Here is a 57,671-nt window from a genome sequence, read left to right as displayed (position 1 = left end):
CAGGTAGAATTGGTAGGCTATGGAATTTGTGGAGTTGAAATGCTGTATGGAAAATATCGTTTTTATTTGTTGCTTAGAAGTGAAAATCATAAAGCTTTAGTGGCAATTGAAAATTATATTTTGCAATTTAAAAATGCAAGTGCGGATATTGATCCTATTGATTTTGTGTAAGTGATATGATTATTTATCTTTGTATATTTTTTCAAATTCTTTATAATATTTCCAAGAATCAATAATATGAGGATGTGTTTGTTTTAAATGATTTAGTTCATTTTCAAATATATTAAAAAAAGTGTAAATAAGTGATTTATTTTTTATAAAATAATCTATTACATCTTTTTCTTTCATCATTTTTGATTCTGTTTCATCTATGGTTATTTTAATTTGATATAAAAAATCATACAAATAATGTTTAATTGTTGAAAATAAAAGATTGTTTTGTTCTAATTGCTTAAAATCATTTTTATCAATATATACACCCATATCATTACATAGGTCGTTTTTTATAATTTCTTGTATTATGTCTATTTTTTCATGATTGATATGTTTTCTGTCTAAAATTATGGGAATGCTAGAAGTTCTATCAATATTGAAATTTTTATTATTTTTAGGAGTATTGAGATAAAAGGTGTTATTAATATCTTTAGAATTTGCATAAAGTGTAATAGGAAAAAGATAGCGAATATAACCTCTAAATTCTTTAATTTTAAATAAATCTAATTTATCTTTATGGGGGGGGGTAAAATTAAAATTTATAGCAAGTAAATTCATGGTATCGAAGGCCTTTGATTGGCGGATTTCTTCCATATCAAGATAGTATACATTGTCTTTGTTAAAATATTTTAATAAATAAGAGATGATAAAAACTCCTTGTTGTAGTTCATTTATATCGATTTTAATTTTATGATTTTGATGAGTAAGATAGTTGATGTAATAACGCCAATCATAAGTTAGATTAAATTCAGGGGGATAGTTTCTTAAAACTTTACTCCAATCTCTTCCCCAGCTATGCTTTAAAAGTCCTATTGGATCTCGAACTCCGCAAATAATCTTAGAATTAAAATCTAATAAAGATAGATATTTATCAAAATAAGGTAGATTAATTTCTGATATATTAATAGCATATTGAGCAATTGTATTATCATTTAGACACATGTAATTAATACAATATCTCTCTTTGCTATCAGGTGGTAAAACCCAGGAGGCAAAACAAGTTACATCGCAACATTGATTAAGGTATCTTAAAAATGCTGCTGCTCCAACGCCATGTGGAGAAATATAGATAAATTTATAGTGTTTAGGTAGGGGTAAATTTAAATCCCAAGCTAATTCTGCGCAATGTCGACTAGAATCTATTTCTATAAAATTAGGATTGATTAAAGGTGGATAAGGATGTTTTGTTGATAAATATCTATCCCTAAATTCGTTAGAATTGAGCCAAGTACAAATTGTTTCAATATTTTCCAAAACAAAGGTAAAAAATTTTTCATTATTCGAATTTTTTAAAGCTTGTAAAAGAATTTGAGCTAGGGTTGGAGTTAGGTTATTTTTTATATAGAGTAAAAGATTTTGCATATAACCTCTTTTAATTGTATTTAATTTATATATAATTCATAAATATTTAAATGTCATGAAATTTAAATATATTATCAAAAATAAACTTTAATTAAAGCAATAAAAAGTTAAAATTTGATATTAAAATTTTTCAAAGAGTGAAGTTATGGAGTATAAAAGATTTAAAACCAGACAAATCAAAGTAGGAAATGTTTTAATAGGCGGTGATGCACCCATTTCAGTTCAATCTATGCTTTTTACTAAAACAAGAGATATAGAAGGTTCTTTAGAACAAATCAATCGTCTTTATTTTGCAGGAGCAAACATAGTGCGTTTGGCGTGCTTGGATATGGCTGATGCAAGGGCTTTAAAAGAGATTAAAGCTAAAAGTCCTCTACCTTTAATCGTAGATATTCATTTTAATCATAATTTGGCTGTATATTGTGCTGAATTTATCGATGGCGTGCGTATAAATCCTGGCAATATAGGCTCTAAAGAAAATATTAAAGAAGTGGTAAAAGCATGTAAAGAACGGGGTATCCCTATACGCATCGGTGTAAATCACGGCTCCATAGAAAAACAATTTAGTGATAAATTTGGTTATGGTGTCGATGCCATGCTAGAAAGTGCGATGTATAATATCAAGCTTTTAGAGGATTTAGACTTTTTTGATATTAAAATTTCCATGAAGACTTCAGATGCTCAAAAAACTATAGAAGCTTATGAGAGATTAAGACCGCTTTGTGATTATCCTTTTCACTTAGGGGTAACTGAAGCAGGAACTAAATTTCATAGCACTGTAAAAAGTTCTATAGCTTTAGGAAATTTACTTCTTAAAGGTATAGGCGATACTATGCGTGTTTCTATGACGGGTGAGCTTGAAGAAGAAATTCGTGTAGCAAGAGCAATTTTGCAAGATAGCGGAGTACAAAAAAGCGGAGTAAATATTATTTCATGTCCAACTTGCGGTAGGATTCAAAGTGATTTGTTAAGTGCGATTAAAATCGTAGAGGAAAAAACCAAGCATATAAAAGAACCTTTAAACATCAGTGTCATGGGTTGTGTGGTAAATGCTTTAGGCGAAGCTAAGGGCGCTGATGTGGCTATAGCCTTTGGGAAAAATCAAGGACTTGTCATAAGACATGGTGAAGTTGTAGCTAAATTAAAAGAAAGTGAACTTGTAGATAGATTTTTAGCTGAAGTTGAAGATGAGGTTAAAAGTAGGGCTGTAAAAGAATAAAAGCCTAAAAGCAAGGTTTAACCTTGCTTTTAGAATGGCCATATCGCTTCTATAACTTTACTACCCCAAGGTTTTCTTGTGCTTCTATCCACTTCTCCTTCTGTTTTATATAGAATTTTAGCATCTGCTATATATTTACTATCTATAGTATTGTCTTGACCGATGTCATAAGGACGAATAACACCGCTTAATTGTATGATTTGCTTCTCTCCGTTGATTAAAAGCTCTCTTGAACCTTCGATAAAATAATTACCATTTGATAAAATTTTAATTACACGTGTTGAAATTGTAGTATTGAAACTTTCATTTCTACTTTGTGAGCCTGTTCCTGTGTAGTTGTTTGAACTATTGGTTTGAAAGCCTATATTAGAATAAGCATTGACTTTATTAAGAGCATTAGCTACCACTCCTGAACTTCCTGTTAAAGCACCTCCGCCTAAATTTGAGGTATTAGTTCTACTTGTTGCTTTATTAGCTTGTGTGCTTTGAGTGGTACTTTCTTGTATAACAACTGTAACTAAATCATTTACATTCATAGCTTTTTTATCTGAAAATAAAGGATTATCCCCTTTGCCAAAAAGCGATCCTGGTGCACTTTCTACATTATTGCTTTGTTTTGGTGCAAGTTCTTCTACATAAGCAGGTGGTTTCATTGAAATTTGCGGATCAACCGTTGCAGAACAACCAAAAAATGCAAACGGTAACACATAAAATAAAACTTTTTTCATTTTCGTCCTTTAAAATATGAATTTTTATTTTTCTTTGTTAAAATTAGAAAAAGCAAAGAGTGTTCCACATTTATAAATTCAAGGAGAAAATGATGGCAAATCTTTATTTGATGAGATCTAGAAGTGATGAGTTAAATACTATTATTAGTACAAATTTGCTTAAAAATTATAGCAAAATTTACAAAAATATCGCAATTTATTGCCCTGTGATATACATACATCGCGTCCCTGTTTTGCAGGGTTGGTTGGAAGAATTTAATATCAATCAAACCGTAAAAAGCGCTTATGGTTTTACCTTTAGAGAGGCAATGGAGGAATTTAGCAAAGATCCTCATAATTTTTTTAATGTTATTTTAGAAGAATACGAAGAGTTAAAACGCAAATACGATTTTGTGCTTGTAAATAGTTTTTGCGAATTTGGAATACTTGATGGATTTGATCTTAGTATAAAATTGGCTAAAAATCTTAATACCCCTATCGCTGCTATTATTAACGATGAAGATAAACTTATAGCTCAAAAATATTTCGATCATGCTCTAGATGGTCGTAATTATGTTTTGATTAATGAAAATTTTAATTTTGAAGAAGTGCAAAAACTTAAAGAATATGATTTTATAACTCCTCATCGTTTTAAATATGAATTAATCAAACAAAGTATAAAAAATAAAAAAACCATTGTTTTGCCAGAAAGTAATGATGAGAGAATTTTAAAAGCTGCTGAAATTTTATTAAAAAGTAAAGTTGTTGATCTTATTTTATTGGGCGATGAAGAAAAAATCAAACAAGATGCTACTAGATTAAGTCTTGATTTAAGTGCTATGCAAATTATGAATCCACTTAATTCAGAATATAATCAAGAATTTACTTCTATTCTTTATAAAGCAAGAAAATCTAAAGGCATGAGTTTAGAAGAGGCTAAGATGCTAGTTCAGGATAAAACTTATTTTGGAACTTTGCTTATACATACTGGAAAAGCTGATGCTATGGTTAGTGGAGCATCAACTACTACAGCTGAAACGATTCGCCCAGCATTACAGCTTATTAAAACCAAAGAAGGTATTAGTTCCGTTTCAGGAATTTTCTTTATGGGGCTTGAAGATCAAGTTTTAGCTTTTGCTGATTGTGCTGTAAATCCAAGTCCAACTGCCGAACAGCTTGCAACTAGTGCTTATGTAAGTGCTATGACTGCTAAATCTTTTGGACTTGAACCAAGAATAGCTTTGCTTTCTTATTCTAGTGGTGATAGCGGTAAAGGAGAAAGCGTAGATCTTGTAAAAGAAGCATTAAAGATTGCTAAAGAAAAATATCCTGAGTTGAATATAGATGGTCCTATGCAGTTTGACTGCGCTTATGATCCAAAAACTGCAGCAAAGAAAATGCCAAATTCTAAGATAGCAGGTCATGCAAATGTGTATATTTTTCCTGATCTTAACGCAGCAAATATTTGTTACAAAGCAGTTCAAAGAACTGCTAATGCTTTAGCAATCGGTCCTATTTTGCAAGGTCTTAAAAAACCTGTTAATGATTTAAGTCGTGGATGTTTGGTAGATGATATTGTAGATACTGTAATTTTAAGTGCAATACAAGCTCAATAGAAAGGAATGATAAATGAAAATTTTAGTTTTAAATTCAGGTTCTTCATCGATTAAATTTAAATTTTTTGATAATAAAATCGTTAAAGCCAGTGGATTGGTAGAAAAAATTGGAGAGCAAAATTCAAAGGTTGTATTAAAAAATACTTTAAATAATGAAAGTTTTGAAAGAGAATTAACAATAAATAATCACGAAGAAGGCCTTAGTATAGTTAATGAGCTTTTTAAAGAATCAGGAATTTTAGCAGATTTAAATGCGCTTGATGGCTGCGGTCATCGTATAGTTCATGGGGGAAGAAATTTAAGCGAGCATTGTTTAGTGGATGATTATGTTCTTAAAGAGATAGATAGGGTTAGTATTTTTGCTCCTTTGCATAATCCTGCGCATTTAGCAGGTATAAAAACAATGATCAAAGCTGCACCTAGTGTTGCTAATGCAGCTATTTTTGATACAGCTTTTCATCGCACTATGCCTGATTTTGCTTATATGTATGCTTTGCCTTATGATTTTTATGATAAGCATAATATTAGAAGATATGGTTTTCATGGGACTTCTCATGCTTATGTTAGTTCTAGAACGGCAAAATTTCTTCAAAAAGATCAAAATGAATTAAATGTCATCTCTGCTCATCTTGGAAATGGCGCAAGTGTATGTGCTATAGAAAAAGGTAAGAGTATGGATACTTCTATGGGCTTTACTCCACTTGAAGGACTTATTATGGGAACGCGTTGTGGAGATTTAGACCCTGCTATTTTACCTTTTATTAGTCATCTTAAGGGTTTAACTATAGAAGAAATAGATACACTGATGAATAAAAAAAGTGGAGTATATGGAATTTGCGGTTATAATGATTTTAGAGATATAGAAAGAGAGATAGAACAAGGTAATGATAAAGCACGCTTGGCTCTTGATATGTTTTGTTATCGTCTTGTTAAATATATAGGATCCTACTTTGCTGTGTTGCCAAAAACCGATGCTATTATTTTTACAGGTGGTATAGGAGAAAATGATAGTTTGGTTCGACAAAAAGTATGCGAGAGATTAGCTCATCTTGGTATCGAGTTAGATTTTGAACTTAACAAACAAAGGATTTCGGGCGAAAGAATGATAAATCATGCAAATTCTAAAGTTAAAGTGCTTGTTATTCCTACAGATGAAGAATTAGAAATCGCTAGAATTACAGAAGAACTTATCGGTAAAAATTAAATTTTAAAAACTATATAAATCTTTCATTTATATAGTTTTTAGCAAGGTTATATATTCACTTTGCTTTTCATTTAAAACTTTAAAAGTGCTTATCATGTAAGAAAATTCATCATCACTTAAACCATAAAGTTCTTTAACCAATAAATCATTTTTTGCTCTTAAGATATCATAAGCTTTTTTAGTTTTTGGAATTTCTTCATTTTTTATATTAAATTCTTGTTTTAGCTCATCAAAATGACGATTTTGATCATTGTAAAGCTGTAAAAGCAAAGCATTTTTAGCGAGGGTTTTATAAATTTCATTGTTTTGAATTTCTTCATCACTTGGTTGAGGCAGGGGAATTCTTTCTAAATAAGATTTGCTTACATTGATTTGTACCATATTTCTTATGATAAAATCAACCACTAAAGAATTAAACAAAGCTAAAACAAATAAAATCTTTTCATAAGGCACTATATCCATGCAAATTTCATCATCTTTTACAATATATTGTTTTGGTGCATTTGCAAACATACTATGTCCAAAACCACAATTTTTTGGCAATAAAGAAGCTATCAAAGTTCTTTCGTTAGTGTCACTTGCAACAGCTCTATATCCAAGTCTAAAAAATTCTCTATCGTATTTTATCAATTTAGGATTTAATTCTTTCCCAGTAGCTTTTTTAGCTCTATAAAGTTCTTTACTTTTTAAACGCTCATCAAATTTAGCCTTTTCTAAAAAATAAGTAGCTTGGCTAAAATTTGCATTAAATTGATATATCATTTTACCTTCATATAAGGGTAAAAGTCCTTCCCTAAACTCTTCTATAAACAAATCTTTATCATTTGTCATATGAAGTTCATTTACAAAATCTATATAATCAAAAGACAAGTTTTGAAAAGCATTGTAGCATTTTCTTAGAATTTTTAAAGCCTGCTTGTCTTTTAACTCCATTAAAGCTAGGTGAGTTGGGCTTAGCTTTTTGATATCTTTTAAACTTAGAGTTAAAATTTCATCTTTGTTTTTTAATGAGTTCATATCTGTTTTATAAAACATCGTTTTGATTTTGTGAGTGTGATTTGCTTGTGTATTTTTTATAAGCATAAGAGCAAATTTATACCTTGAATCCACATCAGCAAATATAGCTTGTCTATTTTCAAAACTATAAAAATATTCTAAAGTTTTATTTTCTAAAATTTCTTTTCTTAAAGTTAAGCTTCCATCTTCAAACATCAAAGCACTAGGAAGTACATAAGCTAAATTTCCATCTTGTTTTAAAAGAGAAAGATTTTTTTCTACAAAAAGACGAAATAAATTTCCATCTCCACTGCCTTTGTTTAAAGGATAAACTTTTTTATAATACTCGCTTAAATTATTTATATATGCTTTTTGTTTTTCATAATTTTGCTTTATATAATCTTTCGCTAGCAAATTGTCTTGAATTTCTTTTTTCTTGCTAGCGATTAAGCTTCTATAATCGCTTTTATATTGCGGAAAGAAATCATCGTCACTAAATTTAGTTTTATCCCAAGGTGGATTACCTATGATGATATCAAAGCCTTTAAAGACTTGATTTTCTGTGATTTCAGGAAATTCTAACTCATAGTTAAAGAAATTAAATTCTTTTTGATATTTACTAATGATAGCTTTTGCTTGTTCATTTTGGCTTAAATTTTGTATATCATCTTGACTTAGGGCTTTTAGAATTTGTAATTCTTCTTTGTTAGCAAAATGAAGTGAGTTGATATAGTCTAGATATAAATTTAACTTATCAAGTTTTGGTGTGATTTCATTTTGATAGATTTGTTTAGATTGTTTGATTTGTTCTTCGTTGGTATCTTGTAGATTATCAAGCTTTTCAAATACTTCTTGTAAAATTTCAAATTCTTGAGTAATGGAATTTGTGAAAATATTTTCTTTATTTTGCTTTATTAAATTTTCAAAATCAATTATACTTGAGCCTACCAAAGCATTGCCGCATTTTATGTGATGTTCTATAAAAGAAAGTGGGGTTCCAAAGATAAAACTATCTATCCAAAGGCTAAGTTTAGTAAGCTCTATGCTAAAAGGGTTTAAATCCACCCCATAAATAATGCGTTTTAGTAAAAGTCGTTTTAAAACATCACTTTCATCTAACTCATAATCTTGCACAAAATCTTTTATATAGTTTAAAATATTTTCTTTTTCTTCTTCATAAAGTTCTTTTAAATTTGTAAAATGATCAAAATCTGATAAAACAATGTGTGTAATAGCATTTAAAATTCCAACTAAAAAATGCCCGCTACCGCAAGCATTGTCTAGTATTTTAAATTTCAAAATGTTTTCATTGTTTAGTTTGTCTTTTAAAGCACTTTGGATTAAAAAATTAGCTATGGATTGAGGTGTATAAAAGCTTGCTGTTGATTTTCTTGAATTACTAGAATTTTTAAGATAAATTTGTCCTTTTTTGTAAAAGGTGTATTTTTCTACTTTTTTTGATTTTTCTAAAATTTTAAAATCATAATTATCAAAATAACATTCTATTTCTTTTGATTTTTCTTTATAGCTTACATAGTAAATATCTTCATTTGCTATTTCAAAAAAATAAGAAAGCAAGCCTTCATAAATCGTGCCTAAATGTTCTACACTTAAAGTTTTGTAATCTCTTTTAAAGCTTAGATTTTTATCTTTAAAATTTAATAATTGGTTTAAAATGAATTTTAAATCTTTATCATTAAAGATTTTTGGCGTGCTTAAAAGAGCGGTTTTGCTCTCATCAAACAAACCGCCATTAAAAACAGGCATGTCAAAATTGCCTTTGCCTTTGTTGTAAATGTTGAAAATATTTTCAAGTTCTCCAAAGCCACCACTTGAGCTTTCATCTTCTTGTAAATTTTCAAGTAAGGTTCTAAGACTGATTTTACTTTTAAAATACTTATGTTTTTCTAGTATAATTTCAAATTTATCTTCAAAATAAGCAATAAATAAAAGCCTAAAGATAAAATATAAAGAATTTTCATAGATTAGTTTTAAATCCGCCTTTGTTTTATTGTAAATTCTAGAGCCTATGAATTCAAATAAAGATTCATTTCCATTGGTTCCGTAAATGATAGATTTTAAATCATCTTCTATTTTGATTTTTGAAAGTTTATTGTTTTGTAGAGTTATTTCTAAATGATCTTCTTTTTCTGTGAAATTAAAAGCGCTAAATACACTATAAAAATACGCAAAAGCTTCAATATTTTGATCTTCAATGATTTTTTCTAGATTGATTTCGTAAAAAACTTTGTTTGAATTCAGTATAGAATTATCATAAAAACGCCAAAATCTACCATTGGTTAAAAAACCATAATTTTTCTTAAGATTGCCTAGATATCTTAGAATTTGAAAGTGAGGGTTGTCTTTTACTTTTTTATTGTCTATTTCTATATTATAAGCTTTTGACTCTAAAATGATTGTGAAATCATTGCTTGATTTTTTTGTTTCTTTGTCTAAATTTTCGTATTTTGATTTTAATTTGTCATTGCTAAAAAGTAGAAAATCAGGTTTTTCCAATTTTCCTTGTATGATTTTTTCATCTTGTCTTACAAAGCACCACCCTAAAATTTCTAATACTTTTGATATAAATTCATCTTCAAATTGATGTTCGTTTTGTTTTATAAATTTATTTTTGTCGTAAATTTTTGTAATTTTAGTTAAAATATCTCTAAAGGCTTTTTGATTTGCGTTGAAATTATAAATCTTAGGAAAGTCAATTTCTAAAGAATAGCTTGTAAAAAGATTATTGTTGAGGTATTTTTTAAGTTCTTGATAGTAATTCATGGCTTTCTTTCTAAAGTATTTTTAAAAATTTGACATTTTAAATTATATCTAAAAAACTTTAAAGACTTGTGCTTATTTATGAAAATGATTTTTTAGTTGGAATTAATTTTCTTTGGATAAAATTTTAATTAAAAAATAAAGCGTGGATTATGAAAAAATTTAAAGAATTTAGCCTTCGTTTTTTATTTAAAGTATCAGAGCAACCTGTTCTTATAAGAGATTTATTAGAGGCAAATGCACTTTTTAACGATGGAATGCTTGTAGATCCTTCTAAGCTAAATTTTAATTTCAAAATTCTAAATTCTTATATTTATTTTGGTGTTTTTTGCGCTGTGATTTTATTGCCATTGCTTTTGATTACTCATTATTTTTTAACAAAGCTTGACTTTCATATAAGCATAGTGAGCGCTGTTATGGTTACTGCTTGTGTATTTATAGGATATGATATTTTTAAAGTTTATACTCGCAAAATAATCTCAAAAAAAATAATACAAAAAGCCTGGGTTTTACACTTTCCTTATTTTGCTTATGAAAAGTACTCTACAATGGCGGGTGAATTTTATAAAGAAGCTTTAAAAGAAGAAATTCCAAAAGCAAATTTAGAGCAGTATGTTTTAGATAAGATTATTCATTCTAAATAATCTAAAATTTGATTTTGGAATCGCATATTTTCAAGTCTTCTTTTTAAGTCTTTATTTTCCTCGTTTAAAACACTTTCTTCTGTTCTTAATGTAGCAATCTCTCTACTAAGATAATAAATTTGATTTCTAATATAAATTTGTGGGGCAAATAAAAATAATGCAAAACTAACAAGTAAAGCTGCAAAAAGAAGATGATTGAAGTTTAGGTTTCTATCTTCTTTGGTAGCATTAGAGAAGCCTTCTAGTAAAATATTTTTTGCCTTTTGAGCATCTTCATCATTTTGTTGTTTTTCTTGAGCTTGATTAGATGGTTTTGGAAGTTCTTGTTTATTTTCTTGTGGTGTTATTTTTTTTTGTAAATTTTCTAAACTTTTCTTGATATTAGGTTGATTTTTAACATCTAGTTTTTTTTCTATAATTAGAGGTTTTTGTATTTTAGTTTCTGTTTTTTGAATTTTTTCTATAGAATTTGTAAGTTCCTTTTTTTCTTGTTTTGTTTGAGTGGTAGTTTGATTGCTTTTTGTTTGAATTTGTGTTTTGGTTTGGATATTTTTTATTTCGTTTGCTTTTTTTCTGCTAAATAAAAAATTTTTTTTAGTTTTTTTATTTTCTTCTTTTCTTCTTTCTTTCATTTTGGAAAAAATTTTTTTAGCAAGAGATTGCTTTTCTTCTAATTTAACATTGATTAGATCTTCTTTTAAATATATATTTGATTTTTTAGTATGTTTTGACTCATACTCTTCATCGAGTTCTTCTAAGAATTTATTAGGAGTCTTTTTTTTAAAACGACGTCTTAAAATATCATCGCTAGAAATTTCATCTCTTAAATCATCATCAAGCGGTTTGCCTTGATTTATGGCGCGAGAAAATTTCAGCATTTTTTGGCGTATGTTTTGGCGTTCTTTTATAAAATCATCTTCTAGCATTATTTATTATCCAAATTATTAAAATAAAAAGCCCGCATTTTAGCACAACTAGAGCGAGAATTTTTTAAAAGTTCTTCCTTGCTCGCACTTATAGCTTTTTTAGTTATTATTTGTCCTAGGCTATGGTTATTTCCACATTCGCAACGCATTATTTTTTCATTGCAAATGCAGTTTTTTGACCATTTTTTGAAAAATTGTTTTACTATTCTATCTTCTAAAGAATGAAAGCTAATGATAGCTAAAATGCAATTTTTTGGTTTTAAATTTTCTAAATGTTCAAGAAAATCTTTAAGCACTTTAAGTTCTTGATTTACTTCTATTCTAATGGCTTGAAATGCTAAAGTAGCTTTGGAAATTTTTCTATGATTTTGTTTACCTTTTCCTATGATTTGATAAAGCTCTTTGGCACTTTTGATTGGATTTTTACTTCTTTCTAGGCAAATTTTTTCAGCAATAAAATGTGCATCATGTAATTCTCCATAATCTTTAAAAATGGAAGTTAATTGCTCTTTTGTATAAGTATTAATAATCTCATAAGCCGATATTTTGGAGTTTTGATTCATTCTCATATCCAAAAAGTCAGAATTTACACTAAAACCTCTTTCGTTATTATCAAGCTGAAATGAAGAAACTCCAATGTCTGCTAAAATACCTCTTAATTCTTCTTTATGTGAAATTTTTTCTAAAACTTCACTAAAATTACTTTGCATAAAAGTTATCCTATTGCGAAAATCTTTAAGACGTTTTTTAGAAAATTCTAAAGCTTGTTGATCTTGATCACAAGCAATGAATTTAAGATCAGGATGATTTTTAAGCAAAGCTTCACTATGTCCGCCAAATCCTAAAGTGCAGTCTAAAAAATAACCTGTTTTAAGATTTTTAAAAATCTCTTGAACTTCATTAAGCAAAACTGGGATATGAGGAATTTCCAAAATCAATCCTAAATAAATTTTTATAAACTACAATTATAACTAAATTTCATTGTAAAAATCATAAAATTTAAAGAACAAATATTTTTTGGTAAAAATTTTATAATTAAACTCCACTTAAACACTTCTACGATACAATATCTAGTTTAAATTTAATCAAGGAATGATATGCTTACTTGGATGCAACATCACAAAAAATATCTTGTTGTTACTATATGGGTTAGTACTATAGCTTTTGTTGGCGCTGGCTTTTTAGGTTGGGGTGCTTATGATTTTAATCTCAATAGAAGTTCGAGTGTTGCAACTGTAGGAAATGAAAAGATAGGTTTTAGTGAATTTGATACTAGATATAGACAAATTTTAAGTTATTATAATCAAATTAGCAATGGTGCTTTAACTCCAGAAAATGCTGAGCAACTAGGCATTAAAAATATGGCTTTAAGCTCTCTTGTTGAAGATAAGCTTTTGTTAAATTTTGCCAAAGATTTGGGTATTGGCGTAAACGAGAATGAAATTTTACAAAAACTTGCAAATACTAGAGAATTTCAAGATCCTACAGGGGATTTTAACAAAACAATTTATTATGAACTTTTAAATGCCAATAATTTAACTCCAAAAGATTATGAAACACAACTTGCAAATGAAGTAATTGCCGATAAACTTAATCAAATTTTTAATATTCCTAGCAAAGATGAGGAATTAAAAATGTTAGCTTCTAGTTATTTTATGCAAGATGCTTTAAGTATTGCAAAAATTGATTATGACAAAAAAAATATTAAGATTAACGAAGAGGATTTAAAAAAGCTTTGGAATGAACATAAAGAAGATTATAAAACTAAAAAAATATATGAAATTTCAACTTATTTTTTGCCAGTTAGCAATGAGAAAATTGACGACAAAGAATTAGAAAAATTTTATAATCAAGATGAAAATAAACTAAAATATAAAGATTTTGCAGGTAAAGTGATGGATTTTCAGTCTGCTAAAAATGAAGTTGCTAAAGATTACGCCTTAATGCAACTAAAGAATGTGGCTAATGCTAAATTTTTAGATTTAAAAAATGGGAAAGATAATTTTCAAAAAGATCAAAATATTAGTGAATCTGATGTTTATTATCCAATTGATCTTTTGAATAAAGCTAAAAATGGAGATGTTTTACGGCCAGCACCTTATAATAACGGATATATCATAGTTAAACTAAATAAAGTAGATCCTATAAGAAATAAAACTTTTGAAGAAGCTAGAGAAGAAGTTTTGCCTATGTATTTAAGCGAACAAACTAGAAAAAATTTAGAAGAAAAAGCTAAAAATAGTTTAGTAAATTTTAAAGGCGATGATATAGGCTTTGTAAGTCGAGATAGTTCTCGCGAGAGTGTAAAGGTTAGCGATAAAATATTAAACGATTCTGAATTTGCTTATTTTTTAATGAATGTATTTAATACTGATCAAAATAGTTCTTATGTGGTCATTAATGACAATAAAGCAATATTATATAAAATAAATAAACAAAAATTAGATATGAACTCCGATAAATTTGAACAATACAAAACTATGCTTGAACAAAATTTGCAAAATTTAAAAGCAAATGAGCTTAAGCAAGAACTTGTTGATGAACTTAAAAAGATATATCCGATAAAAATTTATTATAAAGGGAATTGATTTTGAATATATTAGGAATTGACTTAGGCTCAACCCAGACTTGTGCCATTATTGCTCAAAAAGATGAAGATGGATTAAAAATTATTGGTTTTTCCAAGTCGAAAACCAACGGGGTTAAAAAAGGTGCCATTACCAATATAGAGCTTGCTTCTAAATCTATTGAAGAGGCTGTTAGAAGTGCTGAGATGATGAGCGGAGTTCATTATGATAGGGTTGTGGTGTCTATATCAGGTGCTTATACTAAAAGCGTTGATAGCATAGGTGTTGTTAATATTCCAAATCATGAAATAGGCATTAAAGAAATTCATCGTGCTGTAAGTACAGCTAAGCATACTGCCAATCTACCAAGTGGTTATGAAATTATCCATGTTTTGCCTTATAATTTTAAGGTTAATGATCTTGAACATGTTGATGATCCTTTGGGAATGAGTGGTAATCGTTTAGAAGTTTCAACCCATATAGTGATTTCACAAGAATCTCATATTAAAAATCTTAAGAAAGCAGTTGAATTAGCTGATTTAAGAGTGGATAATATAGTTCTTTCAGGATATGCTTCAGCTATAGCTTGTTTAGATGATAGCGAAAAGGAATTAGGTGCTGTTTTGATTGATATGGGTGGAGCGATTTGCGATATGGTTGTTCATACTGGAAATTCAATTAGATATAATGATTGTTTGCAAATTGGCTCGATTAATATCACCCAAGATTTATCAATGGCATTGCATACACCTTTAAAAGAAGCAGAAAAAATCAAGCTTAATTATGCAGCTCTTTCACAACAGCCTAATACCCTTATACAAATTCCTTCAATGGGTGATGAAAGAAAAGTTAATGAAGTTTCTTTGGATATTATTTCAAACGTAATTTATGCAAGAGCGGAAGAAACTTTGATGATTTTGGCAAAAATCTTAAGTGATAATCGTTATGCCAATGCTATAGGTGGCGGAGTTGTTTTAACAGGTGGAATGACTAAGTTAGCAGGTATTGATGAGCTAGCTCCTGCAACATTTGATAATCGCTCAGTTAGACTGGCTACTGCAAGAAAAGATTTGATTACTGGTTTTAGTGAAATTTTTAATGATCCTGAAAATACTTGTGCTATAGGACTTTGTTTATATGGAGCGGGATATTTTACGCCTTATGAACTTGATTCTAATGAGAAATTAAGATATAAAGGGGAAATTGAAAATTTTAATCGTCAAATTAAACAAGATATTGTTTTGCAAAAAGATACAGAAAGTGAAATAAAATCTGATTTTTTTGATGAAAATTTGCAAGAAAATGATACAATTGCAATACAAGAACAATTAGATTTTAAAGAGCCAAAAGAAAAAAAACCTAGTGTTTTTTCAAATATCTGGCATAAAATTATGAATCAATTTTAACAAGGAGAAATTTTTATGAGTGAATTTTTAGTAGAAGAAATGCAACATAATAAAGGTGCAAAAATTAAGGTTATAGGCTGCGGTGGCGGTGGCGGTAATATGATTAACCATATGGTTAAAATGGGATTAAATGATCTTGATTTAATTGCAGCGAATACTGATGCACAAGCTATTTCAATTTCATTAGCAAAAACTAAAATTCAACTTGGCGAGAAAAAAACTAAAGGTTTGGGCGCTGGTATGCTTCCTGAAGTAGGTGCAGAAAGTGCTAGAGAAAGTTTTGAAGAAATAAAAGCAAGTCTTAGTCAAAGTGATATTGTATTTATTGCTTCAGGTTTTGGTGGAGGTACTGGAACGGGTGCCACTCCAGTTATTGCACAAGCAGCTAAAGAGATTGGAGCTTTAACTGTTTCTGTTGTAACTATGCCTTTTGCATTCGAAGGAAAACAAAGAAAAAAACTTGCTGAAAGCGGTCTCCTTGAGCTTAAAAAAGAAAGTGATTCTATTCTTGTAATTCAAAATGAAAAATTATTGAGCATTATTGATAAAAAAGCAGGCATTAAAGATGCTTTTAGATTGGTTGATGATATTTTAGCTCGTGCTGTAAAAGGTATGGTGTCTATCTTACTTGATAATGGAGATATTAATGTTGACTTTGCGGATGTAAGAACCATCATGAGTCATCGCGGACTCGCGCTTATGGGTGTTGGTAGTGCTAGCGGTGAAAATGCTATAGAAGAGGCTCTTTCAAACGCTATAGAATCTCCTTTGCTTGATGGAATGGATATTAAAGGTGCCAAGGGAGTTATTTTACATTTTAAAACAAGTTCTAATTGCTCTTTGTTTGAAATTTCGGCAGCAGCAAATAGTATACAAGAAATTGTTGATGAAAATGCTAAGATTATTTTTGGTTCTACTACAGATGATAGCATGGAAGATAGAGTTGAAGTAACTATTATTGCGACAGGGTTTGAAGATAAAGATACAGTAGCTAAAAAATCTACCGAAGAAGCTCAAGCTTCTAAGAAAAATCCTTATTTAAGTCTTAAAAAGGTAAGCGGTGGTTACGATGAAGAGATAATGGCGCAAATTGAAACACCAACTTTCTTGCGTCGTCAAATGGATTAAAATTGATTTTTAAAGCAAGATTGAGTCAAATCTTGCTTTTTATAGTTTAAAATTCTCTCCCAATAATCTTTCAAATATTTATTTTTCTTTGTTTTTAAAAGTTGGAACACTCTTTGCTTTTATAGCTATAAAATCTTAATTTTATAGGTGAAAATATGCAAAATGGATATTATCAAGCAACTGGCGGAATGGTAACTCAGTTTAATAAACTTGATGTGATTACTAATAATCTTGCCAATATCAATACAAGTGGATATAAAAGAGATGATGTGGTTATTGCAGATTTTAAAAGGATTTTTAAAGAAACTCAGGATGAGTTGCCTATAGAAAATCACACAAGAGATGCATCTCGTTTTGTAAATACTACAATAGATGGAATCCCACAAGTTTCTCAAGAATATACGGATTTTAGCCTAGGTTCTTTAAAGACCACAAACAATCCTTTGGATTTGGCAATGACTAGAGAAGATGCTTTTTATTTGGTTCAGACCAAAGATGGAGAAGTAAGATTAACCAAAGATGGAAATTTTCAACTTGATGATGAGGGTTATTTGGTAAATAAGCAAGGATACAAGGTATTAAGTAGTGATTATTTTAATAATCCTCAGAATGCTGGCATACGCATTCCTAATGGTGCTGTTCAAATTAGCGTTGATAAAAACGGAAGCATTGAAGTTGATGGAGCTCAAAATGCAAGATTATTTGTAGCACAAGTAGATGATATAAGAGCTTTGCAAAAAGATGGGGATAATGTCTATAAAATAGATGATCTAACCCGTATTAGAGATTTGAAAAACTCCAATGCTATTCGCCAAGGTTTTTCTCAGGGATCAAATGTTAATCCAGTTACTGAAATGGTAGGACTGATTGAAGCAAACAGAATGGTAGAAATGTATCAAAAAGTTATGACAGCTCATATGGATGACTTAAATCAAGAAGCTATCAATAAGCTTGCAGCTGTTAAATAATTTAAAATAAAATAAAAAAGGATTAAAAATGATGAGATCACTTCATACTGCTGCTACAGGAATGGTAGCGCAGCAAACACAAATTGATGTTACTTCAAATAACATCGCCAATGTTAATACAGCAGGTTTTAAGAAAAGTCGCGCAGAATTTGCTGATCTTATGTATCAAGTTATGAAGTATGCAGGAACTTCAACTTCAGCTACTACTCTTTCTCCTTCGGGTATAGAAGTGGGTGTGGGTGTGCGTCCAACAGCGGTAACTAAAGTTTTTACTGAAGGAAATTTAAAATCAACAAGTACTGATGGTCTTGATATGGCTATTGCAGGTAATGGGTTTTTTCAAATACAACTTCCTGATGGCACTATAGGATATACTAGAAATGGGCAATTTACAAAAGATAATGAAGGTAATATTGTAAATTCAGATGGTTATAGACTTTTACCTGAAATGACAATACCTGAAGGCGCAACAGCAATTAATGTTGCTACAGATGGAACCGTTTCTGTAATGCTACCAGGGGAGCAACAAGAAACTCAAATTGGCCAAGTGGAGCTAGTTCAGTTTATAAATCCAGCGGGTCTTCATTCTATGGGTGATAATCTTTATCTTGAAACAGGAGCAAGTGGTGCACCTGTTGCGGGTATAGCAGGACAAGATGGGCTTGGAACAATAAGACATGGATTTATAGAACTTAGTAATGTTCAGCTTGTTGAAGAAATGACAGATCTTATCACAGGACAAAGAGCTTATGAAGCGGGTTCTAAGGCCATTACAACAAGTGATGATATGCTAGGAATTGTAAATCAGCTTAAGCGATAGTTGATATAAAATAAATAATTTTTAATTCTTTTTTGTTTAATGGCGTGTTAAACGCCATTAAATTTTTTAGCAAGAGTAGCAAGTTTTAAATTCATAAGCAGTTGGACGAGCTTCTACTGGCCAAACTTGTGTTTCAAATTTTAAATGCTGATAGTCATCGATAAAAATATCGCTCATTACAGGTTTTAAATAAGAATTATGTCGGATTAAAGCTTCCAAACTTCCTCTTAGAGTATGTGGTAATTGCTCTATCCCTTTTTCACGTATTTCATCCAAAGTAAGATCAAATAAATTTTCATCCATAGGACCCACAGGAATGGTTTTATTTTTGATTCCATCAAGACCTGCCATTAAAAGACTAACAAAAGCTAAATAAGGATTAGCAGTGCTATCAGGGAAGCGAATTTCTATACGAGCTGAATTTTTACCTATGCCATAAGGAACGCGACAACTTGCTGATCTGTTTTGACAAGAATAAGTTAAAATACAAGGAGCTTCAAAGCCAGGAACTATTCTTTTGTAAGAGTTGGAACTTGGATTTGTAAAAGCTGCGACACTTCTAGCATTTTTTAAAATTCCACCTATATAATTTATAGCAGTTTGACTAAGTCCACTGTATCCATCTTTATCGTAAAATAAATTTACCCCATCTTTCCATAAGCTCATATGAACATGCATACCATTGCCATTATCTCCGTATAAAGGTTTTGGCATAAAAGTGGCAGTTTTACCATTTAAATGAGCTACCATTTTTACAACATATTTATAAATTTGAACATTGTCAGCTGCTTCTACAAGCGTGCCAAAATTTACTCCTATTTCAGCTTGTCCTTGTGCAACTTCATGATGATGAACAAAAGTTTTAAGACCTACTTTTTCAAGGGTTTGAACCATTTCAGAACGAATATCTACTAAAGAATCAATTGGCTGAACTGGAAAATATCCACCTTTGTTTCTTGGCCTGTGTCCAGTATTGTAGCTATCGGTAAATTCTCTATCATCATTCCACTCTCCTTCTTCGGTATCAACTTCATACTTAGAACAATGAGTAGTATCAACTATTTTTACACTATCAAAAACAAAGAATTCATTTTCTGGTCCAAAGTAAGCAGTATCAGCTATGCCACTATTTTTAAGGTATTCCATTGCTTTTTTTGCTATGCTTCTTGGACATTTTTCATACATTTGTCCTTTGTAAATATCATATACATCACAAAACACTATGATAGTAGGATCAGCCGTAAAAGGATCTAAAAAAGCACTTTGTACATCAGGTTTTAAAATCATATCTGATTTTTCTATAGGTTGCCATCCATGGATTGAGCTTCCATCAAATGGAATACCAGTTTGAAATGTTTCTTCATTGATTGCATGAAGATTATAGGTAATATGATGCCAAGTTCCTATCATATCTGTAAAACGAAAATCAACAAAAAGCACTTCATTTTGTTTGCAAAATTTGAAAAAATCATCTATATTATTAACAAATTTTCCCATATTTTTACTCCTTTTATGTAATTAAATTTATAAAATTATATCATAAAATTTTTAATTAAGATTTAATTAATATATTTTTTTTAATAAATTTAAAAATTTAATTTAAAAAGATTAAAAAATAAAAATTTATATTTTTGTTTTAGATAAAATTGATTATAATTTTGAGCAATTATTGAAAATCTAGATTTAAAAAAGGGAAAAAAATGACTCAAGAAGAGCTTGATGCTTTGATGAATGGTGATGTTGATCTTGATTCAGAGACAGAAGCAGAGGTAAAAACCGAAGAATCGAATACCGAAGAAGATGCTTTGATGTTAGAAGATGTCAAAATAGCTGATTACAAACCTAATCCTAGCGTGGTATGGCCACCACCCCCACCAAATCAGGAGCATAAAGTTGTACATCAGTTAGATGATGTTACAAAAGATAGCGAGCTTAAAGCAACGGAAATGATGGATAAGCTTGAAAGTATTAATAATTTTTTTGCGGATTCTGAAAGTTTACTCAAAGAGATAAATAAAGCAATAGAAAAAAATATTGATATTTTTTCTAAACTTAGTGAAAAATTTCCTAATGTGGAAAGTTTCAGTGAAGCTTTAGAATTAAACAATCAAGCTAAAAAAAGTTCTAAGGAGATTGTCGGAAATCTTCAAAGCGGACAAGATGAAGTGATGATGGCAATGGATGCAATGCAGTATCAAGATATACATCGTCAAAAAATCGAACGTGTTATTAATGTAATGCGTGCTTTAAGCCGTTATATGAGTTCCTTATTTGAAGGTAAAATTGATGATAAAAAACGTGTAAGTTCTGCAGTGCATATTGAAGGTGATGGTACTGCTGATGTTGTAAGTAATGATGATATAGAAGCTTTAATTGCAAGTTTAGGGCAAAAATGATCATTCCTGAAATAGTAGCTCCTGCAGGAAATTTCACAAAATTAAAAATTGCTTTAGCTTATGGCGCAGATGCGGTTTATGCGGGTGTGAATAATTTTTCTTTAAGATCACGCACTGCAAGAGAATTTAATTATGAAAGTTTTGAAGAAGCTATCAAATATACTCATGAGCGTGGTAAGAAAATTTATGTTACTTTAAATGGTTTTCATTTGAGTTCTCAAATTGAAGGTTTAAAAAGACATATTTTAAAATTGCGTGAGATGAAACCTGATGCTTTTATTGTAGCTTCTGTTGGAGCTATGCGTCTTGTTAAAGAACTTGCACCTGAAATTTCTTTACATGTTTCTACTCAAGCAAATATTTTAAATTATTTAGATGCTCAAGTTTATAAGGATATGGGTGCTAAAAGGGTTGTAATTGCCAGAGAATTAGGGCTTAAAGACGCTAAAGCTTTAAAGGAAAATTGCGATATTGAACTTGAAGCTTTTGTGCATGGTTCGATGTGTTTTGCTTATTCAGGGCGTTGTTTAATAAGCTCTGTGCAAAGTGGAAGAATGAGCAATCGTGGATCTTGCGCAAATGATTGTAGATTTAATTATGAGCTTTATGCTAAAAATCCAGAAAATGGCACTTTATTTCGCTTAGAAGAAGATGAAAATGGTACTCATATTTTTAATTCTAAAGATTTAAATCTTTGTTCTTATATAGAAAAAATCATGCAAGAAAATTGTATCAGTGCTTTTAAAATAGAAGGGCGTACTAAAAGCGAATATTATGTTGCGCTTACAACAAGGACTTATAAAATGGCCATACAAGATGCTTTAGAGGGTAAATTTGAGTCAAGTAAGTATGAAAAAGAGATTACTACACTTAAAAATCGTGGTTTTACAGATGGTTATCTTGTTTCGCGTCCTTTAGAAAAAACCGACACGCAAAATCATAATACAAGCATAGAAGAAGGTTCTCATCAAGTGCATGCTATAAGCGAAGATGGAAGCTTTTTTAAATGTAAAGGGAAAATCGTTTTAAACACGCCTTATGAAATTTTAGCCCCTTTAGGCGATGTGATTCAAACTTGCGATAATGAACTAGGTAAAATTTATCAAAAAGAGGATAAATATTTTATAGAGTTTAAAAAACTCATTGCTAAAAACAATAAAGAATTTAGCGAAATTCATAGCGGCAATGAACATGAAATCCAATTACCAAATAAAATCAGTGCATTAAGTTTTTTAAGAAAGGAAATATAGATGAATTTTGTTTCTATTTTAATGGGAAGCAAGAGTGATTATGAGACTATGAAAGAGGCTGCTAAAACTTTAGAAAGTTTTGGGGTAAAGTATGAACTTATTATCTCATCAGCTCATCGTAGTCCAACAAGAACAAAAGAGTATATTGCAAATGCTGAAGAAAAAGGTGTGAAAGTTTTTATAGCAGCAGCTGGAATGGCAGCGCATTTAGCTGGAGCTGTTGCAGCTTATACAACAAAACCTGTTTTGGGAGTGCCTATGTCAGGAAGCAATCTTGCAAGTATGGATTCTTTGTTTTCTACGGTGCAAATGCCTAGTGGAATTCCTGTAGGAACTTTAGCTATTGGTAAGGCTGGAGCAATCAATGCTGCTTATTTGGCTATGCAAATTTTAGCTATTTATGATGTTGATTTAGCACAAAAGCTTAAAGAAGATCGTCTTGAAAAAGAAAAAAAACTTGTATCTGATTCAAAAGAAGTAGAAGTTTTATTATAAGGGATAAAAATGCAAACCTATCTTGAACTTGAAGAATTTTGTAAACTTGTGCATTTAAATAAAGATGTGGTTAAAGGTATGATGGCTAATGGGGCTTTAAATTTTAAAGAAGAAGAGGGTAAAATTTACATCGAAGCTCATCAAGGTACTTTTAGTGTAGTACCTGGTTCTGCAAAATCTCAAACTGCAATGGTAAATTCAATGACTTTAGCAGGGGAAAGTTTTGTTGAAAAAACAATAGGAACTATTTTAAATTTACATGAAAAAGTTTTAGATGCTAAAGATGAAACACTTGAAGCATTAAAAAATGAGAATAAATTTTTAAAAGATGCTCTTTATTCTATGCAAGAACTTTATGATGAAGATAGAAAAACTATAGAAACCTTAAACAATGAGCTAAAACATGCGCGTGAAGAGATAGAATTTCTCAAGCGTAAATATAAATTAATGTGGAGTAAAACTGCAGAAATTTTTGGAGCTAAGACAGAGCCTGATTTGGAAATGAATAAAAAATTAGAAAAACCTATTGAAAATATGGAACAATAAAGAGAGATACAATGACTTTTTCACAAATGATACTTAATTTACAAAATTATTGGCAAGAGCAAGGTTGTGCGATTATGCAACCTTATGATATGCCAGCAGGTGCAGGAACCTTTCATCCAGCAACTTTTTTAAGAAGTTTAGGAAAAAAACCTTGGGCAGCTGCTTATGTGGCTCCAAGTAGAAGGCCTACTGATGGACGTTATGGTGAAAATCCTAATCGCTTAGGTGCTTATTATCAATTTCAAGTTTTAATTAAACCTAGTCCTGATAATATCCAAGAATTATATCTTAAAAGTCTTGAAAATTTAGGTTTTGATTTAAAAAGTCATGATATTCGTTTTGTTGAAGATAATTGGGAGAGTCCAAGTTTGGGTGCTTGGGGTTTAGGCTGGGAAGTATGGCTTGATGGTATGGAAGTCACTCAATTTACTTATTTTCAGCAAGTTGGTGGTATAGCGGTAGATTTAGTAAGTGCTGAAATTACCTATGGTCTTGAAAGAATAGCCATGTATCTTCAAAATGTTGATAATGTTTATGATATAGTTTGGAGTGAATTTAATGGAGAAAAAATTAAATACGCAGATGTGCATAAGCAAAGTGAATATGAATTTAGTAAATACAATTTTGAAGTAAGCGATGTTAAAATCTTAAATGAGCAGTTTGAAAATTCTTATAAAGAATGTAAAAATATTTTAGAGCAAGGACTAGCTTTGCCTGCTTATGATTATTGTATGCTTGCTGCACATACTTTTAATCTTTTAGATGCAAGAGGATCAATTTCTGTAGCACAAAGACAAGATTATATGTTAAAAATTCGTGAACTTTCAAAAAATTGTGCTGAAATTTATAAGAAAAATTTAAATGAAGCTGAGTGAAATTTATAATTTTTTAGATCGATTAAGTCCCTTTAATATCCAAGAATCATGGGATAATAGTGGAATTTTGCTTGGAGATAGGGATAACGAAATTTCAACTGTTTATTTAAGTTTAGATATTGATGAAAATATTATTAAAGAAGCGAGTGAAAATTCTTTAATTATCACACACCATCCTTTGATATTTAAAGGTTTAAAAGATTTATATGACAAGACTTATCCTAGAGCTTTTATTAAAGAAATGATTTGTAAAAATATTTCTTTAATCAGTATGCATACAAATTACGATTTAAGTCATTTAAATACTTATTTTACGGAAGAAATTTTAGGTTTTAAAATTTCTTTTAAAGACGAATTTTTAATTTATGTAGAAAATTCTATGTCTTTTGAAGCTTTGTGTGACTGGGTGAAAAAAAAGTTAAATTTGCAAATTTTACGTGTAAGTGATTGTGGTAAAAAAGACATTAAGCGTATTGCTATATGTACTGGAAGTGGTGGGGATTTAATTTCTAAAGTAGATGCGGATTGTTTTTTAAGTGGAGATTTTAAATATCATCAAGCTTTAGAGGCGCTTAGTAATCAAATCAGTCTTATTGATTTAGGTCATTTTGAAAGTGAGAGATATTTTTCTCAATGTTTAGCAAAAGACTTGAAAAATTTGCCGCTACAAGTTATAATAACAGTTTCAAAAAATCCATTTCAATATTTTTAAGGAAAATAAATGAATAAATATCTCGAACAATTAGTGCTTTTATCAAAAATAGATCAAGAAATTGATAGTTATGAACCAAAAATAGACAGTATTAATAAGACTTTAAAAGATGCTGAGTTAAAAATAGGAAAAATCAACACAGATTTAGAAAAAATCGATGAAGAAATCAAAGATATAGAAAATCAAAAAGTGCAAAATAATGCTCATATTTCCGAGTTCTCGGCAAAAATTAAAGAGCTTTCTAAAAAAAGTGGTGCAGTAAAAACAGAAAAAGAAGCTAATGCTTTAAAAATTGAAGAAGATATTGCAAAAGAGCAATTAGACGCTGCAAATGATGAGATTGTAAGACTGGATAAAATTTTAGAGAATAAAGAAACTTATAAAAAAGAACTTGAAGAAGAAAAAATCAAACAAGAGCAAAATATTAATGAGATTAGAGTAAGCATTAAATCTGAAATGGAAGTTCTTGAAAAAGATAGAATGAGTGTTTATGATAAAAAAACCAAACTTGTGGGCGAGATGAATCAAAAAGTTTTAAGTTTTTATGAAAAAATTCGCAAATGGGCGAAGAATACTGCTGTAGTTCCTGTTAAAAAACAAGCATGCTATGGATGTTTTATGAAAATTTACGATAAGACTTATCTGTCTGTTGTAAAAGGTGAAGAGATTGTAACTTGTCCTCATTGTGGAAGAATTCTTTATAAAGAGCAAGAAGAACAAAATTGATCTTTTTTTATTATTTTTTAACTTGGACGGCATTTTTATTTTGTGCCGTCTTTATTCTTTTGCTTTCTTTTTTAAAATCCAAATACAAAACTAGTTTAAAATCCCGATTTTTTCTTTATAAAAATTTACATCAAGAAAAAGCTGATGTACATTTTCATGCTTGTTCTTACGGGGAGATAAGAAGTATTAAAACTTTGGTTTTGAAATTTGATTCAAGAATAACTACTATTACTCAAACAGGTTTTGAATGTGCAAAAGAATTTTGTAAAAAGGTAAATTATCTTGCTTTTGAAAATTTTTTGCCTTTCTGGTTCAAGCCTTGTAAGGTTTTGGTAATTTTTGAAGCAGAATATTGGCTTATGCTTGTTTTTATGGCACACATTTATAAAACTAAGATTATTTTGCTTAATGCAAGAATATCTGATAAATCTTATCATTCTTATCAAAGATTTTCTTTTTTTTATAAAAAAATTTTTTCTTATATTGATGAAGTTTTTGCTCAAAGTGAATTAGATAAAGTAAGACTTGAAAGTTTGGGAGCTAAAAATGTTAAAATTTTTAAAAATATTAAGGCAAATTTAGAAATTAAAAATAATAAAATTTATACCAAACCTAAGGAAAAACTTATCATTTTTGCCAGTACTCATAAGGACGAAGAAGAGCTTTTGCTTGATCATTTTAAACTAGAAGAAAATGAAAAACTCATTATCGCCCCACGACACCCTGAGCGTTTTAAAGAAGTTGAAAATTTGCTTTTAAACAAAGGTTTGGAATTTGAAAAATTTAGTTCTTTAAAAGATGAAAATAAGAAATTTTCTAAAAAAATTTTGCTTTTAGATACTTTAGGGGAGCTTGTAAATTTTTATGCAATTTCTGATGTTGTTGTGCTTGGAGGTTCTTTTATAGAAGGCATAGGAGGACACAATCCTATAGAAGTGGCATATTTTGACAATGTATTAATCAGCGGGAAATTTATTCATAATCAAAAGGCTTTATTTGAAGAAGTAGAAAATGTATATTTTTGCGAAAATTTAAAAGATTTAAATGATAAAATTCATTATTTAAATTTAAAAGCTAAAATTTCCAAAAAAGAAAATTTAGATCTTATCATACAAACTATACAAAAGGGAATTGATGCAAGAAAAAGCTTATAAACTCTTAGCTTTGCAAGAAAAAATTTCAAATCGTGAAGCTAAAGATTTGATTGATAAGGGTTGTGTTTTTTCACATGGAAAAAAAGTTGTGGTTGCTAGAGCTTTGATGAGCGATAAGGCAAGATTTAATGTGATAAAAACCAAAAATCCTCAAATTATTTTTGAAGATGATAAGATTATTGCTATTAATAAACCTTATGCTTATGTGAGTGAAGACTTGGAGAGAAAATTTAATGCCAAGCTTTTAAATCGTTTAGACAAAGAAACAAGCGGTGTGATTTTGCTTTGCAAAGATGAAGATTTTAGAAAGCTTTGTATAGAAGAATTTAAAAAACACAGAGTTTATAAAAGCTATATTGCGGTTTTAGATGGGGTTTTGGCTGAAGAGGTTGAAGTGAATGAACCTATTTTTACCATAAAAGCAAAAGGTGGGGCATTAAGTAAAGTTTCAAAAGATGGTTTAAGTGCCTTAAGTATCATTACTCCTATCATGATGCAGTCAAAAAAAACCTTAGCAAAAATAATCATTCAAACAGGTAGAACTCATCAAATCAGAGTGCATGCTAAATTTATAAAACATGGTGTTATAGGCGATGAAAAATATGCTAAAATTTCAAGCGATAGAATGTATTTACATAGTTATGAAATTAAAATTTTTGATTATTATTTTAAGGCTGAGCTAGATAATAGTTTTGCAAAAGTTGGCTTTGAGATAAAAAATTTAGATTTTTAAAGCCATTTAAGAAAAAATTTTGTATAATGCAAGGTTTAATTTAAAAATTTTATAGAAAGGTGATAAAGTGTTTGAGTTAGTTAGCGAATCTTTTAAATCAGCGATTAATAAATTACGTTTTGTTGATGATGAAAAAGCACTTAAGAACGCTTTAGAAACCTTAAAAAAAGCTCTTTTAAAAGCAGATGTTCACCATAAGGTAACTAAAGAGCTTTTGACTTTGATAGAAGAAGATGTAAAGCAAAACGGAATAGGTCAAAAACAATTTTTAAATGCCATTAAAGTAAATTTAGAAAATATTTTAAGTGTCAATGGCAAAAATCAAGGTTTTGTTTTTGCTTCTAAACCCCCAACAGTAGTTCTAATGGCAGGTTTGCAAGGGGGCGGTAAGACTACAAGCACTATCAAACTTGCAAATTATTTAAAATTACGCAATAAAAAAGTTTTAGTTGCAGCTTGTGATTTACAGCGTTTAGCGGCAGTGGAGCAACTAAGACAACTTTGTGAAGCTAATGAAATTGAACTTTTCTTCATAGAAAATGAAAAAGATCCTATTAGAGTTGCTAAAGAGGCTTTGAAAAAGGCTGAAAGTTCTATGGTAGATGTTTTGCTTGTGGATACTGCTGGACGTTTGGCTATAGATGAAGCTTTGATGGATGAGTTAAGAGCAGTTAAGGATGTTTTAAATCCTGATGAGATTTTTTATGTTGCTGATGCAATGAGTGGTCAAGATGGTGTTAAGACTGCGGCTAGTTTTAATGAAGTTTTAGGTATCAGCGGGGTAATTTTATCAAAATTTGATGCAGATACTAAAGGTGGAATAGCCTTAGGTATAGCAAAACAAATCGGTATTCCTTTAAGATTTATTGGTGTGGGTGAAAAAGTAGCAGATTTAGAAGTTTTTATACCAGATCGTATAGTAAGTCGTATTATGGGTGAGGGTGATTTGGCAACTTTAGCTGAAAAAACTGCTGCGATTATTGATGAAAAAGAAGCTAAAAAACTCAATCAAAAAATCAAAAAAGGGGAGTTTAATTTTAATGATTTTCTTAACCAAATGGAAAGTATTAAAAAATTAGGAAGTATGAAATCTTTAATCGGTATGATACCAGGACTTGGTGGAATGGCAAATGCGGTAAAAGATATAGATTTGGATAATTCTAAAGAAATCATACGCATTAAAGCAATGATTTCTTCAATGACTCCAAAAGAAAGAGAAAATCCTGATTTATTAAATAATGCTAGAAAGCGTCGTATAGCAGAGGGAGCAGGTCTTTCTCAGGTAGAAGTCAATCGTTTTTTAAAACAATTTAGCAATGCAGCAAAACTTGCAAAAAGATTTTCAGGTAAAAAAGGAATGGAGAGTTTGACACAAATGATGAGTCAAGCTAGAAGACAATTTTAAATTTTATTTATAAATACTTTTTATAGTATCTATAAATAAAATTTTTAATTTTTTAAGGAGTATAAATGACAGTTATTAGACTTACAAGAATGGGTAGAACCAAAAGACCATTTTATCGTATTGTAGTTACGGACAGTAGAAAACGTCGTGATGGTGGTTGGATAGAAAGTATTGGGTATTATAATCCTATGGTAGAACCTGAAGTAATTAAAGTTGATGCAGAGCGTTTAGCTTATTGGAAAAGCGTTGGTGCAAAACTTAGCGATAAAGTTGCTTCTATCACTAGCAAATAATCATGGTAGAGAATTTTCTTAGAGAATACGCAAAATTAATTGCAGATTATCCTGAACAGATTGATACTCAAAAAATTGAATTAAGTGAAAATTTTTTTGAGATTGTTCTTTTTGCACATAAGGTTGATACAGGTAAGCTTATAGGTAAAAATGGAAAAATGATCAATGCTATAAAAACTGTAATCTCTGCTTATAAGAGCAAGGATGCAAGTTCTTATAGAGTAACGGTAAAAGCACTTGAGTGAAAAAGATTTTGTTCAAGTTGCAAAACTTGGTAAAACTGTGGGTCTTAAGGGTTATGTAAAATTGCATAACCTGAGCGACTTTTCTTCTCAATTTAAAAAAGATGCTACTTTTTTTATAAAAAACACTAAAGAAATGTTAAAGATTAAGCATTATAATACAAGCAATTCTACTGTTTTATTTGAAAATTATGAAGATATAGAAAAGGCCAAAGAATTAACTAATCTTATTCTTTTTCAGAGTATCGAGAAAAGTAGACAAACTTGCAAATTAAAAAAAGATGAGTTTTTTTATTTTGATATTTTAGAGTGTGAAGTTTTTGAAGAAGATAAAAGATTAGGTAAAGTGGTTGATATCTTGGAAACTGGAGCTTCTTATTTATTTGAAATTCAAAGTGATGAAAAATGGGTTGAAAAAAAATATCCTAAAATATTTTTTATTCCATATTTGGATAAATTTGTTAAAAATATAGATATAGAAAAACGACAGATTTTTTGCACGCAAGATGCTTTTTTAATTTTAGAAAATTCATGAAATTTAGTTTCGTTTCTTTGTTCCCTAATCTTATGGAATTTTACTTTCAAGATTCTATACTTGCAAGAGCAAAAGAAAAAAAACTTTTCAAACTTAATTTTTATAATCCAAGAGATTTTTCTAAAAATTCTTATCATAAAGTCGATGATTATAAAATAGGTGGTGGAGCTGGACTTTTGATGCAAGCTGAACCTATGTATGAGGTGCTAAGAAGTATTCAAGAAAAAAAAGAAAATCCCTATTTTATTTTTTTAAATCCAAGTGGTAAAACCTTTAATCAAAAAGACGCCAAACGCTTAAGTAAAAAAGAACATATAGTTTTTGTATGTGGGCGCTATGAAGGTATAGATGAAAGAGTGCTTGAAATTTTTGCGAATGAAGTTTTTAGTATAGGGGATTTTATTTTAACTGGAGGAGAATTACCTGCGCTTGTAATGTGTGATGCAATTTTAAGAAATGTTAACGGGATTTTAGGAAATATGGAAAGTTTGGAAGAAGAAAGCTTTGAAAATAATTTACTCGAAGCGCCTGCTTTTTCAAAACCTTTTATTTTTGAGAAAAAAAATAAAAAATTTTATACTCCTTCAGAGTTTTTAAAGGGTAATCACGCTAGAATTGCAAGTTTAAAAACTACTTTGGCGTCTTGCAAAACGAAATTTTTTCGTCCAGATTTATTTTTAGAGCATGAACGCAAAAAATAAGGGATTTTTTATGAAAAATAAATATATAGAACAATTTGAAGCAAAACAAATTGAAGGTAAAAATGTTCCAGATTTTCGTGCTGGTGATACTTTAAAGCTTGCAATTCGCATCAAAGAAGGAGATAAAACAAGAATCCAAAATTTTGAGGGTATTTGTATTGCTAGAAGAGGTAATGGCGTAAGTGAAACTTTTATCGTGCGTAAAATTGGCGCTAATAATGTTGGCGTTGAGAGAATTTTCCCTATTTATAGTGAAAGTTTAGAAAGTATTACTGTTTTGCGTCGTGGTCGTGTACGCCGTGCAAGATTATTCTACTTAAGAGATAGACGCGGTAAAGCAGCGCGTATTAAAGAGCTTAAAAAATAATTTATAATTATTTTTATTATAAGTCTAACAATTAAATAATTATAATTAATTTATAATTATTATTTATTTGATTTTAATTATTAATAATACTCTTGTATAATATTCCTTGTAAATATTATACAAGGAGAGAAAATGTTTTCTATTAAAAAAACTTTATTAATACTAGCAAGCGTGCCAATGTTTTTGAGTGCTACTGAATATCAATTAAGTACTCATGTCTTGGATATTACTTCTGGACAACCTGCTCCTAAAGTAAAAGTTGAGCTTTATAAGTTGGAAGCAAATCAACAGTGGAAAAAAGTAAGTGAAGAATTTACCGAAGAAAATGGTAGAATAGGAGATTTATTACCATATGAAAAAGCTGAAAATAGGGCTTTTGGAATTTATAAGCTTAAATTTTTCACAAAAGACTATTACACATCACACAAAATAAATACTTTTTATCCTTTTGTAGAGGTAAGTTTTGAGCTTTCTAAAGATCAAAAACATTATCATGTTCCAATAACCCTTTCTCCTTTTGGTTATTCAACTTATAGAGGAAGCTGATAAATAAAACGAAAGAAAAAACCATGTGGACTAAGAATTCTTGGAAAAACTATCCTATAAAACAGCAACCTATCTATCCAGATCAAGAGGAAATGAATAGAGTTTTAGCAAGACTTGAGAAGCTTCCTCCTTTGGTTTTTGCTGGAGAAGTGAGAAATCTTCAAAAGTCTTTAGCAAGAGTTTGTAAAAAAGAAGCTTTTTTACTTCAAGGTGGAGATTGTGCTGAAAGTTTTGAAAATTTTGGCGCTGTAAATATCCGTGATATGTTTAAAATTTTACTTCAAATGGCTATAGTACTTACATTTGCTGGTGGATGTCCTGTTATAAAAATTGGTCGTATTGCAGGGCAGTTTGCCAAGCCAAGAAGTAGTGATTTTGAAGAGTTAGATGGTATAAGTCTTCCTAGTTATCGTGGTGATATTATTAATGGTTTTGAATTTGGTGAACAAGCACGCATTCCTGATCCACATAGAATGCTTGAAGCTTATTATCAAAGCGCAACAACGCTAAATTTGTTGCGTGGATTTGCTAAGGGTGGTTTAGCAGATTTACATGAAGTACATCGTTGGAATTTGGGCTTTTTAAAAAAGAGTGAACTCCATAAGCAATATACTGATATCAGTGAAAAAATTTCACAAGCTTTAGCTTTTATGGAAGCTTGTGGAATTAATACAAGTAATACTCCAAGTCTAAGAGAAGTTAGTGTTTATACTTCACATGAAGCTTTACTTTTGCCTTATGAAGAAGCTTTAACTAGAGTGGATAGTTTAAGTGGAGAAATTTACGATTGTTCAGCTCACATGCTTTGGATAGGTGAAAGAACAAGGGCGCTTGATGAAGCTCATGTGCATTTTTTAAGTGGAGTAAAAAATCCTTTAGGGGTTAAAATAGGACCTAGTGCAAGTGCTGATGATATCATAGCTTTAGCAAATGTTTTAAATCCAAATAATGAAGAAGGAAGATTAAATATTATTATCCGCATGGGTGCAGATAAAATTATCAATAATTTGCCAAAAATTTTCTCTAAACTTAAAAGTGAAGGTTTAAATTTAGTATATAGCATAGATCCTATGCATGGAAATACGGTAAAAGCAGGCAATTTTAAAACACGTGAGTTTGATAAAATTATGCAAGAAGTGAGATCTTTTTTTGAGATTGCAATAAGCGAAGGGGTTTATCCAGGTGGAGTGCATCTTGAAATGACTGGGAAAGATGTAACAGAATGCACAGGTGGTGCAAGCAATGTTACTGCTCAAAGCTTGGAAGATCGTTATGAGACTCAATGCGATCCAAGACTTAATGCGGATCAAGCATTAGAACTTGCTTTTTTAATCGCAGATTTGGTAAAAAAGGCTAGAAAATGAAACTTTATGGTATTAAAAATTGCAATTCTGTAAAGAAAGCTATGGATGTTTTAACACAAAAAGGTATTGTGTTTGATTTTATGGATATTAAAAAGATTAATCAAGATATTTTATACACATGGTTAAAACAAAAATCTTTTGAAGAACTTATCAATACTGCTGGATTAACTTCTAAAAAACTTGGCTTAAACAAAGAAAAAGTTAAAAATTTAAATGAAAAAGAACTTGAAAAAATTGTATTGGAAAATCCAAGTTGTATTAAGCGTCCTATTATCGAGTATGAGCAAAACATATATATTGGTAAGGAATATGAGAAAATGTTATGATAGAGTGTTTGATTACACTCTATTTTTTATTAATTGATTAATTTCATTTTGATATGGAAATCTTTCACTTTCGCAATTAATAAGTTGTGTTTTAGAGAAGATAACTTTTCCGTCTACTTCAACGATAAAATCACCTCTGCCGCCAATTTCAAATTCTACTTCAACATCTTTGAAATCGCTTTGTAGTTCTTCTGCAACCCTTGCAGCTTGTGGGCGATAATTTCAAAGATTGCAATAAGCAATTTTTACTTTCATCATTTCATCCTTTGAGAAGTTCTTTTTATTAAGATTAAAATCTTAGATTTTATTATAGTTTATTTTGGCTGAATTTTTGCCTTTTTGTAAAATTTAAGTTGAAATTTAGGGTCAATTTCTTTCAAATTCAGCGAGAAAAATTTATAATTTTTATCAAAATTAAAATAAGCTTTAAAAAACTAAAGGAAGAAAATGAGTCAATTTACACACTTGCATTTACATACAGAATATTCTTTGCTTGATGGAGCCAATAAGCTTAAAGAATTAGCTTTGACTTTAAAAGAGCAGGGTGCTACAAGTGTGGCTATGACAGATCATGGAAATATGTTTGGGGCAATTGATTTTTATCAAACAATGAAAGCACAAGGTTTAAAACCTATCATTGGTATAGAAGCGTATTTGCATAATCATGATGAGTTAGATGATAAAAGTTCTCGTCAGCGTTTTCACCTTTGTTTGTATGCAAAAAATGAGATTGGATATCAAAATTTAATGTATTTAAGTTCTCAAAGTTATATTAAAGGTTTGTATTATTATCCGCGTATCAATAAAAAGCTTTTGGAAGATTATAGCGAAGGTCTTATTTGCTCTTCTGCTTGCTTGCAAGGTGAAGTAAATTGGCACTTAAATACTTATAGTGAAAGAAATGTGCGTTTTGGTGCAAAAGGCTATGAAGCAGCAAAAGAAGCGGCATTATGGTATAAAAAAGTTTTTAAAGATGATTTTTATTTTGAAATCATGCGTCATGGTATAGGCGATCAAAGAATGATAGATGATGATATTATCAGACTTTCTAAAGAATTAAATATAAAAATCATTGCTACAAATGATACGCATTATACTTTTAAAGAAAGAGCGGCTGCCCATGAGGTTTTTATGTGTATAGCCATGGGAAAAAAACTTAACGATCCTGATAGAATGCGTCATAGTGTGCATGAATTTTATGTTAAAAGTCCTGAGCAGATGAGTGAGCTTTTTGCAGATATTCCAGAAGCTATAGAAAATACACAAGAAATCGCACAAAAATGTAATTTAGAGCTTAATCTTGGCAATCCCACTCCACCGAATTTTAAATTTACAAGAGAATATGCTAAAGATCATAATATTATCTTACCTGAAGAAACAAAAGAATTTAGCTTTGATAATGATGACATGGTTTTTGAAGAACTTTGTAAAAAAGGACTTGAAGAGAGATTAAAATTTATCGATGAAAGTAAGCATGAAGAATACAAACAAAGACTTGAAGTAGAAATTAACATCATTAAAAATATGAAATTTTCAGGTTATATGCTTATTGTTCATGATTTTATTAAAGTGGCTAAGGATAAAGGTATTCCAGTAGGCCCTGGAAGAGGATCAGCTGCAGGAAGTTTGGTTTCTTATTGTTTAAGGATTACGGATTTAGATCCTATTCCTTATAGTCTACTTTTTGAGCGTTTTTTAAATCCTGAGCGTGTGAGCATGCCTGATATTGATGTGGATTTTTGTCAAGACAGACGTGCTGAAGTGATTGATTATGTGATTGATAAATATGGAGCAGATAAGGTTGCACAGGTGATTACCTTTGGTAAACTTTTGGCTAAAGGGGTGATTCGTGATGTGGCTAGAGTTTGTGATATGAGTATTCAAGATGCTGATGAACTTGCTAAACTTGTGCCTGAAGAGCTTAAAATCACTCTTGATGCTGCTTATGAAAAAGAACCTAAAATCAAAGAATTTATCGATCGTCATCCTAAAGGTCCTGAAGTTTGGGAGTATGCAAGAGCTTTGGAAGGATTAAATCGCAATGCTGGTATGCACGCAGCGGGTGTTGTAATTTCTAATGAAAGTTTATGGAAGAAAACTCCGCTTTTTAGACAAAGTAAAAATGATGAAAGACATTTAGTAACGCAGTATTCTAAAGATCATTTAGAAGATGTGGATTTGATAAAATTTGACTTTTTAGGTCTTAAAACTTTAACAGTAATTAATAATGCAATCAAGCTTATTAAAAAGCGTTACAATAAAGACATTATTTGGGAAACTATAGATGTAAATGATAGCAAGGTTTATAAAACCATACAAAGTGGAAATACTTTAGGGATTTTTCAAATCGAATCAGGCGGTATGCAAAGCTTAAATGCACGCTTAAAACCAGAGCGTTTTGAAGATATCATTGCGGTTCTTGCGCTTTATCGTCCAGGCCCTATGGAATCAGGAATGCTTGATGATTTTATCGATAGAAAGCACGGTTTAAAAAACATAGAATATCCTTTTGACAGTTTAGAAAAGGTTTTAGAACCTACTTATGGGGTTATTGTTTATCAAGAACAGGTTATGCAAATTGTTCAAATTATAGGTGGCTTTTCTTTAGGAGGTGCTGATGTAGTGCGTCGTGCTATGGGTAAAAAAGATCCTGAGAAGATGAAGAAGCTTAAGACTGATTTTGCAGATGGAGCAGAAAAACAAGGATATGATAGAGTAAAAGCTGAAGATTTATGGGAGCTTATCGTAAAATTTGCAGGATATGGTTTTAATAAATCTCACTCTGCGGCTTATGCGTTGATTACTTTTCAAACAGCTTATTTAAAAACTTATTATCCTAGTGAATTTATGGCAGCGCTTTTAACAAGCGAAGAAAACAATGTGGATAAAATTGCTGTTTATATTGATGAGATGAAAAAAATGAATATTAAACTTTTACCTCCATCGATTAACAAAGCGATCCGTGAATTTAGTGCTTTAGAGCAAGATGGCAAGGATGCTATTATATACGGACTTGGGGCTATAAAAAGTGTGGGTATTCCTGCAGTTGAAAATTTACTTGAAGCAAGGCAAGATGGAGAATTTAAGGATATTAATGATTTCTTAGGTAAGATAGATCCTACCAAGATAAACCGTAGAACATTAGAAAGTCTTATTAAGGCAGGGGCTTTTGATGAGTTTGGTTTTACTAGAAAAGCTTTGTTTGATAATATGGAAAATCTTAGCGAAGCATCGCGTAAAATGGCTGAAGTAAGAAAAAATGCTGCAAGTTCTCTTTTTGGTGAAGAGGAGTTAACTTCAGGTGTTCAAGTAAATTTTACTCCCAAAAATGAAGAATTTGAAGTGATGGAAAAATTGGGATATGAAAAAGAAATTTTAGGAATTTATGTTTCAGGCCATCCTTTAGATCGATTTTATGAACAAATTAATGCCATAGATTATGTTAAAAGTTTAGAGTTTGAAGGTTTAAAAAACAATGGAGAAATTTTAAGTATAGGTAAAATTGAAGATTTTAAATCTATGATGAGTAAAAATAATAAGCGTTATGGTAGAATTGAAATTTTGGATTATTATTCTTCGTTTGATGCTACTGTATTTGAAAGTAATGTAGAAGAAATAGAAAATATCATTAAAGATGAAAATTTGAAAAATAATGCTTATGGTTTTGTATTGGGATTTAAAGCTGAAGGAGGGGAAAAGCCCAGCTTTTTTTTAAAAGCAATTAAAGACTTGCAAAGTCTTGAAGATGGTGAGATTAAAGCTATAAAAAAATTTGGCACAAAAAAAGATTTTAAAAATAAAGAAGAAAATCATTTTACCGCAGAACCTAAGGAATTTGAAAAAAATATCATAGAGCTAGATTTGACAAGGTTAAATAGAGAATTAATCTATGAAATTCATGAAATTGCTAGAAATGCACATAATCCTAATGAAAAAAATAATAAAAAACTTGTTTTAAAAGTTATTAGCGCGGGATCTTGCCTGCTTTATCATACAGATTTTATTATCTCTGATAGTATAGTAGAGGAAATTTCTAATAAATATGCTTAAGTAAGATTGTTTTACTTAAGATTTTTAAATAAAATGCTTCCGAGTCTTACCAAGTTGGATCCGCATTTTATAGCAATTTCAAAATCATTACTCATCCCCATAGAGCAAATCTTAGCCCCATGTTTTTGAAGAATTTCATAAATTTTAAATGTAGTTTCAAAGCTTTTTATAATATTTTCTTTATCTTGGCTGTGTGATCCTATGCTCATTACGCCACAAAGATTTAAATTAGAGCATTCTTCTTGTATTTGTAAATATTCTTCTACGGCTTGATTTGGATCTAGACCGCTTTTGCTATTTTCATTTGCACTATTGATTTCTAATAAAGTATTTAATTTATAATCAAGTCTTTTGTCCATAGCTTTAGCTATTTTAATACCATTGCAAGAGTGCCATAATATAGGTTTTTGTTTGATTAAGAGATTGATTTTGTTGCTTTGTAGCGTTCCTATAAAATGCCACTTTATGTCTAGTTTTTTTTCATCAAGATTTTCTTTTTTTTGTGCTAGAGCTTGGACTTGATTTTCTCCAAATTCTACTATACCTTGATCAAAAAGCTTTTCAATTATACTTGCATCGACATACTTGCTTGCGGCTACAAGACGAACGTTTTTGGTTTTTTCTAAAATTTGCTCTAAAGTCATTTTGATAAAAAATAAGCCCTATTTAGGGCTTATTTTATTGTAATAAATTAGCAATTTTGCTTTGAAGCTGCATGTTGGATTGCGCAGCAACAAAAGCAGCAGCATTTTCTTTTAGATAATTGGCATTAAAATCATTGACATTTTTTGCCATGTCATTATTTAGTAAATTATTTTCAGCTGCTTTTGAGTTGATGCTATTTTGAACACTTGCATTAATATTTGATGTGATGGCATTGATACCTGAGCCTATTTCACTTCTTAAACTTCCAAGTTGATCCATAAAATTTGTAATACTATCTTGATTGTCTATGCTTAATCCATCTGTTGCTAATGGATTTAAATTTGTAGTTTCAGTTCCGCTACCTACTACAAAATTCATAGTTTGAAAGACATTTTTTCCATTATAAGTTGCATTATTAAAAGAATCATTGATGGATTCTTGTATGCGTGTTGCTTCTGTTCTTAGCATTCCTTTTTGAGAATCATTAAGTGCAGCATTGTTCATTTTTACTGAAAGTTCATTAAGTCTATCTGCGCTTTGAGAGATATTGGTAAGGCTAGCATCTGCAATTTGTAAAACCCCTATAGCATCATAAGCATTTGCGACACCTTGATCTATAGTGCTTGATTGAGATCTTAAAGAATCAGCAATAGCTAAATTAGCACTATCAACTCCACTTATTGCGCGAACAGCTGCAATATTTTCTAAAGCTTTATCGCTAGCTTTTTGTGCATTATTTAAATAATAATTTTGTTGCATTATAGTTGCATCAGAGATCATCATGGCCTACTCCTTCTCTTTTGGATTTATTTAATATTTTATCATTTTTTTGCTATTTTAAAGCTTAAGAAATATAAAAAAACTTGCATTATCAAGATGATTTTAATCACCACTTCACTTGCATTATGGATGCTGATAAATTCTTGAGTTTTTGTAGTGTTTTCGCCTAATTTCTGGAGTTCAATTATGGTATTAGTAAAATAAAAAACAAATATTAAGCTTAAAATCAAAATAAGCAAACTCAGCATAAATTTTGAAAATTTTATTTTAAATTTTATTTCATCTTTTATAAGAGAATAAATTTCATATAAAAAATTAACCACTGAAACAAAAACCAGTAAATATCCCATCTTAATAAAAATTCGCGTCATCATTAAGCCACTTTGAAAATGACTTAAAACTCCCTCGCCTATAAGGTTAGCTGGGTAAAAAATTACTGGTGCAACAACTATTCCTAGTATGAGTTCAACCCCTATGATGGAGCCAAGTAAAAATAAATTAACAGCTTTCAAGAGTTTCTCCTTTTATTTTTTATCATAACGCATATTTGTAAATTTAGCTATAAAAGCACGATTATAACCTTGTTCATCTTTGAAAAAATCAACAATGAAATTATTTTGATATAAAATTTTTTCCAAAATTTCTTTTTGATCATAGCCAAATTCGCAAGCTAAAAATTTAACTTTTTTATCAAGGGAAAAATGTATGATTTCTTCTAGAATTTCATATCCTTTTTCTCCGCCAAATAAAGCCTCTTTGGGTTCTTTTTGCACCCAAATATCTATAGGATATGAATTTTTAATATAGGGCGGATTTGAAAAAATAAAATCATAATTTTCTTTAATTTGCTTAAAATTACAAAGTTTAAAGTCAATCAAGTGATCGACTTTGTGTAATTTGGCATTCTCTAAAGCTAATTCTAAGGCTTTGGGATTGATATCGCAGGCTGTGATTTTTAACCCAAGTTCTTTGGCTAAAACAATGCTTAAAATTCCGCTTCCAAATCCTATTTCTAAAATCCCATTAAAAGTATTTTTTTTGCATAAATTTAAAATTTGAAAAAGTAAAATTTCACTATCGTAGCGAGGGATTAGAACACCTTTTTTTATCTTAAATTCTAATCCCCAAAAATCTACTTTTTCAAATATATATTCAAAAGGTTCTCCAGATTTAAAACGCCTTATAAGCTCAAAATAAGGTTCATGATCTATTTGTATATCTTGGTTTAAAAATAACCAAGCTTTATCTTTTTTTAGATATTCGCAAAGTATAAATACTGCTTCATTTTCATAACCTTTTAAGCTAGATTTAGCTTCCATAAGAGCATTTTTTATAGTCAAGAAAGAGCCTTGATTCTATCACTAATACTTGGATGACTGAGATAAAAAAATGTATATATTTTACTTGTTTTGATAAAAGCTTTATTTTCTCTTGCTAGAGCTATCAATGCATTTTTCATATCTTCTTTGCTTGTAACTTTAGCTCCGTGTTGATCAGCTGCAAATTCATTTTTTCTACTTAAGGCATTAAGCATAGGAGAGATTAAAAAGCTAAAAATATTCGCCAAGATAAACAAAAGAGCAAATACGCCACCATTTACTCCTTCTAGATGACTTTCTAAGTAAACAAATTCAGGTAAATTTGCAAAAACAAAAAAAAGTAAAAACATAGTTATAGCGCCGTTAAATAAAGCTTTGATAATATCCTTATGAACAAAATGTCCAAGCTCGTGTCCTAAAACAGCTAAAAGTTCTCTTTCATTTAAGGCTTTTGATAATGTATCAAAAAGCACCACTCTTTTGCTTTTAAAAAGTCCACCAAAATAAGCATTTAAACGCTTATCTCTTTTGCTTGCATCAATAACATAAACCCCATTTGCACTAAACCCGCATTGTTTCATTAAAGAGCTGATTTTTTTCAGTAAATTTTCATCGTCTAGTTTTTCCATTTTATTAAAAATAGGTGCTATCAAGGTAGGGTAGATGAGATTTATAATCACTATAATACAAAAGGCAAAAATAAAGGCTGCAATCCACCAAAAAGTTCCAAAAAAATCATAGCAAAAAAGCAAAGTATAAAGGATTAAAAATCCAAATATTAAAGTTAAAATAAGACTTTTCATAGTGTCTTTGATAAAAAGTTTTACAGTCATATTTGAAAAACCATGGGCTTTATCTTTGATAAAACTTTCATAAATACTTAAAGGTAGATTTAAAATACTTGTGATTATTAAAAAAGATAATAAAAATAAAGTATTTTCAAAACGAGTGTTGTTTAAGATAAGTAATTCTTTAAGGTATAAAAATCCAAAACCTATCCATGCAATATTGATGATTAAATTATAAAAATTGGAAAATAGTTTAAATTTTTCATTTTCGATGGCAATATTTGCTGCATTTTGATAGTCTTTTTCGCTTAAAATTTGAGCTTGTTTGTTTTTTTCTCTTTCTAAGAAACGAATTTGAGTATAGGAAATCCAAGATAAAAGTGCTGTGTAAAGACATAAAATTGCAATTAAAGTCATTATTTTTCCTTGATTAGTTTTTTGCGAATTCTAGCTTAAAATAATGAAATAAAGTTAATAGTTTAAAATCTAAAATAATATTCTTTTCAACTAAGTTGGTGTATATTTATAAAAAAGGATTAAAGAATGTTTTTTAAGAAAAAGATTTCACAAAAGCAAAAAGAAAAGCCTAAAATTCCAATCAATGATGTGATTTTAGATGACAGGCTTTGTAAGTTTAAAAACAAAGTGCAAAAGATAAGCAAAGATGAAGCTTCGGCAAGTCTACTTGCTAGACAATTAAGCAGACTTGTTAGGGCTAATAAATTTTAATTTTGACATTTTTTCTTAGGGCGAAAAACCTTAATAACTTCATCATTTGCTTCTATATAAGCGCCTTCTATCAAATCGATACAGTAAGGTATAGCCGGAAAAACAGGCTCTAGGCATTCTTTTATAGCCTTAGGATTTCCTGGTAAATTAATGATAAAAGATTTATTGCGAATTCCTGCACTCTGTCTTGAAAGTATAGCTGTTGGGACATATTTTAAACTTTCTAAGCGCATAAGTTCTCCAAAACCTGGCATCATTTTATCACACACGGCTTCCGTGGCTTCTGGGGTTACATCACGAAGTGCTGGACCTGTACCTCCGCTTGTAACAATCAAATCGCATTTTTTTTCATCTGCTAGATAAAGTAATTTTTTAATGATCAAATCATAATCATCAGGGATTAATTCTTTATGATAAATAATATCATTTTTTATATATGAATTTAACACTCTTTCAATTTCAGCAGTGGCTTTATCTTCGTATATACCACTACTTGCTCTATCGCTTAGGGTTAAAATTCCTATGTTTATTGTATCCATTGTTTCTCCTTAATAAATTTTTATAACCATCCTTTTTTCTTGAAAACAACCAAAGGTAAAATGATAGAAATTACCATCACGCCAAGCACTATGGGATAAGCATAGTGAAGTTCAAGTTCGGGCATGAATTTAAAATTCATACCATAAACAGTTCCTATTAAAGTAGGTGGCATCATGGCAACAGTTGCAACGGTGAAAATTTTAATGATTTTGTTTTGTTCTATGTTGATTTGGCTGGCTAAAATGGTTTGGATATTATCTAAGATATTAAGTTGCGAAACACTAAATTCAACCAAAGAATTTAAGTCTTTTAAAACTATAGTGAGATTTTGTTTTATGTCTTTATCGATTTTATCGCTTTTTAGCAAAGAAGTCATAGCGCGACGCTTATCAAATAAAGAATCTCTTACGCGCATATTAAGCTCTTGCAAACTTGAAATATCCTTTAGCATTTCATCATAACTATATTCATCTTTTTTTTCTAAAACACTTGTTCTTAAGCGTCTTGCTTCTTTATCTATCCATTCTAGTAAATCCGCATCTTTTTCAACGCGCACTTCAAACATTTTATCAATAATATCAAAACCATCTTCAAAATTCTTTGGACTAGCTAAAATCCTTGCTTGAATTTCTTCAAAAGTGCTAAATTCGTTATATCTTATAGTAAATAAGATATTTTTAGCGGTAGCAAAAGTAACAATTTCTGTGCGAAGCTTGATTAAATTCCTATCCTCTTCATCATTTTTAAGATCTCTTACTAAAAAATGAGCATTGATGGTTATTGTCGCATTATCTTCCCAATATTTTGCGCTAAGCTCTATTTCTTCCCTTTCTTCTTTTGTAGGAAACTCAAGATTAAATTCACTTGATATAAAAGCAATTTCTGCTGCACTTGGATGAAGTAAATCAATCCATAAAATATTTTGTGGTAGTTCTTGACTATCGAGATTAAAATTGATTCTTTGAACTAAAGCATTTTGAGTTTTGATATAAATATAAAGCATGATCGCTCCTTGTTTATGACTTTAAAATTATAACCTTGTTTGCTTAAAAATTAACTTGTTTCTAAAATGTTTCTAAAACTCATTAAATTTTCAAAATATTTTTTGAAAGGAAAAAAATGAGTAAGAAATTTTTCTTAAGTTTAGGTCTTGTTGCCTTATTGTTTTCAAATTCACAAGCTATTGATGAGAATTTGATTAAAGCTGCGCAAGCAGAAGGTAGGGTAAATTCTTTAGCTATGCCTGATACTTGGGCAAATTGGAAGGATACTTGGGCAGATCTTAAAAATCTTTATGGCATAGAACATAGCGATACAGATATGAGTTCAGCTCAAGAAATTGCTAAATTTAAAGCCGAAAAGAAAAATGCAAGCGGTGATATAGGGGATGTAGGAGCTTCTTTTGGAGAGATAGCGGTTAAACAAGGAGTAGCTCAGCCTTTTAAGACAAGCTACTGGGATCAAATTCCAACTTGGGCTAAAGATAAAGATGGAAATTGGCTTTTAGCTTATACAGGAACCATAGCTTTTATAGTCAATAAAGATGTAGTAAAAGATATACCTAAAACTTGGCAAGATTTGCTTAAGGGAAATTATAAAATTACCGTGGGTGATGTAAGTGTAGCAGCTCAAGCTGTGAGTGCAGTTTTAGCAGCTAATTATGCCTTAGGTGGGGATGAAAAAGATTTAAGTCCTGCTTTAGCTTTTTTTAATACTTTAGCCAAACAAGGAAGACTTGTAAATAATGATGTAAGTATAGCCAATCTTGAAAAAGGTGAAGTTGAAGTGGGTTTAGTTTGGGATTTTAATGGTTTAGGCTATAGAGATAAAGTGGGCAAAGATCGTTATGAAGTTTTAATCCCTGCTGATGGTAGTGTTATTTCGGGTTATACAACTATTATCAATAAATACGCAAAACATCCAAATACGGCTAAATTAGCCCGTGAGTTTATACTTTCTGATAAAGGACAAATCAATCTAGCAAAAGGTTATGCAAGGCCAATAAGAATTGATCATATTATCTTGCCAGATGATATAAAAGCTAAACTTTTACCAAGTGAGCAATACAAAAATGCAAGAGCAATCAAAGATCAAAAAGCTTGGGAAAAAAGCGCTAAAGAATTACCACAACTTTGGCAAGAAAAAGTTATAGTGGATATGAAATAAAGGAGATTGGATGAAAAAGGTTATTTTAACAAGTGCTATGCTTTGCAGTGTTTTATTTGGAGTTCAAGAGTATGAGGCCAATTTAGCAGGGCATATTATCATAGATTCTAAAAGTACAGTAAAACCTCCTAAGGATGCTCCTGATTTTTTTAAAACTTATGGGAAATTTGCAAATATCACTAGAGAAGAAAAAATTGGAACTTTTAAATCTAAGGGAAACAGGGAAACAGATTTTTATTTACCTTTTAAAAATCAACCTATACAAGGACATAGTGGGATAAAATATATTCCAAAAAAAGATGTTTTTTGGGTAATTAGCGATAATGGCTTGGGTAAAAAGTATAATTCTTATGATTCTATGCTTTATGCTCACGAGTTTAAATTTGATTTTAAAAACTCAAAATACGAACTTTTAAAAACAGTTTTTTTTAAAGATAGTGATAAAAAATACCCCTATCCTATAACCACCGAAACAACCAAAGAAAGGTATTTAAGTGGGGCTGATTTTGATACTGAGAGTATACAGGTTATCAATGATGAATTTTATATAGGTGATGAATTTGGTCCTTATTTGCTTCATTTTGATAAGAATGGGAATTTGAAAGAAGTTTTTGATGTGTATGTGGAGGGTAAAAAACTTATTTCTCCTGATAATCCAAGTTTAAAATTTAGCGATAAGCCTGATGGAGAAAATGAGAAATTTAATATCAAGCGTTCTAAAGGCTTTGAAGCTATGGCAAGCTCTAAAGATGGTTCTAAACTTTATTTGCTTTTAGAAGGAAGCATTTATAATAACAACGCTTATGAGAATGAAAAAGGTAAAGAATATCTAAGAATCATAGAATTTGATGTAAAAAATAAAAAATTCACCGGAAAAACTTATAAATATTTCTTAGAAGATAAAAGCCATTTCATAGGTGATTTTAATATGATAGATGATAAATACGGCATCATCATAGAAAGAGATCAAAAAGAAGGCACTAAAGATAAGGCTTGCAAAGAAGGTGAAGATACTAAGCATTGTTTTAATAATGTAGCTCAATTTAAAAGAATTTATAAGGTTAAATTAGATGATAAAACTCATGAAGCTCAAAAAATTTCTTATATAGATCTTTTAAATATTAAGGATAGAAATAAAATTTCTAAAAAGCCTTTGGTAAATGATAAATTTGTTTTTCCTTTTGAAACCATAGAAGGTGTGGATATAGTAGATGACTCTCATATAGTTATAGAAAATGACAATAACTTTCCTTATTCTTCAAGTAGAGAACCTAATAAGACTGATGATAATGAGTTTATTTTGCTTGAAGTAAAAGATTTTTTAAAGAGTAAATGATGTCCAAAGTTATTTTAGTTGTGCTTGATGGCTTAAATTGTAAAAGCACTAGTATAAATATGGGATATTTAAATGCACTTTGCAAAGAGAATTTAGGCAAATTTTATTCTTTAGAATGCGAACTTCCTAGTATGTCTCGTCCTTTATACGAGTGCTTATTAACAGGCGTAAAGCCTGTTTTAAGTGGGATAATTAATAATAAATCGAGTTTTTCAAAACAAACAAGCATTTTTGACCTTTGCAAAGAACAAGGCTTAAAAGCTGGAGGCGCAGCTTATCATTGGGTTTTTGAGCTTTATAATAAAAAAGAATTTATTCCTTCTTTACATCGCCATATAGAAGATGAAAATTTAACTTTACCTTATGGACATTTTTATTATGAAGATGATTATTTAGATTCTCATTTATTTGCAGATGGAGAGCATTTAAGAAACAAATATAATCTAGATTTTACTCTTATACACTCTATGAATATAGATGATGCAGGACATAAATTTGGCTCACACTCTATCGAGTATGCTAATAAAACCAAAAAAGTTGATAATTTGATTTCTGAGTATTTGCCTACTTGGTTAGAACAAGGTATTAATGTAATCATCACAAGCGATCATGGTATGACAGAGGGTAAAAGTCATGGAGGCTTAAGCGAAGATGAAATTTTAGTGCCTTTTTTCACTTTTGGTAGTGCTTTTTCGTATGAAAATGCCAAGATAAAACAGGATGAAATTTGTGGCAGTGTCTGTGAAATTTTAGGACTTAAACACGATAAGAGATATAATGATGAAATTTTAAAGGCCAAAAAATGAAAGAAAAATTTCTAGCCTTTTTAAGTATTTTACCTTTTTTTATAGTTTTTACTTTTTTTATGATAGCACCTTTGATTTGGATTGTTTTTAATGCTTTTTATGTAGAAGAGGATGAAATTTATTCTTTAGCCAATTTTATACATATTTTTGAGTCCAAATTCTATCTACAAAGCATTATAAATTCTTTACAAATCAGTTTTATTTCTAGTATTTTTGGACTTTTAATAGGGCTTTTGGCGAGCTATTCTTTATTTATTTTAGCTCCATCAAAAATATGTAATTTTCTCTTTTCTTTAAATACTATGATAAGTAATTTTTCAGGAGTTCCTTTAGCTTTTGCTTTCATTATAGTTCTTGGAAGCAATGGTGTAGTTAATGTGTTTTTGAAGAATTTAGGTATAGAGCCTTTTGTTAGTGTTTATGCTAATTTTGGGGTAAATATTGTTTATGTGTATTTTCAAATTCCTTTGGCGATCTTGCTTTTGCTTCCAGCTTTTAAAAGTTTTGAAAATTCACATTTAAATGCTTGTAAAATGTTAGGTGGAGGCAATTTTTTATATTGGTTAAAAATAGCTTTGCCTTTGCTCGCTCCTGCTTTGTTTGGTGTTTTTGTGATTTTATTTGCCAATGCTTTTGGAGCTTATGCGACTATTTATGCTTTAAGTTCGGGAAATTTTAATGTCGCTCCTGTAAGAATCGCTGCTTTAATCGCAGGCGATATCAATCTTGATCCTTATATGGCTAGTGCTTTAAGTATCATTATAACTATTATCATGCTTGTTGTTACCTTTATAGCCAATTTCCTTTCTAAAAAATATAATTTTAAGGTGCTTTAAATGAATGAAAATTTGAGTTTAAAAGCTAAAATTTATCATTATGCAGTTTTGTTTTTGGTTTTTTTGTTTTTAGCTTTGCCTTTAATGGCTACTTTTTTATATTCTATTTCCACTTCTTGGGGTGTAAGTGTTTTGCCTGATGATCTTACGCTTAAATGGTATCAAGAACTTTTTCATGACGAAAGATTTTTACTTGCTCTTTGGCATTCTTTGCTTGTTTGTGTGGGCAGTATTTTACTTTCTGTGATTCTTGTTTTTCCTTTGGTTTTTGTGCTAAATTATTATTTTTTAAAATTAAAAGCCTTTGTAAATATACTTATTATCATGCCTTTTGCTGTACCTCCTATAGTTAGCTGTGTGGGGCTTTTGCAACTTTGTGCTGACAATATAGGAGGCACAGCTTGGATACTCATTTTTACTTATTTTACTATAGCTTTGCCTTTTATATATAGGGCTTTAGATAATGCTATGTCTAATGTCAATTTAAATGAACTCATCGCATCTAATGCTATGCTTGGAGGTTCTTTAATGGGAGCGATTTTTAAGCTTGTCTTGCCTAATTTAAGAAATGGAATTTTGGTGGCAGTTTTTTTAAGTTTTTCTTTTTTAATAGGCGAATTTTTATACGCAAATATTCTTGTAGGAAGTGCTTATGAGACTTTGCAAGTTTATCTTTATAATATCAAAAATCAAAGTGGGCATTATTCTAGTGCTTTGGTAATAGTTTATTTTGTGTTAATTTTTATAACAACTTTTATAGCTAGTTTGATTAAGGAGTAAAAAATGGCTTATTTAAAGATTAAAAATTTTAAAAAAGCTTATGGGGATAAAATTATTTTTGAAGATATTAATTTTAGTGCTAAAAAGGGTGAGTTTATAACCCTTTTGGGCCCAAGTGGCTGTGGAAAATCCACTCTTTTAAGGTGTATAGCAGGGCTTAGCCAAATTAATGGAGGAAAAATTTCTTTAAATGATAAAGATCTTACTAAATTAAGTCCTCAAAAAAGAAATATAGGTATGGTTTTTCAAAATTACGCTCTTTTTCCAAATCTTAATGTTTTTGAAAATGTAGCTTTTGGTTTAAAGATCAAAAAAATGGATAAAAAGGACATAGAAAAAAGAGTGAAAAAAATGTTAAAACTCGTCGAGCTTGAAGAATACGCTAAAACTTATCCACATAAGCTTTCAGGCGGACAAATGCAAAGAGTGGCTTTAGCAAGATCTTTGGTGACTAAACCTGATTTACTTTTGCTTGATGAGCCTTTATCGGCACTTGATGCTAAAATTCGTAAGCATTTAAGGGTGCAAATTAAAGAAATTCAAAAAGAACTTGAACTCACCACTATTTTTGTAACGCACGATCAAGAAGAAGCTTTAGAGTTATCCGATAGGATTATTTTAATGAATGAGGGTAAAATCATACAAAATTCCAACGCAAACAATCTTTATCTTTTGCCAGAATCTCATTTTGTGGCTAGCTTTATAGGAAATTACAATATTTTAAGCCCTAAAGAGCTTGATAGCTTGGGTTTAAAACACGATTTTAAAAAAGATATAGCCTTGCGTCCTGAAACCATAGAAATTTCTAACGAAGGCTTAGAGGCTAAGATCAAAGAAAAATCATTGCTAGGTAATATCATACGCTATAGGGTTAGAGTGCAAGAAATTGAATTTAAGGTAGATACTTTAAATTTTAGCACTCATAGTACTTATGAAGCAGGTGATAAAATCGCTTTAAAATTCAATCTTTCTTTAGCAAAAGAGTTAAAATGAAGCTTGTTTTATTTGATTTAGATGATACTTTAATACAAGGCGATAGTGCTAAACTTTGGCTTAAATTTTGTGTTGAAAAAGGTTTTTTACCTCAAGAATATTTAGAAAAAATCATTTTTTATCAAAAACAATATCAAGAAAAAAAGCTTGATATGGATGAATTTATGACTTTTTTTCTTCAAAGTGTTAAGGGTAAAAATGAAGATAGAATTTCATCTTTAGTAGATGAATTTATAAAAATTTATATAAAACCTTATGAAAAAGCTAAAGAACTTATAATCAAATATCAAGATCAAAGGTGTATTATAATTTCAGCTACGGCTGAATTTTTAGTTAGAAAAATCGCCTCTTTTTTGGGAGTGAGAGAAAGCATAGCCATAAAATGCGAGCGTGTGGGTGATAAATTTAGTGGAAAAGCTTATGAGATTTATAGCTTTAAGGAAGGCAAGGTTTTAAGACTTAAGGAATATTTGGGTAAAGATTATGAAAAATGGATGAAAGATTCTTATTTTTTTAGTGATTCTATCAATGATTTACCTTTACTAGAGTCTGTTAGCAAAGCCTTTGTATGTAATGGTGATGAAAAAATTTTAAAAATTGCAAAAGAGAGAAAATATGAAATTTTAACTTTTTAAGCTATAAGCGTGAAAATTCACGCTTATTCTAATTCATATTTTTTAATTAAAGTATTATAAAATCCATCAGTTTTTGCTTCATCTATGCCTTTGTTAAATATTTCAATAATATCTTTTTGTTTATTTTTATCAAAAGCAAAACTAAAGCCTTCTCCTCCATCTGTTTCTTGGTAGAAACTTACCAATTCTGGATTTTCAGCTAAAAAACCTTTAGCAGTATCTTGATCAGCTACAATAGCATCGATTTTGTTGTTTTTTAGTGCTAAAACAGCTATGTTTAAATCTTTATTGCTTTGTACTTGTGCATTTTTGATAGCTTTTGCAGTATTTTCTTGTAAAGTTCCTAGTTGAACTCCTATTTTTTTACCTTCTAAATCATTTTTCGTTTGAAGAGAGTCGTTGTTTTTTAGCTTAAGATAAAGATTTTTACTCATATAATAAGGTTTGGTAAAATCAACACTTTGTCTTCTTTCGTCAGTTGCGCTCATAGCTGAGGCAATCATATCGATTTTGCCAGCTTTTAAAGCAGGAATCAATCCATCGAAATTGGTTTCAACCCAAACAATTTTAATACCATTTTTTTTGGCAATCTCTTCAACCAAATCAGTATCAAAACCTGTAAGTTTTGAGTTTTCTTTATAATTAAAAGGTTTATAATTTGGAGCAGTTCCAACCTTTAATTCTACACTTGCATTTGATTCTTTATTTTTAGAATCACTACAAGCACCTAAAAATAAACCAACTAAAGCAACTAGAGCAATGCTTAATATTTTTTTCATTTTTTTCCTTTGATATAAAATGTTTTAAAATTATACTTATTTTAAATTTATATTTAATTAAGTCTGGATCAATTTTTAGAAAAGTTATATTAATGTTGTGCTTTTAGATAATATTTAAATAATTATAAAAGTATTTTTTTAATATTTAAAATAAAATTTTATTTAAGAATATATTAATATAAAATTTGTTAAATTTTCATTAAATTTAAATATTGAAAAATAAAATATCAAATTAATATTTTATTTTATAATCAACTCAGGACATACGGGATAGTGTTGCAAATAATCAATTTGCGATAAATCAAAAGGATTTATTTTAGTGAGAAATGAGATGAAAAAATATTTTAATATTTTTAAAAATTTTTACAAATAAGACAAATGCAAAATTTGGATTGGGCGTTTGTAGTGTGGTTTTATCTTCTTCGGTTTGTTTTGCGGCGGTTCAGGCTACAAGCAAGGATGGAAAAATTTTTTATATTTCTGAACATTCTTTTAAGGATAATCAAGTTTATGATCTTCAAGCAGAAATTTTTAAAAAAATTAATGGAAAAAATTTCTATGCTTCTAAGTCAAAACACCCTATATTAAATTTAACTATGATTTATAATAACCCTAAATCTGGAAATAAAAATTTATCCAAGCTTGAAATTTTAACTCCGGATATTTCAAAAGAAGAGATCATAACAGCTTTTAGCACTTTAGGAACCGTATCTTCAGATACTCAAGCCGTTCCTAGTTCTTTTATACCTTTTATTGTAACAGCTTATGCTCAAAATACAAATGCAACAAATAATAAACTTATATTAGAAAATGGAGAATTATCTTCTGTGTATTTTTGCAAACCAAGCATAGGGGATTGTGGAGTGCCTAATAATTCTCAAAAAGGTGATCGTTTTAAGTATTTAATTACTGCGGCGTTTACTGACGGGGGCGGGGGATTTAACAATCAAACCATTTTAAAAGAAAACCCCTATATCAATATGGGTGTAGAAAATATCTACACCTTGCCCTTAAATGGAGCTCCTTATATTTCAGGATCTTTAGCTTTTGATGGTGAAGCTAAAGACAATAAATTAATCTTAGAGTCAAATACAAAAATTGACCTTCATAATTCGCAGTATTTTTCAGATGAAGAAGGTAAGGATATTTATGATGAAAGAATTACTCGTTTAATGGGAGCTTTTGGCATAAATTCTAATTTATAGAACAATAAAGTTCTTATCGATTCAGCTAATATCGTCCTTCATGGGCCAGATGGTGAGTATACAGCTCGTTCGACCTTTGAAATTTTAGGTGCTTTAGCTGATGTAAATAATCTTAAAAAATACAATGTAAGTAAAAATTCCGTAATAATTAAAAATTTAAATTTAGATTTAATGGTAAATTCGCAAAATAAAATAACTTTTTATGATGCTGTTTTATTTGGAGAAATTTATGGCGGAAGAACATTACAGGGTAATGCAGAGAAAAATTCTATAGAAGTTTATCATTTTAACTCATTAGATCATCTTAATAAAAACATTAAAACACATGCATCGTTAAACCTCTATGGTGGGTATTCTAACGATGGTGAAGCTAATGGAAATAAAATTGTATTTCGCCTTAAAAAGCCTTTAAAAATCAGTGATAATTTTTATGGAAAAAATTATCACAATCTTTACGGAGGTTTTGCTACAGAGGGTGCGAATTTTAATGTTATTGATATACAAAATGATTTAACCTATGAAAAAGTTCCACAAAATTATTCTGATAAATTTACCGTATATGCGGCAAGAACTTTAAGTGGAAAAGCAAATAATAATACCTTAAGTATAAAAGATTCTGTTATTTCATTGCCTTTATATGCTTTTATTACAAGTGAAACTACGCTAGAAGGTATAGACTATATCGCCGATGAATCAAACAATAATGAAGTAAATTTTGAAAATATTAAATCATCTAAAAATTTAAGTTTGATGATCAATACTAAAAATGTTTCAAATAATAAAATAAATTATAATCTCATTCAGAGTTTAATCGAAGCGAGTTCTTTAGGAAAGGGTTCAAAAATTATTTTAAAAGCAACTCAAAATGCAAATAACAACCTTATAAAGCTTAAAGATTGTTCTTCGGCTGCTGTGGAAAGTTCGTACATCATAAAAGCAGATAAAGAAAGTGCTTTTAATAAAATCATCATCAACAACACAGCTTTTAGCACTGCCTCAGATAAAAGACAAGGTTATGTGGGGTTGATAGCTGGAGTGTCTGCAAATTCTCATGATAATATCATGGAACTTGTTAATTTAAATATAGATGAGTATAAAAATCAAGATGCTATATTTTTAGCTCCATCTGGAACTTCGGATATTTCAAATTTTAAATCTTATAACAATACTTTATATTTAGGTGGAGAGTTAAATTTCTTTAAAGATGTAAATATCGATTTGCTTTCTGGTTCTGTTTTTCATGAAGTAAATAAAAAAGGCAAAATAATCACTCAAATTCTACCGCATCAAGAAGATTTTTCTAAAAATAATCGTTTGATTATAGATACTCAAGATGTCAAATCAGAAGTGGTAAATAACTTTGAAAATTTTACTTATTTTACCAAATAAAATAAAAATCCTATCTTGACTATAGAAAAACTTATCAATCTTCCTGCAAATGGAAGTATGGAAATTTTTACTAAAAATAAACCAACAAAAGGAAAATATATTCTCATACAAAGTGATGTTGGAATTTATGATGGTGACAATGGATTGTTAAATCAACAAGAATTAGAAAATTTGTTAGAAAAAATGAAAAATAATAAAAATAAATTTAATTACAACAAGATAGAAAAGTTGGCTAAAAGTACATTGAAAAATGTAAATTTTTAGCTTTGAAGTTTCAGATGATGCAAAAATAATTTATATCAACATACTTTAAAGGAGAGTAACATGAAAAAGATGAGTAAACATATAGTTTTATCATTTGCGGTGAGTTCTTTACTCTTTTCTCAAGCTTATGCTTTGCCACAAGGAGGTAAATTTACTCATGGTACAAGTGGGACTATCCATACCTCTGGAAATACTGTAACGATTACAGGAAAAGGACAAAATCATGTTATCCAATGGGGTGGTGGTTTTAATATAGGACAAAATGAAAGTGTAAATTTTACAACTTCTGGTAAAAACTACCTAAACATTGCTTATCAAAAAGATGCTTCTAAGATAGACGGAGCTTTAAATGGCGGGAATAACAATATCTTTTTAGTTAATCCCATGGGAGTTTTGATTGGCAAAACAGGAACTATCACTGCGGGAAAATTTGTAGCTAGCACGACACCTTTAAATGATGAGAATGTTAAAACTTTTTTAAAGCAAGAAGCTAGTTTTTCTCCAGCATTTGATGTAAGCAAGCAAGGAAATATTATCAATCTTGGAAAGATTAATGCAGATAATATTGTTTTAATAGGAAATAAGGTTGAAATCAATAAAGGAAAAATTACTTTGGATGTATTAAAACTTGAAGGTAATAAAGTTTATGTTGATGCTGGAGTGGTAAAAGATACAAAAAATATCGTAGCCAAAGCAGAGCAAGAAGCTATCATTCAACAAAGCATAACAAGTTTTGAAGAAAATGGAGCTTTATTGGGTAATTCTAGTAGTAAATTTAGTTTTGATGATAGTAGTAAAGTTAAAAACTGGACTAAATATGGAAGTATTGCGGATGCAACAGAATGGAATAAATTTGCTGATTTTTGGAATGTAAATAAAGAAAAATTTAGAACAGCTTTTGATCATTTTCGTTTGATTGATGATATTGATTTTAGTGGCGTGAAAACATACATAGTAGGTGATAATACAAGCAATGCTTTTGCTAAATCTTTCGATGGTTCTGGTTATGCTTTAAAAAATGTTAATATTAATTCATCAAATCAATATGTAGGAATTTTTGGAGTTGTTCAAAATAGCTATATAAGAAACCTTAATATTCAAGGATTGAAAATTGCTTCAACTGGTTATGATGCTTATGTTGGAGGTATAGTAGGGCAAAATATTGCAAACAGTTATACGGGTTTTGAAAATGTGACTGTTAATGATCTCGTTATTAATACAGCTGTAAATACTAAAGTTGGCGGAATAATAGGCTGGGGAAATGGTAGTGGAGGGAATAACACTATCAATTTTACAAATGTTGCTATTAATAATATAAGTATAGTAGCAAAAGAAGGTTCTTATGTGGGTGGCATAGGCAGACAAATTGATGGTGGTAATTTTAATAATGTTGTGGTTAATGACATAGAAAAACTTATAACTTCTGGGAATGATAGTAAAACAGGAGGATTTACTGGAAAAGTTGGAAATTTAAAGATTAATAATGCTTGCTTATTTTTATAAAAATGGAGCAATTTTGAATGCTGGAAACTATAAAACACAAGCTGGAAAAGTTATTGGTGATCCTGGAATTAGTGTAAATAATAATTTTAGTAATATTTATGTTTATCATAATTTAGAAAATGGTTACATTGATGAAGGACAGAATTTTTTTAAGTCTGTGCAATATAATAATGAAGTAACAGGAAAAAAAGATTTTGATAGTGCTGTAAGAAAGAAATTTAACGATATAAAATATCTTGATAATAATTCTTATGCTTTTGCTGATTCTTTTACCAAGGTAACAGATGCTGTGAAATTATCCAAAGACGACTTTGACCCTAAATTGCTTCAAAGAATTTTAGATGATTTGATGAATGGAAAATACACTTATGATTTTGATACCAAAACTTGGATTTACGCAGATAGCAAGGGTGTGGCAGGGGAAAATGAAGCCAGTGAGATCACTCAAAGTTTAAATTTCTTAAATACATTTAAAGATACTGGAGTAGAACAAGAATTTTTAAAGTTATGGCAAGGTTCGCAAGAACAAAGTTATAAAAATTATACCAATCTTTATGAAAAATGGACGCAAAAGAAAACTGCTATGGATAAAATCAAAACCGGCAAAGGTTGTTTCGCTAGTTTTAAAGAAGAATTACAAAAATACCAAGAAGCCTTAGCTCAACTTGACAAAGAAAATAAAAACTATGAAAAAATCAAAGAATCAGGCTTAGTTAGCGATGAAACGCTTAGAGTTATGTATGCAAAACTTTTAGAACAAAAAGAAGCTCTTGAAAAGCAGTTTGCGGATCTTAGTGGAAATGAAGGATTTCACTATAAGCTTGAAAATGAGATTCTAAATTCTCAAGGTTTTGCTATAAATGGAAGCGATGTAGATGGTAAAGTGTACACTGGAAAATATAATTTTGAAGGAAAATTAGCCTCATTGCCAGAAAAATCAAATATATCTATCTATGAGCCAGATAAACAAAAAAAGAGGGAGGGGGTGAAGATCCAGACAAACCTTCTGTATTGCCGCCTGAAATTCCTGAAAAGGTTGTAGAAGCTCCTATAAAAATTCAAACTAAAGTAGACACAAAAAAAAGATGATGATCAAGTGGACATAGGAAAAACAGATGCTAGAAGTAGTGGTTTGCGTTGTATTGTAAGTGATAATTTTAAGACAATGAACATTTGTGTAAATGCAAAATAGGAAATAAAAATGAGAAATTTAATCTTATTGCAAGTATTTTCACATGCTGAAGAGCTAAATAATAATAAAATAAGAGAGCTTATAGAAAGCTCTTCTGAAGCAAATGGACCACAAAATAAAAATTAAAAAATACATTAAAAAATCAAAAAAGCCCTGTAAATTTTAAAGAGCAAAATACTACAAATATTGCAAATTTACAAACTGATCAAAATGAAGCTAAGGTTTTTGTAAGAGAGTATGTTTTGCATATCGATAATAAAGATTTGACATTTAAAAAATTAAGAATTAGCGAAAAATAAATTCAAGATGCAATAGCTGAATATCGCAACCAAGAATTAAGCTTACAAAATTTAAAAGATATAACAAACATTATAGCTTATTATTGTCAATTAAGTAGCCATCCTTCGGCAACTGCTTATATACCACCGCAAGATTTAAGTTCTAATAAAGTGCAAATTAACATAGCTTTTGGAACTTTTAGGAAAAGTAATCATTAAAAACAACTCAGGTGTCAGAGATTATGCTTTAGAGAGTAAATTGAACAAAAATCTTAAAGGGAAAGTTATCACAACTAAAAATGTGGAAAATGAAATTTATAAAATCAATGAAATATACGGAATCCAAACCAATGCTAATTTACAATCAGGTGATGGTTGTGGAGAAAGCGATGTTATTATAGAAGTAAACAAAGGTGAGATAGTGTAACTTTAACTTTATATTCTAACAACTATGGGACTAAAGAAACAGGTCGTTTTAGAGCAGGAATGAGTCAAAGTTTAAACAATATAGCAAGATAAGGGGATAACTTAAATTTTTATCTTCAAGATAGTGATGAAAATCAAACAGATTATGGGATTAATTATAGTACTTTTATAGGGAATTTAAAAATTACTCCATTTGCAACTCAAGGACATTATGTTCCTGGCAGAATTTATAGAAATCTTAGTTTTTATAGGGATTCTATGAATGTTGGAGTAAATTTTTCTTATCCTGTGTTTTTATATACTGAGTATTCTTTATATCTTGTTTCGGGTTTTACTCATAAAAAGATTGATGGTTTAGTAAGCAATGAAAAAGCGAGAAATAGTGTAAATTTGGGCATAGAAAGAACTTATAGAGGTTTGGAGAATAATGTCCTAAGTTATACTTTAAATTTTATATATGGTAATGTTGAAAATGATGGTGATTTTTCTGGATTTAATGGAGTAAATTTAGGAAATTTTGGAAAAATGAATTTAAATTTAAGCAACAAATATCAATTCTAAGAACGCTTAACTCACATTTTTCAACTTAATTATCAAAAAGTTATCAGCGATGCTGTTTTAGATAGTAGTGAATCCGTATCTTTAGGTAGACCTTGTGGTGTATGTGTTTGTTTAGAAGGTGAGGGAAGTGCGGATAATGTTGTTTCTGTCACCTTGGGAATAAGATTTCAAGCACCTTTAGAAGGGCTTTACTCGACTCCTTTTTATGATATAGGGTATTCTTGGTATGAAAATAAAGAATATCAAAGTGAAAATCATTATCTTATGGATGCAATGGGTATACAAATACTCTATACAAGAAGTGCTAATTTTTATGTAAAAATGGATGCTGCAAGAGCTGTTCATCGGTTTAAACACGATGGAGAACATCGAGCAAGAGTTTATGCAAGCCTAGAAAAATACTTTTAACTTTGGGGTGATTGGAAAATCCCCCCCCCCATTTTTAAAC

Annotated in this window: 60 protein-coding genes and 1 pseudogene (1 of these 61 running past the window's edge); 46 read left to right on the top strand and 15 right to left on the bottom strand. The window is 29.8% G+C overall.

Going from position 1 to position 57,671, the window contains the following annotated elements:
* Window positions 1-171, top strand: partial view of a primosomal protein N' gene (locus FBF10_RS02600; RefSeq protein WP_002888182.1) — the 3' portion only. 1,683 nt of this gene lie to the left of the window's left edge; only the last 171 of its 1,854 coding nucleotides appear in the window; the start codon falls outside the window, past its left edge; its stop codon occupies window positions 169-171.
* Between the two features lie 9 nt (window positions 172-180).
* On the opposite strand, the gene FBF10_RS02595 is transcribed toward FBF10_RS02600, so the two are convergent.
* The gene (locus FBF10_RS02595) at window positions 181-1,575 is read right to left on the bottom strand and encodes a DUF2972 domain-containing protein (RefSeq protein WP_002888181.1); all 1,395 of its coding nucleotides are present in this window, start codon (window positions 1,573-1,575) and stop codon (window positions 181-183) included.
* 145 nt (window positions 1,576-1,720) lie between these two features.
* Between FBF10_RS02595 and ispG the strand changes: the two genes are divergently transcribed.
* Entirely contained in the window at window positions 1,721-2,794 is a 1,074-nt protein-coding gene (ispG, locus tag FBF10_RS02590; protein WP_002854766.1) for a flavodoxin-dependent (E)-4-hydroxy-3-methylbut-2-enyl-diphosphate synthase, read from the top strand.
* 29 nt (window positions 2,795-2,823) lie between these two features.
* Here the strand turns inward: ispG and flgH are convergent, their stop codons facing one another.
* On the bottom strand, window positions 2,824-3,522 hold the full coding sequence (flgH, locus tag FBF10_RS02585) for a flagellar basal body L-ring protein FlgH (RefSeq protein WP_002864738.1): 699 nt from the start codon (window positions 3,520-3,522) through the stop codon (window positions 2,824-2,826).
* An 89-nt stretch (window positions 3,523-3,611) separates the two neighbouring features.
* On the opposite strand from flgH, the gene pta reads away from it, so the two are divergent.
* The gene (pta, locus tag FBF10_RS02580; RefSeq protein WP_079263715.1) at window positions 3,612-5,117 is read left to right on the top strand and encodes a phosphate acetyltransferase; all 1,506 of its coding nucleotides are present in this window, start codon (window positions 3,612-3,614) and stop codon (window positions 5,115-5,117) included.
* Window positions 5,118-5,130: 13 nt separating this feature from the next.
* Window positions 5,131-6,321, top strand: coding sequence for an acetate kinase (locus FBF10_RS02575; protein ID WP_002888177.1), 1,191 nt, complete (start codon window positions 5,131-5,133; stop codon window positions 6,319-6,321).
* Between the two features lie 27 nt (window positions 6,322-6,348).
* Here the strand turns inward: FBF10_RS02575 and FBF10_RS02570 are convergent, their stop codons facing one another.
* Window positions 6,349-10,101: an Eco57I restriction-modification methylase domain-containing protein gene (locus FBF10_RS02570; RefSeq protein WP_044278535.1), complete on the bottom strand. Its 3,753-nt coding sequence runs from the start codon at window positions 10,099-10,101 to the stop codon at window positions 6,349-6,351.
* 149 nt (window positions 10,102-10,250) lie between these two features.
* Between FBF10_RS02570 and FBF10_RS02565 the strand changes: the two genes are divergently transcribed.
* Entirely contained in the window at window positions 10,251-10,742 is a 492-nt protein-coding gene (locus FBF10_RS02565; RefSeq protein ID WP_002888175.1) for a hypothetical protein, read from the top strand.
* Here FBF10_RS02565 and FBF10_RS02560 read toward each other — a convergent pair.
* Window positions 10,730-11,668, bottom strand: a complete 939-nt coding sequence (locus FBF10_RS02560; RefSeq protein WP_002888173.1) for a hypothetical protein — start codon at window positions 11,666-11,668, stop codon at window positions 10,730-10,732. The genes FBF10_RS02565 and FBF10_RS02560 overlap by 13 nt on opposite strands.
* Window positions 11,668-12,606 (bottom strand): 16S rRNA (cytosine(1402)-N(4))-methyltransferase RsmH, encoded by a 939-nt coding sequence (gene rsmH / locus FBF10_RS02555; protein ID WP_002859605.1) that lies wholly within the window; start codon window positions 12,604-12,606, stop codon window positions 11,668-11,670. Before rsmH ends, FBF10_RS02560 begins: the two co-directional genes overlap by 1 nt.
* 159 nt (window positions 12,607-12,765) lie before the next feature.
* Between rsmH and FBF10_RS02550 the strand changes: the two genes are divergently transcribed.
* The 5 genes from FBF10_RS02550 (at window position 12,766) to flgG (ending at window position 18,557) form a co-directional block, all read left to right on the top strand.
* Window positions 12,766-14,256, top strand: a complete 1,491-nt coding sequence (locus FBF10_RS02550) for a peptidylprolyl isomerase (RefSeq protein WP_002888172.1) — start codon at window positions 12,766-12,768, stop codon at window positions 14,254-14,256.
* A complete protein-coding gene (ftsA, locus tag FBF10_RS02545) occupies window positions 14,253-15,641 on the top strand; it encodes a cell division protein FtsA (protein ID WP_002859607.1) in 1,389 nt (462 codons plus the stop codon). Before FBF10_RS02550 ends, ftsA begins: the two co-directional genes overlap by 4 nt.
* 15 nt (window positions 15,642-15,656) lie before the next feature.
* Window positions 15,657-16,769: a cell division protein FtsZ gene (gene ftsZ, locus FBF10_RS02540; protein WP_002852071.1), complete on the top strand. Its 1,113-nt coding sequence runs from the start codon at window positions 15,657-15,659 to the stop codon at window positions 16,767-16,769.
* Between the two features lie 155 nt (window positions 16,770-16,924).
* On the top strand, window positions 16,925-17,737 hold the full coding sequence (locus tag FBF10_RS02535; RefSeq protein WP_002888171.1) for a flagellar hook-basal body protein: 813 nt from the start codon (window positions 16,925-16,927) through the stop codon (window positions 17,735-17,737).
* Between the two features lie 28 nt (window positions 17,738-17,765).
* Window positions 17,766-18,557, top strand: a complete 792-nt coding sequence (gene flgG / locus FBF10_RS02530; protein WP_002852142.1) for a flagellar basal-body rod protein FlgG — start codon at window positions 17,766-17,768, stop codon at window positions 18,555-18,557.
* Window positions 18,558-18,623: 66 nt separating this feature from the next.
* Here the strand turns inward: flgG and glnA are convergent, their stop codons facing one another.
* Complete coding sequence (gene glnA, locus FBF10_RS02525) at window positions 18,624-20,054, bottom strand: type I glutamate--ammonia ligase (RefSeq protein ID WP_002852312.1); 1,431 nt, start codon at window positions 20,052-20,054, stop codon at window positions 18,624-18,626.
* A gap of 203 nt (window positions 20,055-20,257) precedes the next feature.
* Between glnA and FBF10_RS02520 the strand changes: the two genes are divergently transcribed.
* From FBF10_RS02520 to FBF10_RS02435, 18 genes are all read left to right on the top strand, one after another.
* Entirely contained in the window at window positions 20,258-20,953 is a 696-nt protein-coding gene (locus FBF10_RS02520) for a hypothetical protein (protein WP_002859609.1), read from the top strand.
* Entirely contained in the window at window positions 20,950-22,203 is a 1,254-nt protein-coding gene (locus FBF10_RS02515; protein WP_057033305.1) for a peptidase U32 family protein, read from the top strand. Before FBF10_RS02520 ends, FBF10_RS02515 begins: the two co-directional genes overlap by 4 nt.
* Window positions 22,204-22,698 carry a 5-(carboxyamino)imidazole ribonucleotide mutase gene (gene purE, locus FBF10_RS02510; protein WP_057033304.1) on the top strand — a complete coding sequence of 165 codons (495 nt, stop codon included), beginning with the start codon at window positions 22,204-22,206 and terminating at the stop codon, window positions 22,696-22,698. It abuts the gene before it with no gap.
* A gap of 9 nt (window positions 22,699-22,707) precedes the next feature.
* Window positions 22,708-23,244 carry a DUF3972 domain-containing protein gene (locus tag FBF10_RS02505; RefSeq protein WP_057033303.1) on the top strand — a complete coding sequence of 179 codons (537 nt, stop codon included), beginning with the start codon at window positions 22,708-22,710 and terminating at the stop codon, window positions 23,242-23,244.
* Window positions 23,245-23,255: 11 nt separating this feature from the next.
* Window positions 23,256-24,119: a glycine--tRNA ligase subunit alpha gene (gene glyQ / locus FBF10_RS02500; RefSeq protein ID WP_057033302.1), complete on the top strand. Its 864-nt coding sequence runs from the start codon at window positions 23,256-23,258 to the stop codon at window positions 24,117-24,119.
* Window positions 24,106-24,831, top strand: a complete 726-nt coding sequence (locus FBF10_RS02495) for a Nif3-like dinuclear metal center hexameric protein (RefSeq protein WP_057033301.1) — start codon at window positions 24,106-24,108, stop codon at window positions 24,829-24,831. Before glyQ ends, FBF10_RS02495 begins: the two co-directional genes overlap by 14 nt.
* Before the next feature lie 9 nt (window positions 24,832-24,840).
* Window positions 24,841-25,557 (top strand): zinc ribbon domain-containing protein, encoded by a 717-nt coding sequence (locus FBF10_RS02490; RefSeq protein ID WP_002888864.1) that lies wholly within the window; start codon window positions 24,841-24,843, stop codon window positions 25,555-25,557.
* Window positions 25,554-26,711: a lipid IV(A) 3-deoxy-D-manno-octulosonic acid transferase gene (gene waaA / locus FBF10_RS02485; RefSeq protein ID WP_002888866.1), complete on the top strand. Its 1,158-nt coding sequence runs from the start codon at window positions 25,554-25,556 to the stop codon at window positions 26,709-26,711. The genes FBF10_RS02490 and waaA overlap by 4 nt, the downstream gene beginning before the upstream one ends.
* Window positions 26,692-27,444, top strand: a complete 753-nt coding sequence (locus FBF10_RS02480; RefSeq protein ID WP_002888867.1) for an RluA family pseudouridine synthase — start codon at window positions 26,692-26,694, stop codon at window positions 27,442-27,444. The genes waaA and FBF10_RS02480 overlap by 20 nt, the downstream gene beginning before the upstream one ends.
* A gap of 67 nt (window positions 27,445-27,511) precedes the next feature.
* Entirely contained in the window at window positions 27,512-28,849 is a 1,338-nt protein-coding gene (gene ffh, locus FBF10_RS02475) for a signal recognition particle protein (protein ID WP_002888868.1), read from the top strand.
* Window positions 28,850-28,914: 65 nt separating this feature from the next.
* Entirely contained in the window at window positions 28,915-29,142 is a 228-nt protein-coding gene (gene rpsP / locus FBF10_RS02470) for a 30S ribosomal protein S16 (RefSeq protein ID WP_002852274.1), read from the top strand.
* A gap of 2 nt (window positions 29,143-29,144) precedes the next feature.
* Window positions 29,145-29,387: a KH domain-containing protein gene (locus FBF10_RS02465; RefSeq protein WP_002852144.1), complete on the top strand. Its 243-nt coding sequence runs from the start codon at window positions 29,145-29,147 to the stop codon at window positions 29,385-29,387.
* Window positions 29,380-29,919, top strand: coding sequence for a ribosome maturation factor RimM (rimM, locus tag FBF10_RS02460; RefSeq protein ID WP_002868041.1), 540 nt, complete (start codon window positions 29,380-29,382; stop codon window positions 29,917-29,919). The genes FBF10_RS02465 and rimM overlap by 8 nt, the downstream gene beginning before the upstream one ends.
* The gene (gene trmD / locus FBF10_RS02455) at window positions 29,916-30,620 is read left to right on the top strand and encodes a tRNA (guanosine(37)-N1)-methyltransferase TrmD (protein ID WP_002888871.1); all 705 of its coding nucleotides are present in this window, start codon (window positions 29,916-29,918) and stop codon (window positions 30,618-30,620) included. The genes rimM and trmD overlap by 4 nt, the downstream gene beginning before the upstream one ends.
* A 10-nt stretch (window positions 30,621-30,630) precedes the next feature.
* A complete protein-coding gene (gene rplS / locus FBF10_RS02450; protein ID WP_002852307.1) occupies window positions 30,631-30,987 on the top strand; it encodes a 50S ribosomal protein L19 in 357 nt (118 codons plus the stop codon).
* Between the two features lie 132 nt (window positions 30,988-31,119).
* Window positions 31,120-31,533, top strand: coding sequence for a hydroxyisourate hydrolase (uraH, locus tag FBF10_RS02445; RefSeq protein WP_002852246.1), 414 nt, complete (start codon window positions 31,120-31,122; stop codon window positions 31,531-31,533).
* Between the two features lie 23 nt (window positions 31,534-31,556).
* Window positions 31,557-32,897: a 3-deoxy-7-phosphoheptulonate synthase class II gene (locus FBF10_RS02440; protein ID WP_002888872.1), complete on the top strand. Its 1,341-nt coding sequence runs from the start codon at window positions 31,557-31,559 to the stop codon at window positions 32,895-32,897.
* On the top strand, window positions 32,894-33,223 hold the full coding sequence (locus FBF10_RS02435; protein ID WP_020246941.1) for an ArsC/Spx/MgsR family protein: 330 nt from the start codon (window positions 32,894-32,896) through the stop codon (window positions 33,221-33,223). The genes FBF10_RS02440 and FBF10_RS02435 overlap by 4 nt, the downstream gene beginning before the upstream one ends.
* Window positions 33,224-33,235: 12 nt before the next feature.
* Here FBF10_RS02435 and FBF10_RS08875 read toward each other — a convergent pair whose 3' ends face one another.
* Window positions 33,236-33,478: a SelT/SelW/SelH family (seleno)protein gene (locus FBF10_RS08875; RefSeq protein WP_257406500.1), complete on the bottom strand. Its 243-nt coding sequence runs from the start codon at window positions 33,476-33,478 to the stop codon at window positions 33,236-33,238.
* Between the two features lie 192 nt (window positions 33,479-33,670).
* Between FBF10_RS08875 and dnaE the strand changes: the two genes are divergently transcribed.
* Complete coding sequence (gene dnaE, locus FBF10_RS02425; protein WP_002874576.1) at window positions 33,671-37,273, top strand: DNA polymerase III subunit alpha; 3,603 nt, start codon at window positions 33,671-33,673, stop codon at window positions 37,271-37,273.
* Window positions 37,274-37,284: 11 nt separating this feature from the next.
* On the opposite strand, the gene FBF10_RS02420 is transcribed toward dnaE, so the two are convergent.
* From FBF10_RS02420 to FBF10_RS02400, 5 genes are read right to left on the bottom strand one after another with little or no spacing between them, the layout of a single operon-like run.
* Window positions 37,285-37,917: a YggS family pyridoxal phosphate-dependent enzyme gene (locus FBF10_RS02420; RefSeq protein WP_002852054.1), complete on the bottom strand. Its 633-nt coding sequence runs from the start codon at window positions 37,915-37,917 to the stop codon at window positions 37,285-37,287.
* A gap of 34 nt (window positions 37,918-37,951) precedes the next feature.
* Window positions 37,952-38,701, bottom strand: coding sequence for a flagellin C (flaC, locus tag FBF10_RS02415; RefSeq protein ID WP_002860035.1), 750 nt, complete (start codon window positions 38,699-38,701; stop codon window positions 37,952-37,954).
* 38 nt (window positions 38,702-38,739) lie between these two features.
* Window positions 38,740-39,210 (bottom strand): DUF4149 domain-containing protein, encoded by a 471-nt coding sequence (locus tag FBF10_RS02410; protein ID WP_002888876.1) that lies wholly within the window; start codon window positions 39,208-39,210, stop codon window positions 38,740-38,742.
* A 12-nt stretch (window positions 39,211-39,222) separates the two neighbouring features.
* The gene (locus tag FBF10_RS02405; protein ID WP_002888877.1) at window positions 39,223-40,038 is read right to left on the bottom strand and encodes a HemK/PrmC family methyltransferase; all 816 of its coding nucleotides are present in this window, start codon (window positions 40,036-40,038) and stop codon (window positions 39,223-39,225) included.
* Window positions 40,035-41,222: a M48 family metallopeptidase gene (locus FBF10_RS02400; RefSeq protein WP_052789869.1), complete on the bottom strand. Its 1,188-nt coding sequence runs from the start codon at window positions 41,220-41,222 to the stop codon at window positions 40,035-40,037. Before FBF10_RS02400 ends, FBF10_RS02405 begins: the two co-directional genes overlap by 4 nt.
* A 126-nt stretch (window positions 41,223-41,348) precedes the next feature.
* Here FBF10_RS02400 and FBF10_RS02395 point away from each other — a divergent pair, with 126 nt between their 5' ends.
* Complete coding sequence (locus FBF10_RS02395; protein WP_002776553.1) at window positions 41,349-41,534, top strand: hypothetical protein; 186 nt, start codon at window positions 41,349-41,351, stop codon at window positions 41,532-41,534.
* Here the strand turns inward: FBF10_RS02395 and mog are convergent.
* Window positions 41,531-42,073 (bottom strand): molybdopterin adenylyltransferase, encoded by a 543-nt coding sequence (gene mog / locus FBF10_RS02390; RefSeq protein ID WP_002842823.1) that lies wholly within the window; start codon window positions 42,071-42,073, stop codon window positions 41,531-41,533. The two genes, FBF10_RS02395 and mog, sit on opposite strands and share 4 nt — an antisense overlap.
* A 20-nt stretch (window positions 42,074-42,093) precedes the next feature.
* Window positions 42,094-43,077 (bottom strand): magnesium/cobalt transporter CorA, encoded by a 984-nt coding sequence (gene corA, locus FBF10_RS02385; protein ID WP_002873011.1) that lies wholly within the window; start codon window positions 43,075-43,077, stop codon window positions 42,094-42,096.
* Window positions 43,078-43,193: 116 nt separating this feature from the next.
* Here corA and FBF10_RS02380 point away from each other — a divergent pair, with 116 nt between their 5' ends.
* Genes FBF10_RS02380 through FBF10_RS02350 form a run of 7 tightly spaced genes read left to right on the top strand, consistent with a single transcriptional unit; the run spans window position 43,194 to window position 49,626 of the window.
* Entirely contained in the window at window positions 43,194-44,240 is a 1,047-nt protein-coding gene (locus FBF10_RS02380) for an extracellular solute-binding protein (protein WP_002871928.1), read from the top strand.
* A 10-nt stretch (window positions 44,241-44,250) separates the two neighbouring features.
* The gene (locus tag FBF10_RS02375) at window positions 44,251-45,576 is read left to right on the top strand and encodes an esterase-like activity of phytase family protein (protein WP_002888884.1); all 1,326 of its coding nucleotides are present in this window, start codon (window positions 44,251-44,253) and stop codon (window positions 45,574-45,576) included.
* Window positions 45,573-46,382: an alkaline phosphatase family protein gene (locus FBF10_RS02370; protein ID WP_014516750.1), complete on the top strand. Its 810-nt coding sequence runs from the start codon at window positions 45,573-45,575 to the stop codon at window positions 46,380-46,382. Before FBF10_RS02375 ends, FBF10_RS02370 begins: the two co-directional genes overlap by 4 nt.
* Window positions 46,379-47,218 carry an ABC transporter permease subunit gene (locus FBF10_RS02365; RefSeq protein WP_002867839.1) on the top strand — a complete coding sequence of 280 codons (840 nt, stop codon included), beginning with the start codon at window positions 46,379-46,381 and terminating at the stop codon, window positions 47,216-47,218. The genes FBF10_RS02370 and FBF10_RS02365 overlap by 4 nt, the downstream gene beginning before the upstream one ends.
* A complete protein-coding gene (locus FBF10_RS02360) occupies window positions 47,219-47,998 on the top strand; it encodes an ABC transporter permease (RefSeq protein ID WP_002867838.1) in 780 nt (259 codons plus the stop codon).
* 3 nt (window positions 47,999-48,001) lie between these two features.
* Window positions 48,002-48,991: an ABC transporter ATP-binding protein gene (locus FBF10_RS02355; protein WP_002776579.1), complete on the top strand. Its 990-nt coding sequence runs from the start codon at window positions 48,002-48,004 to the stop codon at window positions 48,989-48,991.
* Complete coding sequence (locus FBF10_RS02350) at window positions 48,988-49,626, top strand: HAD family phosphatase (RefSeq protein ID WP_002867837.1); 639 nt, start codon at window positions 48,988-48,990, stop codon at window positions 49,624-49,626. The genes FBF10_RS02355 and FBF10_RS02350 overlap by 4 nt, the downstream gene beginning before the upstream one ends.
* 23 nt (window positions 49,627-49,649) lie before the next feature.
* Here FBF10_RS02350 and FBF10_RS02345 read toward each other — a convergent pair whose 3' ends face one another.
* Window positions 49,650-50,405 (bottom strand): basic amino acid ABC transporter substrate-binding protein, encoded by a 756-nt coding sequence (locus FBF10_RS02345; RefSeq protein WP_002867836.1) that lies wholly within the window; start codon window positions 50,403-50,405, stop codon window positions 49,650-49,652.
* A gap of 331 nt (window positions 50,406-50,736) precedes the next feature.
* Between FBF10_RS02345 and FBF10_RS08730 the strand changes: the two are divergent.
* The 9 genes and pseudogenes from FBF10_RS08730 (at window position 50,737) to FBF10_RS08700 (ending at window position 57,631) form a co-directional block, all read left to right on the top strand.
* Window positions 50,737-51,456, top strand: a pseudogene (locus FBF10_RS08730) (hypothetical protein).
* Window positions 51,457-51,781: 325 nt separating this feature from the next.
* Window positions 51,782-52,999, top strand: a complete 1,218-nt coding sequence (locus FBF10_RS08725; protein ID WP_171907714.1) for a hypothetical protein — start codon at window positions 51,782-51,784, stop codon at window positions 52,997-52,999.
* A 15-nt stretch (window positions 53,000-53,014) separates the two neighbouring features.
* Window positions 53,015-53,263 (top strand): hypothetical protein, encoded by a 249-nt coding sequence (locus FBF10_RS08720; protein WP_171907715.1) that lies wholly within the window; start codon window positions 53,015-53,017, stop codon window positions 53,261-53,263.
* Window positions 53,264-53,323: 60 nt separating this feature from the next.
* Window positions 53,324-54,766, top strand: a complete 1,443-nt coding sequence (locus FBF10_RS02330; RefSeq protein WP_207306559.1) for a filamentous hemagglutinin N-terminal domain-containing protein — start codon at window positions 53,324-53,326, stop codon at window positions 54,764-54,766.
* Between the two features lie 157 nt (window positions 54,767-54,923).
* Window positions 54,924-55,808, top strand: coding sequence for a hypothetical protein (locus tag FBF10_RS08555; protein ID WP_052854782.1), 885 nt, complete (start codon window positions 54,924-54,926; stop codon window positions 55,806-55,808).
* A gap of 449 nt (window positions 55,809-56,257) precedes the next feature.
* Window positions 56,258-56,455 carry a POTRA domain-containing protein gene (locus FBF10_RS08715; protein WP_223212451.1) on the top strand — a complete coding sequence of 66 codons (198 nt, stop codon included), beginning with the start codon at window positions 56,258-56,260 and terminating at the stop codon, window positions 56,453-56,455.
* Window positions 56,427-56,663 carry a hypothetical protein gene (locus FBF10_RS08710; RefSeq protein ID WP_020246950.1) on the top strand — a complete coding sequence of 79 codons (237 nt, stop codon included), beginning with the start codon at window positions 56,427-56,429 and terminating at the stop codon, window positions 56,661-56,663. Before FBF10_RS08715 ends, FBF10_RS08710 begins: the two co-directional genes overlap by 29 nt.
* Window positions 56,664-56,920: 257 nt before the next feature.
* Window positions 56,921-57,223, top strand: a complete 303-nt coding sequence (locus FBF10_RS08705) for a hypothetical protein (RefSeq protein ID WP_032596287.1) — start codon at window positions 56,921-56,923, stop codon at window positions 57,221-57,223.
* Window positions 57,224-57,376: 153 nt separating this feature from the next.
* Window positions 57,377-57,631 carry a hypothetical protein gene (locus tag FBF10_RS08700; protein ID WP_020246953.1) on the top strand — a complete coding sequence of 85 codons (255 nt, stop codon included), beginning with the start codon at window positions 57,377-57,379 and terminating at the stop codon, window positions 57,629-57,631.
* The last annotated feature ends 40 nt before the right edge of the window (window positions 57,632-57,671 follow it).

This window comes from Campylobacter sp. CFSAN093249, from assembly GCF_011067895.1.
GTDB lineage: Bacteria > Campylobacterota > Campylobacteria > Campylobacterales > Campylobacteraceae > Campylobacter_D > Campylobacter_D jejuni.
Note: the sequence above shows the minus strand (reverse complement) of the source record. Positions and strands in the feature narration are given on the sequence as shown.

What these genes read in the sequence shown, in the direction of transcription:
- FBF10_RS02400 (WP_052789869.1), bottom strand. Translation starts at nt 41,222, where the DNA reads ATGACTTTAATTGCAATTTTATGTCTTTACACAGCACTTTTATCTTGG.
- uraH (WP_002852246.1), top strand. Translation starts at nt 31,120, where the DNA reads ATGTTTTCTATTAAAAAAACTTTATTAATACTAGCAAGCGTGCCAATG.
- FBF10_RS02520 (WP_002859609.1), top strand. Translation starts at nt 20,258, where the DNA reads ATGACTCAAGAAGAGCTTGATGCTTTGATGAATGGTGATGTTGATCTT.
- FBF10_RS02355 (WP_002776579.1), top strand. Translation starts at nt 48,002, where the DNA reads ATGGCTTATTTAAAGATTAAAAATTTTAAAAAAGCTTATGGGGATAAA.
- FBF10_RS02330 (WP_207306559.1), top strand. Translation starts at nt 53,324, where the DNA reads ATGAAAAAGATGAGTAAACATATAGTTTTATCATTTGCGGTGAGTTCT.
- FBF10_RS02495 (WP_057033301.1), top strand. Translation starts at nt 24,106, where the DNA reads ATGAAGCTGAGTGAAATTTATAATTTTTTAGATCGATTAAGTCCCTTT.
- FBF10_RS02440 (WP_002888872.1), top strand. Translation starts at nt 31,557, where the DNA reads ATGTGGACTAAGAATTCTTGGAAAAACTATCCTATAAAACAGCAACCT.
- dnaE (WP_002874576.1), top strand. Translation starts at nt 33,671, where the DNA reads ATGAGTCAATTTACACACTTGCATTTACATACAGAATATTCTTTGCTT.
- glnA (WP_002852312.1), bottom strand. Translation starts at nt 20,054, where the DNA reads ATGGGAAAATTTGTTAATAATATAGATGATTTTTTCAAATTTTGCAAA.
- pta (WP_079263715.1), top strand. Translation starts at nt 3,612, where the DNA reads ATGATGGCAAATCTTTATTTGATGAGATCTAGAAGTGATGAGTTAAAT.
- FBF10_RS02595 (WP_002888181.1), bottom strand. Translation starts at nt 1,575, where the DNA reads ATGCAAAATCTTTTACTCTATATAAAAAATAACCTAACTCCAACCCTA.
- mog (WP_002842823.1), bottom strand. Translation starts at nt 42,073, where the DNA reads ATGGATACAATAAACATAGGAATTTTAACCCTAAGCGATAGAGCAAGT.
- corA (WP_002873011.1), bottom strand. Translation starts at nt 43,077, where the DNA reads ATGCTTTATATTTATATCAAAACTCAAAATGCTTTAGTTCAAAGAATC.
- FBF10_RS02550 (WP_002888172.1), top strand. Translation starts at nt 12,766, where the DNA reads ATGCTTACTTGGATGCAACATCACAAAAAATATCTTGTTGTTACTATA.
- FBF10_RS02370 (WP_014516750.1), top strand. Translation starts at nt 45,573, where the DNA reads ATGATGTCCAAAGTTATTTTAGTTGTGCTTGATGGCTTAAATTGTAAA.
- FBF10_RS02515 (WP_057033305.1), top strand. Translation starts at nt 20,950, where the DNA reads ATGATCATTCCTGAAATAGTAGCTCCTGCAGGAAATTTCACAAAATTA.
- FBF10_RS02395 (WP_002776553.1), top strand. Translation starts at nt 41,349, where the DNA reads ATGTTTTTTAAGAAAAAGATTTCACAAAAGCAAAAAGAAAAGCCTAAA.
- trmD (WP_002888871.1), top strand. Translation starts at nt 29,916, where the DNA reads ATGAAATTTAGTTTCGTTTCTTTGTTCCCTAATCTTATGGAATTTTAC.
- FBF10_RS08705 (WP_032596287.1), top strand. Translation starts at nt 56,921, where the DNA reads ATGAATGTTGGAGTAAATTTTTCTTATCCTGTGTTTTTATATACTGAG.
- ispG (WP_002854766.1), top strand. Translation starts at nt 1,721, where the DNA reads ATGGAGTATAAAAGATTTAAAACCAGACAAATCAAAGTAGGAAATGTT.
- FBF10_RS02420 (WP_002852054.1), bottom strand. Translation starts at nt 37,917, where the DNA reads ATGACTTTAGAGCAAATTTTAGAAAAAACCAAAAACGTTCGTCTTGTA.
- FBF10_RS02535 (WP_002888171.1), top strand. Translation starts at nt 16,925, where the DNA reads ATGCAAAATGGATATTATCAAGCAACTGGCGGAATGGTAACTCAGTTT.
- FBF10_RS02350 (WP_002867837.1), top strand. Translation starts at nt 48,988, where the DNA reads ATGAAGCTTGTTTTATTTGATTTAGATGATACTTTAATACAAGGCGAT.
- FBF10_RS02375 (WP_002888884.1), top strand. Translation starts at nt 44,251, where the DNA reads ATGAAAAAGGTTATTTTAACAAGTGCTATGCTTTGCAGTGTTTTATTT.
- FBF10_RS02365 (WP_002867839.1), top strand. Translation starts at nt 46,379, where the DNA reads ATGAAAGAAAAATTTCTAGCCTTTTTAAGTATTTTACCTTTTTTTATA.
- rplS (WP_002852307.1), top strand. Translation starts at nt 30,631, where the DNA reads ATGAAAAATAAATATATAGAACAATTTGAAGCAAAACAAATTGAAGGT.
- ftsZ (WP_002852071.1), top strand. Translation starts at nt 15,657, where the DNA reads ATGAGTGAATTTTTAGTAGAAGAAATGCAACATAATAAAGGTGCAAAA.
- FBF10_RS02560 (WP_002888173.1), bottom strand. Translation starts at nt 11,668, where the DNA reads ATGCTAGAAGATGATTTTATAAAAGAACGCCAAAACATACGCCAAAAA.
- flaC (WP_002860035.1), bottom strand. Translation starts at nt 38,701, where the DNA reads ATGATGATCTCTGATGCAACTATAATGCAACAAAATTATTATTTAAAT.
- FBF10_RS02565 (WP_002888175.1), top strand. Translation starts at nt 10,251, where the DNA reads ATGAAAAAATTTAAAGAATTTAGCCTTCGTTTTTTATTTAAAGTATCA.
- glyQ (WP_057033302.1), top strand. Translation starts at nt 23,256, where the DNA reads ATGACTTTTTCACAAATGATACTTAATTTACAAAATTATTGGCAAGAG.
- flgG (WP_002852142.1), top strand. Translation starts at nt 17,766, where the DNA reads ATGATGAGATCACTTCATACTGCTGCTACAGGAATGGTAGCGCAGCAA.
- FBF10_RS02575 (WP_002888177.1), top strand. Translation starts at nt 5,131, where the DNA reads ATGAAAATTTTAGTTTTAAATTCAGGTTCTTCATCGATTAAATTTAAA.
- FBF10_RS02465 (WP_002852144.1), top strand. Translation starts at nt 29,145, where the DNA reads ATGGTAGAGAATTTTCTTAGAGAATACGCAAAATTAATTGCAGATTAT.
- FBF10_RS02380 (WP_002871928.1), top strand. Translation starts at nt 43,194, where the DNA reads ATGAGTAAGAAATTTTTCTTAAGTTTAGGTCTTGTTGCCTTATTGTTT.
- FBF10_RS02490 (WP_002888864.1), top strand. Translation starts at nt 24,841, where the DNA reads ATGAATAAATATCTCGAACAATTAGTGCTTTTATCAAAAATAGATCAA.
- FBF10_RS02435 (WP_020246941.1), top strand. Translation starts at nt 32,894, where the DNA reads ATGAAACTTTATGGTATTAAAAATTGCAATTCTGTAAAGAAAGCTATG.
- FBF10_RS02345 (WP_002867836.1), bottom strand. Translation starts at nt 50,405, where the DNA reads ATGAAAAAAATATTAAGCATTGCTCTAGTTGCTTTAGTTGGTTTATTT.
- FBF10_RS02360 (WP_002867838.1), top strand. Translation starts at nt 47,219, where the DNA reads ATGAATGAAAATTTGAGTTTAAAAGCTAAAATTTATCATTATGCAGTT.
- FBF10_RS02570 (WP_044278535.1), bottom strand. Translation starts at nt 10,101, where the DNA reads ATGAATTACTATCAAGAACTTAAAAAATACCTCAACAATAATCTTTTT.
- FBF10_RS02480 (WP_002888867.1), top strand. Translation starts at nt 26,692, where the DNA reads ATGCAAGAAAAAGCTTATAAACTCTTAGCTTTGCAAGAAAAAATTTCA.
- FBF10_RS08725 (WP_171907714.1), top strand. Translation starts at nt 51,782, where the DNA reads ATGGTAAATTCGCAAAATAAAATAACTTTTTATGATGCTGTTTTATTT.
- rpsP (WP_002852274.1), top strand. Translation starts at nt 28,915, where the DNA reads ATGACAGTTATTAGACTTACAAGAATGGGTAGAACCAAAAGACCATTT.
- FBF10_RS02505 (WP_057033303.1), top strand. Translation starts at nt 22,708, where the DNA reads ATGCAAACCTATCTTGAACTTGAAGAATTTTGTAAACTTGTGCATTTA.
- flgH (WP_002864738.1), bottom strand. Translation starts at nt 3,522, where the DNA reads ATGAAAAAAGTTTTATTTTATGTGTTACCGTTTGCATTTTTTGGTTGT.
- purE (WP_057033304.1), top strand. Translation starts at nt 22,204, where the DNA reads ATGAATTTTGTTTCTATTTTAATGGGAAGCAAGAGTGATTATGAGACT.